54 protein-coding genes (1 of these 54 only partly in view) are annotated in these 57,671 nt (G+C 35.1%); 32 read left to right on the top strand and 22 right to left on the bottom strand.

Translation table 11 applies throughout. The features are described from left to right. Window positions 1-357: 357 nt before the first annotated feature. The 4 genes from ptsN to NPY00_RS00520 all read right to left on the bottom strand — a co-directional run bounded on the left by ptsN (window position 358) and on the right by NPY00_RS00520 (window position 3,956). Window positions 358-822: a PTS IIA-like nitrogen regulatory protein PtsN gene (gene ptsN / locus NPY00_RS00535; protein ID WP_269020081.1), complete on the bottom strand. Its 465-nt coding sequence runs from the start codon at window positions 820-822 to the stop codon at window positions 358-360. 984 nt (window positions 823-1,806) lie between these two features. After that, window positions 1,807-2,601, bottom strand: coding sequence for an LPS export ABC transporter ATP-binding protein (gene lptB / locus NPY00_RS00530; RefSeq protein ID WP_269020080.1), 795 nt, complete (start codon window positions 2,599-2,601; stop codon window positions 1,807-1,809). A 6-nt stretch (window positions 2,602-2,607) separates the two neighbouring features. Then, a complete protein-coding gene (locus NPY00_RS00525; protein ID WP_269020079.1) occupies window positions 2,608-3,216 on the bottom strand; it encodes an LptA/OstA family protein in 609 nt (202 codons plus the stop codon). 92 nt (window positions 3,217-3,308) lie between these two features. Further along, window positions 3,309-3,956 carry an LPS export ABC transporter periplasmic protein LptC gene (locus NPY00_RS00520; RefSeq protein ID WP_269020078.1) on the bottom strand — a complete coding sequence of 216 codons (648 nt, stop codon included), beginning with the start codon at window positions 3,954-3,956 and terminating at the stop codon, window positions 3,309-3,311. A gap of 189 nt (window positions 3,957-4,145) precedes the next feature. On the opposite strand from NPY00_RS00520, the gene ihfB reads away from it, so the two are divergent. The 7 genes from ihfB to NPY00_RS00485 all read left to right on the top strand — a co-directional run bounded on the left by ihfB (window position 4,146) and on the right by NPY00_RS00485 (window position 10,218). Continuing rightward, window positions 4,146-4,424: an integration host factor subunit beta gene (gene ihfB, locus NPY00_RS00515; protein WP_269020077.1), complete on the top strand. Its 279-nt coding sequence runs from the start codon at window positions 4,146-4,148 to the stop codon at window positions 4,422-4,424. An 8-nt stretch (window positions 4,425-4,432) separates the two neighbouring features. Next, on the top strand, window positions 4,433-4,735 hold the full coding sequence (locus NPY00_RS00510) for a LapA family protein (protein WP_269020076.1): 303 nt from the start codon (window positions 4,433-4,435) through the stop codon (window positions 4,733-4,735). Window positions 4,736-4,896: 161 nt separating this feature from the next. Then, on the top strand, window positions 4,897-5,841 hold the full coding sequence (locus tag NPY00_RS00505) for a class I SAM-dependent methyltransferase (RefSeq protein WP_442864018.1): 945 nt from the start codon (window positions 4,897-4,899) through the stop codon (window positions 5,839-5,841). Between the two features lie 2 nt (window positions 5,842-5,843). Further along, a complete protein-coding gene (locus NPY00_RS00500; RefSeq protein ID WP_269020075.1) occupies window positions 5,844-6,686 on the top strand; it encodes a TrmH family RNA methyltransferase in 843 nt (280 codons plus the stop codon). A gap of 2 nt (window positions 6,687-6,688) precedes the next feature. Continuing rightward, the gene (lspA, locus tag NPY00_RS00495) at window positions 6,689-7,195 is read left to right on the top strand and encodes a signal peptidase II (protein WP_269020074.1); all 507 of its coding nucleotides are present in this window, start codon (window positions 6,689-6,691) and stop codon (window positions 7,193-7,195) included. A gap of 1,298 nt (window positions 7,196-8,493) precedes the next feature. Continuing rightward, window positions 8,494-9,267: a Bax inhibitor-1/YccA family protein gene (locus NPY00_RS00490; protein WP_269020073.1), complete on the top strand. Its 774-nt coding sequence runs from the start codon at window positions 8,494-8,496 to the stop codon at window positions 9,265-9,267. Between the two features lie 123 nt (window positions 9,268-9,390). Continuing rightward, window positions 9,391-10,218 carry an endonuclease/exonuclease/phosphatase family protein gene (locus NPY00_RS00485; protein WP_269020072.1) on the top strand — a complete coding sequence of 276 codons (828 nt, stop codon included), beginning with the start codon at window positions 9,391-9,393 and terminating at the stop codon, window positions 10,216-10,218. Window positions 10,219-10,227: 9 nt separating this feature from the next. On the opposite strand, the gene polA is transcribed toward NPY00_RS00485, so the two are convergent. Beyond that, window positions 10,228-13,134 (bottom strand): DNA polymerase I, encoded by a 2,907-nt coding sequence (gene polA / locus NPY00_RS00480; RefSeq protein WP_269020071.1) that lies wholly within the window; start codon window positions 13,132-13,134, stop codon window positions 10,228-10,230. Window positions 13,135-13,241: 107 nt separating this feature from the next. On the opposite strand from polA, the gene NPY00_RS00475 reads away from it, so the two are divergent. Further along, window positions 13,242-13,439, top strand: coding sequence for a hypothetical protein (locus NPY00_RS00475; protein WP_269020070.1), 198 nt, complete (start codon window positions 13,242-13,244; stop codon window positions 13,437-13,439). On the opposite strand, the gene dnaQ is transcribed toward NPY00_RS00475, so the two are convergent. From dnaQ to NPY00_RS00455, 4 genes are all read right to left on the bottom strand, one after another. Continuing rightward, window positions 13,426-14,121: a DNA polymerase III subunit epsilon gene (dnaQ, locus tag NPY00_RS00470; RefSeq protein WP_269020069.1), complete on the bottom strand. Its 696-nt coding sequence runs from the start codon at window positions 14,119-14,121 to the stop codon at window positions 13,426-13,428. The two genes, NPY00_RS00475 and dnaQ, sit on opposite strands and share 14 nt — an antisense overlap. Window positions 14,122-14,134: 13 nt before the next feature. Further along, window positions 14,135-14,728 carry a dephospho-CoA kinase gene (gene coaE / locus NPY00_RS00465; RefSeq protein ID WP_269020068.1) on the bottom strand — a complete coding sequence of 198 codons (594 nt, stop codon included), beginning with the start codon at window positions 14,726-14,728 and terminating at the stop codon, window positions 14,135-14,137. 205 nt (window positions 14,729-14,933) lie between these two features. Then, on the bottom strand, window positions 14,934-15,530 hold the full coding sequence (locus NPY00_RS00460) for a Maf family nucleotide pyrophosphatase (RefSeq protein WP_269020067.1): 597 nt from the start codon (window positions 15,528-15,530) through the stop codon (window positions 14,934-14,936). A 7-nt stretch (window positions 15,531-15,537) separates the two neighbouring features. Then, window positions 15,538-16,362, bottom strand: a complete 825-nt coding sequence (locus NPY00_RS00455; RefSeq protein WP_269020066.1) for a pyruvate, water dikinase regulatory protein — start codon at window positions 16,360-16,362, stop codon at window positions 15,538-15,540. 493 nt (window positions 16,363-16,855) lie between these two features. Here NPY00_RS00455 and rho point away from each other — a divergent pair, with 493 nt between their 5' ends. From rho to NPY00_RS00425, 6 genes are all read left to right on the top strand, one after another. Then, window positions 16,856-18,121 carry a transcription termination factor Rho gene (gene rho, locus NPY00_RS00450; RefSeq protein ID WP_269020065.1) on the top strand — a complete coding sequence of 422 codons (1,266 nt, stop codon included), beginning with the start codon at window positions 16,856-16,858 and terminating at the stop codon, window positions 18,119-18,121. Between the two features lie 19 nt (window positions 18,122-18,140). Continuing rightward, window positions 18,141-19,448, top strand: coding sequence for a tRNA uridine-5-carboxymethylaminomethyl(34) synthesis GTPase MnmE (gene mnmE / locus NPY00_RS00445; RefSeq protein ID WP_269020064.1), 1,308 nt, complete (start codon window positions 18,141-18,143; stop codon window positions 19,446-19,448). A gap of 115 nt (window positions 19,449-19,563) precedes the next feature. After that, on the top strand, window positions 19,564-21,432 hold the full coding sequence (gene mnmG / locus NPY00_RS00440) for a tRNA uridine-5-carboxymethylaminomethyl(34) synthesis enzyme MnmG (RefSeq protein WP_269020063.1): 1,869 nt from the start codon (window positions 19,564-19,566) through the stop codon (window positions 21,430-21,432). Next, window positions 21,432-22,079, top strand: a complete 648-nt coding sequence (gene rsmG, locus NPY00_RS00435) for a 16S rRNA (guanine(527)-N(7))-methyltransferase RsmG (protein WP_269020062.1) — start codon at window positions 21,432-21,434, stop codon at window positions 22,077-22,079. The genes mnmG and rsmG overlap by 1 nt, the downstream gene beginning before the upstream one ends. 6 nt (window positions 22,080-22,085) lie before the next feature. Beyond that, on the top strand, window positions 22,086-22,883 hold the full coding sequence (locus NPY00_RS00430) for a ParA family protein (RefSeq protein WP_269020061.1): 798 nt from the start codon (window positions 22,086-22,088) through the stop codon (window positions 22,881-22,883). 44 nt (window positions 22,884-22,927) lie between these two features. Beyond that, window positions 22,928-23,854, top strand: a complete 927-nt coding sequence (locus NPY00_RS00425) for a ParB/RepB/Spo0J family partition protein (protein ID WP_269020060.1) — start codon at window positions 22,928-22,930, stop codon at window positions 23,852-23,854. Here NPY00_RS00425 and NPY00_RS00420 read toward each other — a convergent pair whose 3' ends face one another. The 6 genes from NPY00_RS00420 to dapF all read right to left on the bottom strand — a co-directional run bounded on the left by NPY00_RS00420 (window position 23,855) and on the right by dapF (window position 29,226). Then, a complete protein-coding gene (locus tag NPY00_RS00420) occupies window positions 23,855-24,331 on the bottom strand; it encodes a hypothetical protein (RefSeq protein WP_269020059.1) in 477 nt (158 codons plus the stop codon). Continuing rightward, complete coding sequence (gloB, locus tag NPY00_RS00415) at window positions 24,325-25,095, bottom strand: hydroxyacylglutathione hydrolase (RefSeq protein WP_269020058.1); 771 nt, start codon at window positions 25,093-25,095, stop codon at window positions 24,325-24,327. Before gloB ends, NPY00_RS00420 begins: the two co-directional genes overlap by 7 nt. A gap of 66 nt (window positions 25,096-25,161) precedes the next feature. Further along, window positions 25,162-25,845: a septation protein A gene (locus NPY00_RS00410; RefSeq protein WP_269020057.1), complete on the bottom strand. Its 684-nt coding sequence runs from the start codon at window positions 25,843-25,845 to the stop codon at window positions 25,162-25,164. Further along, window positions 25,842-27,077: a signal recognition particle-docking protein FtsY gene (gene ftsY, locus NPY00_RS00405; RefSeq protein ID WP_269020056.1), complete on the bottom strand. Its 1,236-nt coding sequence runs from the start codon at window positions 27,075-27,077 to the stop codon at window positions 25,842-25,844. The genes NPY00_RS00410 and ftsY overlap by 4 nt, the downstream gene beginning before the upstream one ends. 14 nt (window positions 27,078-27,091) lie before the next feature. Then, window positions 27,092-28,375: a tRNA (N(6)-L-threonylcarbamoyladenosine(37)-C(2))-methylthiotransferase MtaB gene (mtaB, locus tag NPY00_RS00400; RefSeq protein WP_269020055.1), complete on the bottom strand. Its 1,284-nt coding sequence runs from the start codon at window positions 28,373-28,375 to the stop codon at window positions 27,092-27,094. Next, the gene (gene dapF, locus NPY00_RS00395; protein ID WP_269020054.1) at window positions 28,372-29,226 is read right to left on the bottom strand and encodes a diaminopimelate epimerase; all 855 of its coding nucleotides are present in this window, start codon (window positions 29,224-29,226) and stop codon (window positions 28,372-28,374) included. The genes mtaB and dapF overlap by 4 nt, the downstream gene beginning before the upstream one ends. A gap of 261 nt (window positions 29,227-29,487) precedes the next feature. Here dapF and NPY00_RS00390 point away from each other — a divergent pair, with 261 nt between their 5' ends. From NPY00_RS00390 to lpdA, 8 genes are all read left to right on the top strand, one after another. Then, on the top strand, window positions 29,488-30,000 hold the full coding sequence (locus tag NPY00_RS00390; RefSeq protein ID WP_269020053.1) for an AprI/Inh family metalloprotease inhibitor: 513 nt from the start codon (window positions 29,488-29,490) through the stop codon (window positions 29,998-30,000). Between the two features lie 96 nt (window positions 30,001-30,096). Next, window positions 30,097-31,275, top strand: a complete 1,179-nt coding sequence (gene zapE / locus NPY00_RS00385) for a cell division protein ZapE (RefSeq protein WP_269020052.1) — start codon at window positions 30,097-30,099, stop codon at window positions 31,273-31,275. A gap of 301 nt (window positions 31,276-31,576) precedes the next feature. Next, the gene (gene mdh / locus NPY00_RS00380; RefSeq protein WP_269020051.1) at window positions 31,577-32,539 is read left to right on the top strand and encodes a malate dehydrogenase; all 963 of its coding nucleotides are present in this window, start codon (window positions 31,577-31,579) and stop codon (window positions 32,537-32,539) included. Window positions 32,540-32,628: 89 nt separating this feature from the next. Next, window positions 32,629-33,825: an ADP-forming succinate--CoA ligase subunit beta gene (gene sucC, locus NPY00_RS00375; protein ID WP_269020050.1), complete on the top strand. Its 1,197-nt coding sequence runs from the start codon at window positions 32,629-32,631 to the stop codon at window positions 33,823-33,825. Between the two features lie 3 nt (window positions 33,826-33,828). Further along, window positions 33,829-34,731 carry a succinate--CoA ligase subunit alpha gene (gene sucD, locus NPY00_RS00370; RefSeq protein ID WP_269020049.1) on the top strand — a complete coding sequence of 301 codons (903 nt, stop codon included), beginning with the start codon at window positions 33,829-33,831 and terminating at the stop codon, window positions 34,729-34,731. A 142-nt stretch (window positions 34,732-34,873) separates the two neighbouring features. Next, window positions 34,874-37,873 (top strand): 2-oxoglutarate dehydrogenase E1 component, encoded by a 3,000-nt coding sequence (locus NPY00_RS00365; RefSeq protein ID WP_269020048.1) that lies wholly within the window; start codon window positions 34,874-34,876, stop codon window positions 37,871-37,873. 32 nt (window positions 37,874-37,905) lie between these two features. Then, complete coding sequence (odhB, locus tag NPY00_RS00360) at window positions 37,906-39,126, top strand: 2-oxoglutarate dehydrogenase complex dihydrolipoyllysine-residue succinyltransferase (protein ID WP_269020047.1); 1,221 nt, start codon at window positions 37,906-37,908, stop codon at window positions 39,124-39,126. A 31-nt stretch (window positions 39,127-39,157) separates the two neighbouring features. Further along, entirely contained in the window at window positions 39,158-40,564 is a 1,407-nt protein-coding gene (gene lpdA / locus NPY00_RS00355) for a dihydrolipoyl dehydrogenase (RefSeq protein WP_269020046.1), read from the top strand. A gap of 131 nt (window positions 40,565-40,695) precedes the next feature. Here lpdA and NPY00_RS00350 read toward each other — a convergent pair whose 3' ends face one another. Together NPY00_RS00350 and nspC are read right to left on the bottom strand one after the other, a co-directional pair. Then, window positions 40,696-41,934, bottom strand: coding sequence for a saccharopine dehydrogenase family protein (locus tag NPY00_RS00350; protein WP_269020045.1), 1,239 nt, complete (start codon window positions 41,932-41,934; stop codon window positions 40,696-40,698). A 59-nt stretch (window positions 41,935-41,993) separates the two neighbouring features. Beyond that, window positions 41,994-43,091 carry a carboxynorspermidine decarboxylase gene (gene nspC / locus NPY00_RS00345; RefSeq protein ID WP_269020044.1) on the bottom strand — a complete coding sequence of 366 codons (1,098 nt, stop codon included), beginning with the start codon at window positions 43,089-43,091 and terminating at the stop codon, window positions 41,994-41,996. A gap of 166 nt (window positions 43,092-43,257) precedes the next feature. Between nspC and NPY00_RS00340 the strand changes: the two genes are divergently transcribed. From NPY00_RS00340 to mnhG, 7 genes are all read left to right on the top strand, one after another. Then, on the top strand, window positions 43,258-43,737 hold the full coding sequence (locus tag NPY00_RS00340; RefSeq protein WP_269020043.1) for a BA14K family protein: 480 nt from the start codon (window positions 43,258-43,260) through the stop codon (window positions 43,735-43,737). Between the two features lie 205 nt (window positions 43,738-43,942). Beyond that, entirely contained in the window at window positions 43,943-46,858 is a 2,916-nt protein-coding gene (locus NPY00_RS00335) for a monovalent cation/H+ antiporter subunit A (protein WP_269020042.1), read from the top strand. 5 nt (window positions 46,859-46,863) lie between these two features. After that, a complete protein-coding gene (locus tag NPY00_RS00330) occupies window positions 46,864-47,205 on the top strand; it encodes a Na+/H+ antiporter subunit C (protein ID WP_269020041.1) in 342 nt (113 codons plus the stop codon). After that, on the top strand, window positions 47,205-48,830 hold the full coding sequence (locus NPY00_RS00325) for a monovalent cation/H+ antiporter subunit D (RefSeq protein ID WP_269020040.1): 1,626 nt from the start codon (window positions 47,205-47,207) through the stop codon (window positions 48,828-48,830). Before NPY00_RS00330 ends, NPY00_RS00325 begins: the two co-directional genes overlap by 1 nt. After that, window positions 48,827-49,309, top strand: a complete 483-nt coding sequence (locus NPY00_RS00320) for a Na+/H+ antiporter subunit E (RefSeq protein ID WP_269020039.1) — start codon at window positions 48,827-48,829, stop codon at window positions 49,307-49,309. Before NPY00_RS00325 ends, NPY00_RS00320 begins: the two co-directional genes overlap by 4 nt. Next, complete coding sequence (locus NPY00_RS00315; protein ID WP_269020038.1) at window positions 49,306-49,587, top strand: K+/H+ antiporter subunit F; 282 nt, start codon at window positions 49,306-49,308, stop codon at window positions 49,585-49,587. The genes NPY00_RS00320 and NPY00_RS00315 overlap by 4 nt, the downstream gene beginning before the upstream one ends. After that, window positions 49,584-49,973: a monovalent cation/H(+) antiporter subunit G gene (mnhG, locus tag NPY00_RS00310; RefSeq protein WP_269020037.1), complete on the top strand. Its 390-nt coding sequence runs from the start codon at window positions 49,584-49,586 to the stop codon at window positions 49,971-49,973. Before NPY00_RS00315 ends, mnhG begins: the two co-directional genes overlap by 4 nt. Before the next feature lie 28 nt (window positions 49,974-50,001). On the opposite strand, the gene NPY00_RS00305 is transcribed toward mnhG, so the two are convergent. Together NPY00_RS00305 and NPY00_RS00300 are read right to left on the bottom strand one after the other, a co-directional pair. Next, window positions 50,002-50,394: an MliC family protein gene (locus tag NPY00_RS00305; protein ID WP_269020036.1), complete on the bottom strand. Its 393-nt coding sequence runs from the start codon at window positions 50,392-50,394 to the stop codon at window positions 50,002-50,004. Window positions 50,395-50,410: 16 nt separating this feature from the next. Continuing rightward, on the bottom strand, window positions 50,411-50,806 hold the full coding sequence (locus NPY00_RS00300; protein ID WP_269020035.1) for an MliC family protein: 396 nt from the start codon (window positions 50,804-50,806) through the stop codon (window positions 50,411-50,413). A gap of 1,068 nt (window positions 50,807-51,874) precedes the next feature. Here NPY00_RS00300 and NPY00_RS00295 point away from each other — a divergent pair. The 3 genes from NPY00_RS00295 to NPY00_RS00285 all read left to right on the top strand — a co-directional run bounded on the left by NPY00_RS00295 (window position 51,875) and on the right by NPY00_RS00285 (window position 54,609). Continuing rightward, the gene (locus tag NPY00_RS00295) at window positions 51,875-52,783 is read left to right on the top strand and encodes a site-specific tyrosine recombinase XerD (RefSeq protein ID WP_269020034.1); all 909 of its coding nucleotides are present in this window, start codon (window positions 51,875-51,877) and stop codon (window positions 52,781-52,783) included. A 91-nt stretch (window positions 52,784-52,874) separates the two neighbouring features. Next, the gene (locus tag NPY00_RS00290; protein WP_269020033.1) at window positions 52,875-53,831 is read left to right on the top strand and encodes an acetyl-CoA carboxylase carboxyltransferase subunit alpha; all 957 of its coding nucleotides are present in this window, start codon (window positions 52,875-52,877) and stop codon (window positions 53,829-53,831) included. 28 nt (window positions 53,832-53,859) lie between these two features. After that, the gene (locus NPY00_RS00285) at window positions 53,860-54,609 is read left to right on the top strand and encodes a L,D-transpeptidase family protein (protein WP_269020032.1); all 750 of its coding nucleotides are present in this window, start codon (window positions 53,860-53,862) and stop codon (window positions 54,607-54,609) included. A gap of 96 nt (window positions 54,610-54,705) precedes the next feature. On the opposite strand, the gene NPY00_RS00280 is transcribed toward NPY00_RS00285, so the two are convergent. From NPY00_RS00280 to NPY00_RS00270, 3 genes are all read right to left on the bottom strand, one after another. After that, window positions 54,706-55,785: a CobW family GTP-binding protein gene (locus tag NPY00_RS00280; RefSeq protein WP_269020031.1), complete on the bottom strand. Its 1,080-nt coding sequence runs from the start codon at window positions 55,783-55,785 to the stop codon at window positions 54,706-54,708. Window positions 55,786-55,803: 18 nt separating this feature from the next. Further along, window positions 55,804-56,883 (bottom strand): D-alanyl-D-alanine carboxypeptidase family protein, encoded by a 1,080-nt coding sequence (locus NPY00_RS00275; RefSeq protein ID WP_269020029.1) that lies wholly within the window; start codon window positions 56,881-56,883, stop codon window positions 55,804-55,806. A 98-nt stretch (window positions 56,884-56,981) separates the two neighbouring features. Further along, a protein-coding gene (locus NPY00_RS00270; RefSeq protein ID WP_269020028.1) for a lysophospholipid acyltransferase family protein crosses the window boundary here: on the bottom strand, window positions 56,982-57,671 show its 3' portion. It continues 132 nt past the right edge of the window; only the last 690 of its 822 coding nucleotides appear in the window; the start codon falls outside the window, past its right edge; its stop codon occupies window positions 56,982-56,984.

Raw genomic sequence — 57,671 nt, 5'->3', positions numbered from 1 at the left:
ATTTTGGAAAATCATAATAAACTAGCAAAAACTTTTTAATGCACTCAGAATTGCGTAAAGATTATTGTTCATTAAAAAATCAAGACTTGCACTCCCCCGCTCTTTAAAAAATAAAACTAATCTAATTCACAAAACGCATTAGACTCCACGTACAGATAATCAAATTAGATAAATCCAAAAACGCAAAAATCAGTGCTTTATACACAAGAATAAAAAAGACAACAAAAGAAAAACCAATAATAAAAAAAGACCACCAATGCATTTATTCTCTTTTCCTCGAGCCAAGCATTTTTCAGGTGTGAATTGTAATTCCCAGAATTAATATTCTTACAGCATATGTTGTCACAAGGCTCTTTATTAGGCCGCATTTAATGCCGAATGCTGTATCAACAAAGCATAAAGCGCATTAGCATCACGTGTATTGCGTAATTGCTGAACCACATCAGAATAACGCAATACACGCGCAATTTGTGACAAAGCTTTTAAATGATCTGCACCAGTATATTCAGGAGCCAAAAGTAGAAAAACAAGATCAATCGGTTCATCATCAAGAGTTTCAAAATCAACAGGAGTCTCAAGACGAGCAAAAATACTAACAATTTTATTAATACCGGGAAGCTTTCCATGAGGAATTGCAATACCGTTTCCTATACCGGTTGATCCTAATTTTTCGCGCTGCAAAATAGTATTAAAAACTATATGCTTATCAAGACCTGTCACTTCAGCAGCTTTTTCAGATAGAATTCTTAAAACTTGTTTTTTCGAATTTGCTTTAACCGCTGGAATAATTGACTCCGGTGAAATTAATTCACTCAAATTCATGCTTTTTTTTCCTTATTATACGACAAAATAAACACACGACATTCATTATTCGTTCTTGTCGATCTCTTTCACCACAGCATACACATTTATTTTTCAACGAATAACAAATGCTCGCCTAATTCATTCAATATCACTTCCAGTGCAGCAATAAATAATACTCAACTCACTCTTAACAATATCAAAAAAATAAAAAACATTCTTCACGAGAAATCTAAACAATCATATCAACATTTATCATTAAATGGTTTTATCGGATATCTCAGATATAATAACGTAATAGCCTTAATCTCAAAATGAGTTCATATTTTAAAAAGGAACAATTTCATACTCTGGTATCAACTTAAAATTAGAACACTTTTTTTATTTTAAATATATGGACAATATTTTCAAACCTAAAAACTAGAAAAGTGCGTACCTCTGCTCAATTACCGCATTAAAATATCTAAATTTTATACTTATCTTAACATCTGTAATAACGAATAACACATCAATGTGTGAACACACCATGCAACAAGCGAGAAAACAACATGACTACACACTTCATAGCCATAATATAAACCTATATTATTCTGATTAAAATATTTGAAACAAGATTACAGACACATTATCCAACGACATATAAAAAATTTTTGGATACTTCATATACATTCCCCAAAACAATTTATTGCCTTCTCTGATCCTCTCTATACCATTTATTATAAACTGTATAAACAATATTCTCTACACAATAGATCAAAAGAAAGCTCCATCCAAAAACGCCCTATTTTCTTGTTTTTCACGAATAAAAAACAACATTCTGACTATTTTTAATTATAAAATAAATTCTGGCACAAATAAGAAGTTTCTATTGTGAAACTCAAATGTCTATTAACAATATTTAACATAAAATAAAAATGAAATCTTAGTGAACTTTATTATAAAATAAGATTAAATGTTATAACTCTATTAAAGATCCATAACGGCTATATAATAAATTGGAAATAATCAAAGAGAAAATTGATCTCCTAGATAAATTCTACGCACATCTGCATTATCAATAATGTCATTCGGACAACCATGAATTAATACTTGTCCTGCATGAATAATATAAGCACGGTCAACAAAACCTAATGTCTCACGCACGTTATGATCTGTTATTAAAACGCCGATACCGCGTTTGGTTAAATGGCGAACAAGCTGCTGGATATCAGAAATAGCAATAGGATCAACTCCTGCAAATGGTTCATCAAGCAACATGAAATGAGGACGAGAAGCGAGTGCACGTGCAATTTCAAGACGCCGACGCTCACCACCAGACAAAGAAATAGCTGGCATTTTACGCAAATGGTCAATTTTAAATTCATGCAAAAGTGCATCGAGTTCTTCGCGGCGTTTTAAACGATCTTTTTCAATAACCTCTAAAACAGCCTTAATATTGTTTTCAACTGAAAGACCACGAAAAATGGAAGCCTCTTGTGGTAAATATCCAATACCTAAACGCGCACGCCGATACATAGGCATATGAGTAATATCAAACCCATTAACTTCTATCGAACCACCATCAGGTGGAATTAAACCTGTAACCATATAAAAACAAGTCGTCTTGCCAGCACCATTAGGACCTAAAATACCGACAGCTTCTCCAGAACGGATATTGAAAGAAACACCACTCACAACACGTTTTTTTCGATAAAATTTAATCAAATTATTGGCAACTAAAACACTCTCTGAATGTTGTTTCAAAGCCTCATTTGCAAAATTATCCCCAATAACCTGTCTTTTTTCTTTGATTCCAAACATGAAATCTTAATGGTCATTCTTTTGATTTAGCTTAAAAATCATCGAAGCACGACTCCTTTTATCAAACTCCTTACATCCTTCTAAAGAGGCTTTTCCTGTTTTCATATTTACCGTCAATTTGCATCCTTTTGCAATATTATCACCATCAATTAACATAACATTACGACCTGTCAAAACAACTATATTTGATTTTCCATCAAAAACACCTTCATCTCCCGTAGCAATTTGTGTTGCTGTTTTTATATAAACTTTTCCTGAAGCCTCCATTCTTTTAATAGCTGTTGAGCCAAATCCCATAGGCAAAACTGACTTCGCACTTACTTGATTTCCATCAATTTCTTCATATTCTTTATCATAATACACAACAAGCTTTGATGTTCGCAAAAGATTCTCACCTTGTGTCAGCGAAACATTACCACAGAAAATAGCTATCCCTTCTTTATCTTGTACTTCTAAAGAATTTGCATAAAGCTCTACCGGTTCTTTACTATTTGATAAATCAATTCCAAAATGAGTTTTTGCAGCGTATCCGTAAACTGTCCCTAATCCTAAAATTCCTACACTTAAAGCTAAATACAGACCTATCCGTTTTTTATACGATATTTTTGATTTCATCTTATCGTTCTCAGATTCTTTACTTGTATTCGCATAAAAGATATAATGAATTTTCTTCCATATAAAATCACTGAAAAGTCGTCTTTATTATTTCATCGCCTATCAACAATCAAATGCACTCCTCCCTTAAAATATAAAGATTGGCCTTTTTCACGGACTTGCAAAGCATTCGCAGTCAAAGATAAACCTGTAGTATATTGAATATCTATACGTTGATTGGTTTTTAACTGACCTTCAGATAAATTAATATTTGCATCCAAAAACTGTGCAATCATTTTATCTTTTATTGTCACTGTAAATGGTTTATCCAATTGCAAATAACCATTAATATTATCGTAAACTCCTCCTTGTGCATCAATAAAAAATGATCCCTGTTTGCCTGCAGGAATTTCAGCCGTAATGTTGAGTAACTCAATCATTCCAGAGCGCGTACGATCCTGAAATGCTTTTTCTGCTTTCAACCAATAAGGTTTACGCGAACGCGTATAACCTTCTAACTTTGGATTTATCATTGCTAGTCTCATAACGCCATCTTCTTCATGATTTAATATCAAGCGATCAGAAGAAGCTGGTACTGAAAAAAATGTAAACCAGAAAAAAAATAACATTATGATCAATGCAGAAAAAGGCAAAAAAACCTTTAAAAAACGAACCCGACGGGAGTGATGACAAGCTATTTTAAAGATATCACCAAAAGATGATTTCCTTGTAAAAAATTCAGAATGATTACGTATAATCATATTGTTATATCTCTCATTTTTTTATTCGCAAAATTTTATAATACGTATTTTCAAATTTTGCATATTGCAATCTTACTTTTCTTCGTTTTATTTTGCTTACAATGATTTATATATGTAACGTACACACATAGAACGTACAATTATAAATATAAAAACATTTTTTCCTTTTTGTGTGAAAGAGAGGCTATTTTGGTTAAGTCAGAACTTGTGCAAATTATTACCCGTCAAAATCCGCATCTTTTTCAACGTGATGTGGAAAATATAGTGAATGCTATCTTTGAGGAAATTTCTGAAGCCCTCGCCAATGGCGACCGTGTTGAACTTCGCGGGTTTGGAGCTTTTTCTGTCAAAAATCGTTCAGCTCGCAGCGGTCGTAATCCACGAACAGGTGAAACGATCGCCGTTGAAGAAAAATGGGTTCCTTTTTTTAAAACTGGTAAAGAGTTACGCAATCGGCTTAATTCATGAGTAAATTTATGAAAACAAAACAGATCTTCTTAATTATTATTTTAGTCCCTCTTACTATCCTTTTGATCGCTTTTATTGTAGCTAATCGTCAAATGGTCACATTAGTACTTAACCCTTTTCAAAATAACTCTGAAAGTCTTTCGTTTAGAGCTCCTTTGTTTGTTTGGCTTTTTACGTTTTTTAGCTTAGGTGTTTTATTTAGTAGTATTATTAATTGGTTTACTCAGCATCATTATCGCAAAGCACTTAAAGAAAGCAAGAATGAAATTGAAAAATTAAAAATGTCGACAAATGTATATATTGATGAATAAGTTAAACATAAAGAGCATTTTCAATGAATTTTTTTATATTCAATTGAAATCCTCAAATATATTATTCTTTCTTTTTTATACGTGCTTTGATACACCTTAATTTTTGGTATTCTACAAAATTTGAATAATCTTTAAGATAATTTTTAAAAAAGACATGTATCATGATGCCTAATATGTCTACTCAATTCTTTCCGACCAACTCCCATGATATATATCTGAAAGAACAGCTTCCTCTTATTTTAGAAACAAACGCAAGTGCAGATTATGCTCTCATTGACTCCGGCCATGGAAAAAAATTAGAACGTTATGGTTCTTACCGTATTATTCGACCAGAAGGTCAAGCTTTATGGCAACCCACTTTATCTCAAAAACATTGGTCTAATGTTGATGCTATTTTCACGGGAAATCGAGATGAAGAAGGTGTTGGTCGCTGGTATTTTCCTAAAAAACCACTCGGTGAAACATGGCCTCTTTCTTGGAATGGTTTGTCTTTTCTTGGACGTTTTACGTCTTTTCGTCATGTTGGCGTTTTCCCAGAACAAGATGCTCACTGGCGCTCAATGGAAGAACAAATTATTAAAGCTAAACGCCCTATAAAATTATTAAATCTTTTTGGCTATACAGGTATTGCTTCTTTGATTGCTGCACGCGCAGGAGCTCTTGTTACTCATGTTGATGCTTCCAAAAAAGCCATTCTCTGGGCAAAAACAAATCAAGAAAAAGCAGGATTATCCAATTGCTCTATTCGTTGGATTTGTGATGATGCTGTAAAGTTTGTTAAGCGCGAACTGCGTCGTAAAAAAACCTACGATATGATTCTTCTCGATCCTCCAGCCTATGGGCGTGGTCCTCAAGGTGAAGTTTGGCAACTTTTCGATCATTTACCCGAAATGATTAAAGACTGTCGTAAACTTTTATCCAATGAGTCACTTGCTGTTATTCTAACAGCCTACTCTATCCGTGCTTCTTTTTATACTCTTCACACTTTAATGCGTGATGAATTCACCAATATTGGAGGAACAATTGAATCAGGAGAACTCATCTTACGTGAAGAAGTTGCTGGACGTGCTTTGTCTACTTCCCTTTTTAGCCGCTGGATTGCTTGAATATGTGTACACAAAAGACTGGAAAAGTAAAAGAAATAACTTCTCTTAGTAACCCAATCATTAAAGATCTTAAAGCACTTAACCAAAAGAAGAATCGAAATAAAGAAGGTGTTTTCATAGCAGAAGGGCTGAAACTCGTCATTGATGCTTTAAATCTTGGATGGACAATCCAAACTCTCATTTTTTCAAAAAACGGACTTGGTAATCCTCTCATTGAAAATACAGCAGCGCGCACTGTAGCTTGCGGAGGTTTTGTCATTAAAACTTCACAAAAAATTATTGAATCCATAACTCGACGCGATAATCCACAAACAGTTATTGGTATTTTTAAACAACAATGGCATCCTATTGAAAAAATAAAAGGATTGCCAAAAGATGTCTATATTGCTCTTGATCGTGTGCGCGACCCAGGTAATCTTGGCACAATCATCAGAACTGCTGATGCGGTCGGAGCAAAAGGAGTTATTTTAATTGGGGAAACAACAGATCCTTTTTCTCCCGAAGCTGTTCGTGCAACAATGGGATCAATTTTTTCTATACCTCTTTATCGCTTAAATGAAGATGCTTTTTTAAGCTGGTCTACACACTTTAAAGGCATGATTATTGGAACACATTTGAAAAAATCTGTCGATTACCGTACAATCGATTTTAAAAATGGTCCTATTATACTTTTAATGGGCAATGAACAACAAGGTTTGCCAGATAGTCTCGCAAATCGGTGTGATCAGCTTGTGCGCATTCCACAAAGCGGACGCGCTGACTCTCTTAATTTAGCTGTTGCCACAGCAATAATGCTTTATGAAATTCGCCGTCCTCATTTAACATTTGAACCGAATGAGACATAAATATGACGTTCAAATCTCTTTCTTTTTTTCTTTTTAATCTTTTCATCATGGTAGGGCTTGACCAAGCAATTAAATACTGGGTTACGCATACTATACCTTTAGAAACAGAAATTTCTCTTATTCCTTTTATTTCTCTTTACCACGTACACAATTCTGGCATTGCTTTCTCATTTCTTTCCTCTTTTCCTCATTGGGTATTTATTCTTTTTACAATCATCATGATTATTTTTCTTTTAGGACTATGGAATAATACTAAGAATATTCAAACTAAAACTCTCTCATCTTTTGGTATTGTTGGTATTATTGGTGGAGCTATTGGAAATCTTATTGACCGTATACGTTTCCACTATGTCATAGATTATATATCACTGCATGTTGACGGTATATTTTCTTTTGCTATCTTCAATCTTGCTGATACTTTTATCACCCTTGGAGCCATCGCTATTTTAATTGACGAACTTTTTCTTTATCCCAAAAAAAGACGCTCTTTTGATACTTTTCCTGAATAAAAGATCATTAAAGATATAAGTATTATCGATAAAAATTGAATAAAATACTTTTAATTATCTCATTTTTGTAAAAACAATATTTTAAAGTTTTTATCATTCTAATTTTCAAGTGAAATGGTGATAAATTAAGCACAAGAGTGAAAAGCCTACAGAACATTAAGAAACAGCACAATTATGGGCTTAAATTCAAAAAAAATACTCTTTTTTGAGCAATATGACATTTTTACAGCTTCCTGAATCTCACATAAACAATAAGAGACGGAAGAGTAAATGAATGACAAAAAACAACGTAATGATTTTTTAAAATGGGCAATCGCTTTTTTTACTCAATTCACGCACTCTTGCACTTCTGTTTTCACGTCAGTTTTTTTCCGCTTTTAACGATGATTTTGTCAAAAATATTCTTATTCTTTTCATTTTCTATTCTTAAACCTTGTATTCAAGAAAAATACCTATCTTATCATTTAATCATATTTCTTTTCTTGATGGTTTTCTAGCTTTCATCATTTGTGAAACAATAAATATGCGTAATCCATCTTTTGCTATTTACACTGACATTACAAAAACTTGGTGGATTCTTTCTTTTCTAAAACACATTAATATTTTTTGTATTGGTCATACTCATTCTCTCAGAACCCGTCATTTTATACGCATGATAAAACAAAAACACCGCTTATTATGTTCCTATAAAGCCTTATTACCATTATAGAATCTCTTAAAAATCTATAATTATGCTGCTATGATTGCTGGTAAAATAAGAGCTCAAATAATCCCTATTAAAATTGATGACCTCGAACGCTTCTTTTTTTTAAATTTTTCAGAGATGTATACACACCGTAAACTTTTTCCTAAAGTACGTGTTATTATCATTAAACCTATTAATTTAAAAATTAATACAAATTTTAAAAATATAAATATTTGATATTCATCAATAAAAATAGAGTGTCCAATCAAACCAAATGTTTTTGCAAGAAAAAATCATTACTTTATTTATTGAAATGAATGTTTTTTTATGATCACCAATGAAATAAACTCCACAACTTCACAAAATAATATTAATATTTTTGATAAAAAACAAATTCTTATGTTACAAATTTGTAAAGTTTTCTTTCATAAAAGTATCTTGTATTTTTTAAATAATTCTCCATAATAGAAAAGTGTATGCTGAAATTCTATCAGCGGAGCATAAGATTTGTTGTATCTGTTTGTTAGACAAGTTCTTATATAAAGTAAAACAGAACAATGATAAGACTTGTTTTATATGACTAACAGAACGTGTACTAAAGGATTTTAATGTTATGGCTGGTTTCAAAAATTTACGTTCGGCGTCTGTTTCTCATGCCGATGCATCAATTGATCAAGGGTTGCGCAGCTATATGCTGGGTGTCTACAATACAATGGCCATTGGTTTGCTTATTACAGCTGTTGCCGCTTATGCAATTTCATCATTGGCCACAACAACAGACATGAGTCAAGCAGTCGCTCAAATTAATGGAAGTGTTTATCTCACATCATTTGGAGTAACATTTTATACTTCACCATTCTCTTATATCGTTATGTTTGCGCCACTTATTGCTGTATTATTTCTTAGTTTTAAAATTAATAAACTAAGCACAAGTGCCGCGCGAAGTTTGTTTTTTGGTTACGCTACTCTTGTTGGACTTTCATTGTCATCAATCATTTTGCGTTACACACCAGAAAGCATTGTACAAACATTTATTATTACCTCTGCAGCATTTGGTTCTCTCTCTCTTTATGGTTACTCTACAAATCGTGACCTTACAGCGATGGGATCGTTTTTGTTTATTGGTTTGATCGGATTAATACTTTCCATGATTGTTAATATTTTTCTTGGATCAAGTGCTTTACAATTTGCTATTTCAATCATTGGTGTCTTTATCTTCGCTGGTTTGACCGCTTATAATACACAAACAATTAAATTAATGTATTATGAAGGAGATGGATATGACACTCGTGGTCGTAAAATTATTATGGGTGCATTAAATCTTTATCTTGATTTCATTAATATGTTTGTATTTTTATTGCAGTTTATTGGCTCAAACCGCGATTAAACATAATAGCTATTATTCTTTATTTAAAAGCCTTATTTCTTTTAAGAAGTGGGGCTTTTTGTTTTTAAGACAAATACTTGCTTATCCTTTAACATTCTAAATAATTATATTCAAAGGATAAAAATGATAAAAAAAACAAATAAAATTTTTAATCACTCTTTATTCAAAACTATTCATAATAACTTTAATTATCAATCAAAAACTATTCACTATGGTACCCATTATGATTTTGTTGTAGCCTCTTATAATATTCATAAATGTGTAGGCGTTGATAAAATTTTTAACCCTACCCGTATTGTTCATGTTATTGCAGAATTACAAGCTGATATTTTAGCTCTTCAAGAAGCAGATAAACGTTTTGGTAAACGCGTTGGCTTAATTGATCTTCAATTTTTAAAAGCTGAAACAGGTTTAATTCCAGTTCCTTTAAATACCATGTCTCCAAATGGTCATGGTTGGCATGGAAACGTTCTTTTTTTACGTCAAGGATCTATCCATGATATTTTTCAAATCTCTCTCCCTGGTATTGAACCACGTGGTGCTATCATTGTAGAATTAAAAATGAAAACTGGATTTATTCGTATCATTGCAACTCATTTTGGTTTACTGCGTCATTCCCGAAATCAGCAAGTCAAAAAACTTCTTGCTTTTTTGCAAAAACGACCTCTTATGCCCACACTTCTCATTGGTGATCTAAACGAATGGCGTATAGGAAAAAGATCATCTTTAAATCATTTCTCTTCCTATTTTGATAAAACATTTGAAACTGTACCAAGCTTTCCCTCTCGTTTTCCTTTTCTTGCTCTTGATAGAATTTTTGCATTTCCTCATCAATTAGTCACAAAAATTGAAAATCACAATTCGCCTTTAGCACGTATTGCTTCAGATCATTTGCCGATAAAATCTTATATTAATCTTATCAAAGCAACAGAGACTCTTCATAAACAATAAGTAAAAAAGCTAATGTGCTTCATCCCAATTTTGGGCAATCATTATTTTCACTTCAAGAGGAACAGATAAAGATAATGCTGGCATTGTAGCATTTTCCATAATATTCTTAACAAGAATGGCTGTTTTTTTACTTTCAATTTCAGAAACTTCAAAAACAAGTTCATCGTGAACCTGTAGCAACATTTTTGCTGATAGTTTTTCTTTTTCTAACGCTTTTTCCATCTGAATCATAGCACGACGAATAATATCTGCTGCTGATCCTTGAATCGGCGCATTAATAGCAGCTCGTTCATTAAACGCACGAATTTGTGGATTAGCTGACTTTATTTCCGGATAATGAATACGACGCCCAAAAATAGTTTCTACATAACCATATTGGCGTGCAAATATTTTAGTTTTTTCCATATAATCTTTAATTCCCGGAAATCTTTCAAAATACAATTGAATATAGCTACTTGCTTCCTCACGTGAAATCCCTAACTGATTTGCCAACCCAAAAGCTGAAATACCATAAATAATGCCAAAATTAATTGCTTTTGCACGTCGACGAATATCTGAAGACATATCTTCTATTGTAACACCAAACATTTGTGATGCGGTGATAGCATGAATATCTTGACCTTGCGCAAATGCCTCTTTTAACGCAGCAATATCAGCAATATGAGCAAGTATACGTAATTCAATTTGATTATAATCAGCCGATAACAATACATGGCCTTCTGGTGCAATAAAAGCTGTTCGAATTTTGCGTCCTTCAATTGTCCGTATTGGAATATTTTGTAAATTAGGATCAGATGATGATAAGCGTCCTGTTGATGTTGTTGCTAAAGAATAATTTGTATGAACACGTCCTGTTTTAGGCGAAATATAATGCGGTAAAGCATCAGTATAGGTTGATTTTAATTTTGTAAGTTGACGCCAATCAATAATCTTACGTGGTAAAATATGACCTTCAGCAGATAATTCCTCTAAGATCTGAACCGATGTTGACCATTGTCCACCTTTTGTTTTACTTCCGCCTGGTAAACCCATTTTATCAAAAAGAATATCTCCCAATTGTTTTGGTGAAGCAATATTAAATTTTTCACCAACTAGAGTATAAATTTCCTCTTCTAAAACAAGCGCAGCCTGTGCTAATTCTCCCGAAAGACGTGATAAAATTTTCCTATCAACAAGAATTCCACGCTCTTCCATTCTTGCAAGAACTTCTACCAAAGGTCGATCGAGGCGTTCATAAATTTTTGTCATACCACGTGCTACAAGCTGTGGTTTTAAAACTTTCCATAAACGCAGTGTTACATCAGCATCTTCTGCTGCATAAAGAGTTGCTTGTTGCAAATCTACTTGTGCAAAGGAAGAAATTTTTTTTCCATTATGAGTCAAATCTTTGTAAGCAATTGGTTTATGTCCGAGCCATCTTTCGGATAAAACATCCATACCATGTGTAAAAGCTCCAGCATCTAAAGCATACGACAATAACATTGTATCATCAAAAGAACGTATTACTATTCCATGTTGCTTCATAACTAGCCAATCATATTTTATATTTTGTCCAATTTTTAAAACTGATTGATCTTCTAATATTGGTTTCAAAAGAGCCAAAGCTTTTTGTGTTTCTATTTGTTCAGTAATACGGCCATTTCCCAATAGATCACATTCTCCTTTAATGTGTTCAAGTGGGATATAAGCGACTTTTTCAGGCTGTAAAGCTAATGAAAAACCAACAAGCTTTGCTTGCATAGGATCAAGAGAATTTGTTTCAGTATCAAAAGCAAAATAACCTTGATCTTGTGCTTCCAGTAACCATTCTTTTAAAATTTGTTCATCAAGAATAGTTTCATAAACATCTCTTTTAATTTTTTGAACAAGAGCTTGATCTTTCCGTTTTTGTGCTAAAGATTGCGGAGAATTTTCAGAAAAATCATGAATTTGTGTTGTATTAACTTTTCTATCTTCAGAATTAAATCCGTGTGTTGTTTCTTTCCATTCAATATCTATTTCAAGTGCATCAATAACTGCTGCATCACATGCTGTCGATTCCGCCACACGACGTGTTAATTTTGTAAATTCCATTGCTTTAAGAAAAGCAATTAAACGCGGACCATCTTGAGGTTCTAAGACAAAACTATCTAAGTTATTATCTACTGGTACGTCTTCTTTAAGTTTAACCAATTCACGAAATTTCTTTGCTTGTTCACCATAAGTTTGAATATTCTCACGACGTTTTGTTTGTTTAATTTCTTCCGCATTCTGTAACAAATGATCGAGAGTGCCATATTGATTTAATAATTGTGCTGCAGTTTTAGGACCGATTCCAGGAATACCAGGAATATTATCTGCAGAATCTCCTATTAAAGCTTGCAAATCGACCATTTTTTCAGGTGTTACCCCCCATTTTTCTATAACTTCAGGAACACCAATATGTTTATCTTTCATTCCATCATACAACGAAACATGCGTATTGACTAATTGCATTAAATCTTTATCAGAAGAAATAATGGTCGTGGTTGCTCCAGCTTGTGTTGCTAGACGTGCATAAGTTGCAATTAAATCATCTGCTTCAAATCCTTCTTTTTCTATACAAGGTAAATTGAACGCTTTTGTTGCCTGTCTTATCAAAGCAAATTGAGGAATAAGATCTTCAGGAGGAGCTTCTCTATTAGCTTTATATTGAGGATAAATTTTTTTACGAAATGTTTCAGATGAATAATCAAAAATAACAGCAAAATGTGTTGGGACAATACCAGTATCTGCATTACGGGCATCACAAAGTAATTTCCATAGCATATTACAAAAACCAGCTACAGCTCCTACAGGAAGTCCGTCTTTTTTTCGTTTCAAAAGTGGAAGAGCGTAATAAGCACGAAAAACGTAACCTGATCCATCAATCAAAAAAAGATGATCTTTTGCTTTCATAACAATTTTTCTTCTCCATTTCAGTTTAAATCAAATTTATTTTTATATTTTAAAAATATTATCTTAAAATTGATTGTTGCCTCTAAAAAGCCATTTTTTTTGTTTTTATGGTTTTAACATCGCTGCGTTTACGTTTGTACCTAAAGCTTTTTTTTGCTGTTACAGGACATAATAGCTTTCATTTTGCTCCTCCTATGATGGCTAAAGGGCACGATGCAGTGATAGGTCGTTGTGGTGTTCCCCTCCCCACAACGACCATTTTTTTATTTAAAAAGTATGACAAAGTTTCTATTAAATCTTTATGAAATCATTCCATAATGCTTTTTTGCCTATTTTTCTTACCAAATCAGCATGCATACTTTTTTCCTGTTCACTTAACCTTGAAGGTAAAGTTTGTGGACGAGCTTTGATCGTATATAAAGACTTACCATTTTTTGTATCTACATTAGTCTTATCATCAAAAACGAATCTACCCTGTTTTCCACCAATTAATTCAATATAAACATCAGCAAGAATCTCTGCATCAAGAAGAGCTCCGTGAAGAACACGATGACTATTATCAATTCCGAAACGTTTACATAAAGCATCGAGAGAATTAGGCCCCATAGGGAATTTTCGTCGTGCCAGAGCTAATGTATCAATAACGTTATCAATACTAATAAGCGATTTATTCACACGTTTCAATTCAGCATTAAGAAAGCTAATATCAAAACTTGCATTGTGAGCAATCATCATTGCTCCATCGATAAATTCTAAAAATAAATCAGCAACATCGCCAAATTTTTTTTCATCTTTTAAACGTTCATTAGTCAATCCATGGACAGCAACAACTTCATCGGGAATAATCACCCCTTGTGGATTCAAATAAGTATGAAATCTACGTCCTGTAATATAACGATCAATCATTTCTATACAACCAATTTCGATTATACGATCGCTGTCTTTATCGAAACCTGTTGTTTCTGTATCAAAAATAATTTCACGCATTACTTTATTTTTTTTAAGAAATATCTTTTAACAAACTCTTGATTACATCAAAAACTTGTTGGCGAGTATTTTCTAAATCTTTTCCAGTATCAATAATAAAATCGGCACGATTTCTTTTTTTTTCATCGGACATTTGTCTAGCATTAATAATTGCAAATTTTTCTTCTGTCATATTAGGACGAATCATTACCCTTTTCTTTTGTATTCCTAACGGAGCAGATACAACAACGACATTATCCACACGATTTTCTCCTTTTGTTTCGAAAAGAAGAGGTATCTCTAAAACAACTAATGGCTTTCCTTGTTGACGCGCTGTTTGTATGAATTTTTTTTCTTTTTTTTGGACTAAAGGATGAATTATTCTTTCTAATATTTCTAATTTTTCACAATTATTAATCAAAATTTTGGAAAGTTTTAAGCGATTAACTTGACCTTTTTCAACTACACCAGGAAAAGTTTTTTCTATAAGAGATAAAATGGTTTTATTTTTGTAAAGTTGATGCACCGTTTCATCAGCACTAAAAACAGGAATACCGGCTTGTTTAAAAAAATCAGCAACTGTTGATTTTCCCATACCTATTGATCCTGTTAATCCTATGATTTTCATTTTTTATTTTCTATCTTGATCCATATCTCTCAAATTAAATACCATCTGTTTTTGAAGTGTAAAAAACACATATCATCAGTAATTCTAAAAAAAATCATTCATCCATGTTAATTAAAAGTAGAAATATAAAAGTTTTTGATTACTTTGATTTTTAAAACAGCCTATAAAAATATCCATTTTTTTCTTTTTATAATTCATTATCAAACTAGCCGTTAATGATATTAAAATCACGCAATTTGCTCAATAAAGGCAATAAAGGTAAACCAACAATAGTAAAAAAATCTCCTTCTATTTTCTCAAAAAGATGAATTCCTTCTCCTTCAATTTGGTATACTCCTACGCTTTTTAAAACATCCGTTCCTGCGCGCTTTAAATAATATTCAATAAATTCTGATGAAAGAGGACGTACTGTCATAGAAGCACTAAAAACATCTCCCCAAATCTCTTGACCATTTTTAAATAACACCACTGCACTATGAAGAGAATGCATTTTCCCTGATAAAATACATAAACGCTCATAAGCCTCTTTCTTATTTTCTACTTTGTGAAAAACTTGACCTTCTAATTCAAGAATCTGATCACATCCAATAACAAATGCATTAGGAAAACGATCTGAAACATATTTAGCTTTAGCGCTTGCAAGAAAATGACTCAATTTTTTAGGTGTTTTTATTTCTGCTTTTTTTTCCACACTTCGTTCATCAATAGAAGAACCCTCAACAAAAAAATTTAAACCAGCTTTTTTCAATAATTGCGCACGATACGAACTAAGAGATGCTAATATTAACATATTTTTTACCATGTTTTTCTCATTTTCCTTCGCGAAATCGTGATAAAAGTTCAAATACCGCTGCAGCATTTTCTTCTATAGAACGTCTTGTAACATCAATAATAGGCCACCCATAACGTTCACAAACACGTTTTGAATAAGTTAATTCTTCAGCTATCTTGGTGCGATCAATATAACTTTCAGAAACAAAACCATCTCCAAGATCTCGATTTTTACGAACATGTGAAATTCTTTCAACAGAAGCTATTAAACAAACAATCAAAGAATTTTTAGCTTTAAAAAGACCTTGTGGTAAATCAATCCCTGGAATGAGCGGTACATTAGCGGTTTTTATACCACGATTTGCCAAATAAATACTGGTTGGTGTTTTAGATGTTCTTGAAATTCCTATAAGAATTACGTCCGCACACATTAATCCTTCAGATGATTGTCCATCATCATGCTCTATTGTAAAATCCAATGCCTCAATACGACGAAAATAATCTTCATTGAGATCATGTTGCGCACTTACACGTAAATTTGTTGGTATCCCAAGATAAGATTGAAAAGCATTTAAAATAGGATTCAATATATCAATACAGGGAATACCCACTTTTGCACATGTCTTATTGATAAGTAATTTTATATTTTTATCAATAATTGTATAAAGAACAATACCAGGCTCTTGTTTTATTTCATCGAGAACTCTCTGCAACTGTACTTTATTTCGAATCATCGGATAGATATGCTCTATTGCCTGAAACATCGCGTATTGAGCTGCGACAGCTCTCCCTGCAGAGATTAAAGTTTCTCCTGTTGCATCAGAAATCATATGTAAATGAAAAGATTTTTTTTCTTTTGTCACAGAAATTTTAACTCCTTGTTAATACATGTGTATATAGCGCTGTATTTTTTTATAAAACTAAAATTCAAGGAAAAAATTCTACTCTTATGCACAAACTAAATAACCTTAGCGAATAAATCCATTATTTTCTTAAAGATAGTGGATAATAGTTCTAAGATAATTTTATTCTTATATTTTTTTTATTTCTAGTTGTGGATATAATTGAGGAAAAAAGAGTATAAATAATAATTCACATAAAACACAGGTTTAAATAAGAAAAAAAACTCTCTTCTAAAAAATTATTAATTTAAAAAAATTGAAAAATTATTAACAATAGCTCTTCTAAAAAAGATTAAAAAACTATGTATTAAGGAGAAATCATTAAGAGTTATGCTTGCAGTTTCAAAGAGTTGAGTGTATAAAGGCGCTTCTTTACAACTTATAGAATTGTTCCATTCTCTAAATCTTCCGTAAATTTAAAATAACTTCCTAATAAAACCAAAGAGCATATTTCATGCAGGAAATGAAACTACAAGAACTTAAAAACAAGAACCCAGTTGAACTTGTCTCTTTTGCCGAAACATTAGAAGTTGAAAACGCTTCATTGATGCGTAAACAAGAATTAATGTTTGCTATTTTAAAAAAATTAGCATTGCAAGATGTTGAAATTATTGGAGAAGGAGTTGTTGAAGTTCTTCAAGATGGATTTGGGTTTTTACGATCAGCAAATGCTAATTATCTCCCTGGTCCAGACGATATTTATCTTTCACCAGCACAAATTCAATCTTTTTCTTTAAAAACAGGAGATACTGTTGAGGGACCGATACGGAGCCCTAAAGAAGGAGAACGTTATTTTGCTCTTCTCAAGATCAATACAATTAATTATGAAGATCCTGAAAAAATTCGTTATAAAGTTCATTTTGATAATCTTACACCCCTTTATTCAAATGAACGTTTCCAAATGGAGATACAAGATCCTACAGAAAAGGATATGTCATCGCGGGTGATTGATTTAATATCCCCCTTAGGAAAAGGTCAGCGAGGATTAATTGTAGCTCCTCCTAGAACGGGGAAAACAGTTTTATTACAAAATATAGCACATTCTATTACAACTAATCACCCTGAATGTTACCTTATTGTTCTTTTGATCGATGAAAGACCAGAGGAAGTTACTGATATGCAGCGTTCTGTAAAAGGAGAAGTAGTTTCTTCCACTTTTGATGAACCAGCAATACGGCATGTTCAAGTTGCTGAAATGGTTATTGAAAAAGCTAAGCGTCTTGTTGAATATGGGCGTGATGTTGTGATTCTTCTTGATTCAATTACCCGTCTTGGTCGAGCCTATAATACTGTTGTTCCTTCATCTGGTAAAGTTTTAACAGGTGGTGTTGATGCAAATGCTTTACAACGTCCAAAGCGTTTTTTTGGTGCAGCACGTAATATTGAAGAAGGTGGGTCTCTAACAATTATTGCAACTGCTTTAATTGATACGGGTAGCCGTATGGATGAAGTTATTTTTGAAGAATTTAAGGGAACTGGTAATTCGGAAATTGTTCTTGATCGTAAAGTTGCTGATAAACGTATTTTCCCAGCAATGGATATTTTAAAATCCGGAACACGTAAAGAAGATCTTTTGGTGGCACGTCAAGATTTACATAAGATTTTTGTTCTTCGTCGTATTCTAGCACCGATGAATGTGACAGATGCAATTGAGTTTTTGATTGATAAGCTAAAACAGACGAAAAACAATAGTGAATTTTTTGATTCAATGAATACTTAATTTTATTAGGGTTAATCCTGTGGATACAATCTTTGCTGTTTCAAGTGGGTTGTTACCTTCAGGAGTCGCTGTTATTCGACTTTCTGGTCCTCATGTTGTTGAAGTTGTTAAAACGCTTTGTGGTTTTCTTCCTAAAGCAAGATTTATGCATTATGGTGACCTTATTGCTCGTGATGGAACTTTTTTAGATTCAGCTTTAACTGTTTTTTTTCCTGCTCCTCACAGTTTTACAGGTGAAGATTGTGCTGAATTTCACCTCCATGGAGGAAAAGCTGTCGTTAGCCGTTTTCTTGATGAATTATCCACATTTACTGGATGTCGTATTGCTGAAGCAGGAGAATTTTCACGTCGAGCCTTTGTCGAAGGGAAAATAGATTTAGTTCAAGCAGAAGCTCTTGCTGATCTCATAGAAGCAGAAACAGAAAGTCAAAGACGTTTAGCTGTTATGGGAACGAGTGGTAGTCTTACAAATCTTTATCGTGATTGGCGTCATAAATTGATGACAGCACGTGCTTTGATTGAAGCAGAATTAGATTTTTCTGATGAGGCTGATGTTTCTAGTTTTTCATCTGAAAAAATTTGGCAAGATTTAAAAGAACTTTGCCATTCAATTTGTAAACATATTACTGATGGAGAAAGGGCAAGCGTTTTACGCGATGGAATAAAAATTGCTCTTGTAGGAGCTCCAAATTCCGGAAAATCAAGTATTATTAACCGTTTTGCTGGAAGGTCTGTTGCTATTGTAACAGAAGAGGAAGGGACAACGCGTGATGCTTTAGAAATTAGATTAGTCCTTGCTGGTTTACCAATTCTTTTAACAGATACTGCTGGTTTTAGAAAAACAGAAAACAAAATTGAACAGTTAGGAATAGAAGCAGCTAAACAGTGTGTTATGGATGCTGATTTAGTTATTTTAGTGAGTGATATGGGGAATCCTCAACAGGTTCATTTACCTGAAACATCTGCTGAAATATGGTCTGTTGGAAATAAACTTGACCTTTATGAAGGAGATAAAACACATTGGCCTATACAGTTTTCTGCTTTAACAGGTTTAAATTTTGATCATTTTGTAAAAGAAATAGAGTCTTTTTGTTTACGGCGTATTTCTGAAATTGGAAATATTGTTCCAGCGCGAAAAAGGCAGATTCAACTATTGAGAGAAGCTGTTAAAGAAATTGATGCTTCAATCAATTATGTTTCTCTTGATTTAAGTTTACGAGCAGAACATTTGCGTCGTGCAAGTGATTCACTTGGAAGAATTACGGGAGATATTGATGTTGAAGATTTACTTGATATTATTTTTTCGCAATTCTGTATTGGTAAATAGTGATTCACGTGAAACATTTATTATTTCATAGACAGATACGATCAAGATCATGTATTTTATAAACTCTTTTTATTTTATAGAGTTGTTTTAATTATTTTATTAGGATGAATTTAAAATGCAATTGTATGATGTCATCGTTGTTGGAGGTGGTCATGCTGGTTGTGAAGCTGCTTCAGCTTCAGCACGTACTGGAGCGAAAACAGCCCTTATTACCTATAAAATATCAGAAATTGGAACAATGTCTTGTAATCCCGCTATTGGTGGACTTGGAAAAGGGCATTTAGTTCGCGAAATAGATGCTTTAGATGGCCTTATGGGACGAGCAGCAGATGCTGCAGGAATTCAATTTCGTCTTCTTAATAGACGTAAAGGGCCAGCAGTAAGAGGTCCGCGTACACAAGCTGATCGGCAATTGTACAAAAAAGCAATTCAAAATTTTCTCCAAGAACAAGATAATTTAACTCTTATTGAAGACGAGGTTGTTGATTTAATTGTAAAAGAAAATTGTGTTTCAGGTGTTCTTTTAAAGAAGCAAGGAAATGTCTTTTCTGGTGCGGTTGTTTTAACGACGGGAACATTTTTACGTGGTCTCATTCATATTGGAGATAAAAAATGGTCTGCTGGACGAATGGGAGAACAATCAAGTATACAACTTGCTGAACGTTTGAAAAAATATGGTATAAATCTTGGACGGTTAAAAACAGGAACGCCTGCTCGTCTTAGTAAAAAAACAATTCGCTGGGATATTCTTCCAAAACAAAAAGCAGATGAAGATCCTGTAACTTTTTCTTTATTAACAGAAGAAATAAAACAACCTCAAATTGAATGTGCCATAACACGTACAAATGAGAAAACACATCAAATTATTCGTGAAAATATTCATCGATCTGCATTATATTCTGGAGCTATTGAAGGATTGGGGCCACGCTATTGTCCTTCTATTGAAGATAAAATTGTTAAATTTGGTGAACGTGATGGACATCAGATTTTTTTGGAACCAGAAGGATTGAATGACGATACTATTTATCCGAATGGTATTTCTACATCTCTTCCTGAAGATGTACAAATTTCTCTCTTAAAAACAATTGAGGGATTAGAGAATGTTGAAATTTTACAGCCAGGATATGCTATTGAATATGATTTTATCGATCCACGACAACTTTCTAAAAGTTTAGAATTAAAATCTTTGTCAGGGTTATTTTTAGCTGGTCAAATTAATGGTACAACGGGATATGAAGAAGCTGGAGCTCAAGGACTTTTGGCTGGTTTAAATGCTGCACGTAAAGTCGGTGGATTAGAAGAAATAGTTCTAAGTCGTTCTTCAGCTTATATTGGTGTTATGGTAGACGATTTAGTTTTAAGAGGAGTTTGTGAACCTTATCGAATGTTTACTTCACGCGCTGAATTTCGTTTGTCTTTGCGAGCTGATAATGCTGATATACGTTTAACACCTTTAGCTTATCAATGGGGTATTGTAAGCAATCTCCGTTGGTCTTGTTATCAGCATAAACAACAACGTCTTGATCAAGCACGATCAATCTGTCAAAGTTTATTTTTAACTCCAAATGAAGCATCTTCTCATGGATTGCAAGTAAATCATGATGGCGTTAAGCGTTCGGCATATGATCTTTTAGCTTATCCTCATATGAGTATAGGACGTCTTTCACATTTTTGGCCTCAATTACAATCAATTGATTCTAAAACAGTTGAAGCTTTAGAAATAGAAGCGCAATATGCGGTTTATTTAGAAAGACAAGCACAAGATATTGCATCACTTCAAAGAGATGAAAATTTAAAAATACCTTCTTCTTTTGATGTTCAAAGTGTTTCTGGACTTTCTAATGAGTTAAAAGATAAAATGAAAAAAGTATCTCCTCGTTCGATTGCAGATGCTCAAAAAATTGATGGAATGACACCAGCAGCATTATCTTTAATTATTACATATATTCAACGTCAACGACGTGAAAAGGCTAAATCAGCTTAATGATTATTTCAAAAGAAAAAAAATATAAAGAACTTTTAAATATAATTCCTTCTGTTTCACGTGAAACTATGGAAGATTTAATAGAGTTCGAATCTTTAATTATTCAATGGAATGCACATATCAACTTGATATCAAATGCAACAATACCTGTCTTATGGACACGTCATATTTTAGATTCTGCGCAAATTTATCCTTTACAGAGTCAGTTTTTACGTTGGTGTGATCTTGGATCAGGAGGAGGATTTCCTGCAATTGTTATCGCTATTTTTATGAAAGAACAAAAAAGAGGGCATATTGATTTAGTTGAAAGTAATGGAAAAAAAGTTGCTTTTTTGCGGACTGTCATTGCTCAACTCAATCTTCCTGCGACCGTTCATCATTGTAGAATCGAAAATGTTTACCAAAAAATAAAATCACCAGAAGTAATAACAGCACGAGGTTTAGCTTCATTAGACAGTCTTTTTCACCTTATATCACCTTGGTTAGAGAAAAAAACAATTGCTCTTTTGCAAAAAGGTCGGGATTACGTTATAGAAATTGAAAATGCTTCTGCCAATTGGGAATTTAATTTGCTAAAATATCAAAGCAAAGTTGACAAAAATTCTGTTATTTTAGAAATTTCTCATGTACGATCATGTAAAGGGTAAAGCAAAATGAGCGAAACACGCATCATCGCTATTGCAAACCAAAAAGGTGGGGTGGGTAAAACAACAACGGCAATTAATCTTGCGACAGCTTTGGCTGCTATTGGTGAAAATGTTCTTATTATGGATATAGATCCTCAAGGAAATGCCAGTACAGGGCTTGGAATTGATCGCAATAATCGCCCCTTATCATCTTACGATGTTTTGGTTTCTGGAATCTCAATTGCAGAAGCTGCTTTAAAAACAGCTGTTCCTAATTTGCATATAGTCCCCTCTACGCTTGATCTTCTAGGTGTTGAGATGGAAATAGCTTCATCACAAGATCGTATTAAAAGATTGCGTAAAGCTCTATGTAATGATCCAAAAATGGATAAAAAATTCAGTTATGTTCTGATTGATTGTCCTCCTTCTCTTAATCTTTTAACATTAAATGCTATGGGAGCAGCAGATTCTGTTCTTGTTCCTATGCAGTGTGAATTTTTAGCTCTTGAAGGATTAAGCCAATTACTTGAAACGGTAAAACAGGTGCGTTCTGTTTTAAATCCATCTTTAGAAATTCAAGGAATTGTTTTAACAATGTATGATAAACGGAATAATCTTTCAAACCAAGTTGTTGAAGATGTACGTTCTTTTATGGGAGAAAAAGTTTATCGTACTATCATTCCTCGTAATGTCCGTGTATCTGAAGCTCCCTCTTTTGGTAAACCAGTTTTACTTTATGATCTTAAATGCGCAGGTAGCCAAGCTTATTTAAAATTAGCATCAGAAGTTATTCAACGAGAAAAGCAAGCGCAAAATGCGGCTTAAAACGTAAAAAAATATTTTAATAAAATAAATTAAAGAGAAAAACTATGAGTGAGGATCAATCTAAAAAAAGACTAGGTCGCGGATTAGCAGCGTTGATTGGAGATATAAATTTAAATCCAAGCTCTGTAGATTCATCGCATTATACTAAATTGAAATCTGATACAAATATAGTTTCTTCAGTTTCTACAAATAATACAGCTTTTGAACAAATTGTTCCTATTGAATTTATTTCGCGAAATCCCAATAACCCAAGACGTTATTTTACGGATTCAGAACTTGACGATTTAGCACAATCTATCAGTCAACATGGTATTGTTCAGCCTATTATTGTAAGGCCACTGCGAGATCATCCCAATCGTTTTGAATTAATTGCAGGTGAACGGCGATGGCGCGCTGCACAAAGAGCAAATTTAAATCAGTTGCCTGTTATTGTTCGTGATGTAGATGATAAAACAGCTTTAGAATTAGCTATTATTGAAAATGTTCAACGTACAGATCTTAATCCTATAGAAGAAGGGATGGGATATCAAATTTTGCTTAATGAACATAATTATACCCAAACAGATTTAGCACAAATTATTGGAAAAAGTCGAAGTCATGTTGCTAATACCCTTCGCTTATTAAAACTTCCAGCAAAAGTGCAACAATTTCTAATAGAAGGACAACTTTCAGCAGGGCATGCTCGTTGTCTTATTACTGTTGATGATCCGCAAAGTTTAGCTGAAAAAATTATTCGTGAAGGACTTTCTGTTCGTCAAGCAGAAATGCTTGTACATAAACAAGGAGATTCAAAAGTTACAAAACAAACGACAATAGAGAAAAATGCCGAAACAAAATCTTTAGAAAAATTACTTTCTGATGTTATTGGAATGAAAGTTGTTATTCGGCATAGTAAAAAAGGCGGTGATTTAAAAATCCATTATTCTTCACTAGAACAATTGGATGATATTTGCCGACGTTTACAAAAATAATTAATTATCTAATATAGTGCGAATGCGGCTAATATGCTTCTTACCAAACTCCACATTACTTTGGGAGAGAGTCGTTTTTTTATCAAAAAAATAATCTTCATTTTCAAGAGCTGATACAGTAGCCAATGTTATTTGGAGTGCCATTAACCCAATAACATAATCTTTTGGTGAAATATTATTTTTTTCTAAAATATCACTTAGTTTTTGTTGAGCAGATACATAAGCAACGAGCCCGTTAATACTATTATCATTTTCTGCATAAGGTGTTATAGATTCTGAAGGTAAATTTTTAATTTCTTTTTGAATTTGTTCTATTTTAGAAAGAAAATCTTCTGTTAAAGGAAAATTCTCAACGATACTTAGATTTTTAATAGGAGCTGAAACAAAATTATTATCTGTACTGTTTGCTCCTCCTTTGTGAGAGGATGTTAAAAGGAAAAAGAAAATAAAGAATAGATTTAATGAAAATTTCAACATGGTATAAAATGATCCTTTCTTTTCCGTATTTCGGCAAAGACTTCTTCATCAGTTTCTTTTTCCATTGCGAGATTTCTTCGCACAGCACTATCATCCCAACGAAGAAAAGGATTCATTTCTTTTTCTTCTCCTAGATTTGTTGGTAAAGTCATGGCATTTTTTGCTCGTAATTGAAAAATTTCTTCTGCTTTTTTGTGAAGTTTTTGATTTTTTGGATCAATCGTTAATGCAAAAAGTGCATTGTCTTTAGTGTATTCATGACCACAATAAAGTAGTGTTTTATCAGGTAATTGACGAAGTTTTTTTAAAGAATTAAGCATTTGCGCTGGGGTTCCTTCAAAAAGGCGACCACAGCCAAGAGAAAAAAGAGTATCTCCTGCAAATAGTAAATTTGCTTGAGGAAAATAATAAGAAACGGCTCCTAACGTATGACCTGGGGTCGAAAGAGCAGAGAGAATATGTGTACCAAAACGAAATTTCTCTTCAGGCTGTAATGTTCTATCAAGAAGAGAAATTTTATCACTTTCTGCTTCTGGTCCAATAATTGTAGCGTTATAGATTTGTTTTATTTCTGCTAATGCTGCTACATGATCATAATGGTGATGTGTCACAAAAACAGCTTGAAGCGTCCAATTCCGTTTTTTTAGTGCTTTATGTATTGCATTGCCTTCCGGTGCATCAATTGCAGCTGTATAACCACTTTTTTCATCGTGAATAAGCACACCAAAATTATCTTCTCTACAGATAAATTGTTCAATTAACACTTATTCTCTCCAATGAATAATACGTCACGAGCTTATGAATAGCTCGTGACTAAGAATATATCCCTTTTAAGAATTGGATTCATTATTTTCTATCAAAGTTTTTTTTGAGTGTTTTAAGATGATAGGCATTTGCATTAATGTAAATAAAATTGTTATAGGCATAATACCAAAAACTTTAAAACTGGCCCAGAAATCATCACTAAAATTGCGCCAAATAATTTCATTCAAAATTGCAAGAAAAAAGAAAAAAAAGGCCCAGTTATATGTTAATTTTTTCCAGCCCAAATCATCAAGTTTCAGGGCAGAATCAAAAACATAACTGAGTAATGCTTTTTTAAAGAGCATACCTCCAAAAAGAATAGCAGCAAATAGCATATTAATGATTGTTGGTTTCATTTTGATAAAAGTGTCATTGTGAAGCCAAAGTGTTAGAAAACCAAAAACCAAAATAAATATTCCTGAAATAAGAGGCATTACAGGAATTGTTCGTGCAATAATCCATGATAAAATGAGAGAAATAACAATCGCTATCATAAAAATAGCTGTTGCAGGAAAAATGGGTTTATCAAAACTTTTAAAAAGCTCAATATTATTTATCAACCATTCGCCTTTATAATTGGCAAGAAAAAAAATAATTAATGGCCCCATTTCCAAGAAAAACCTGAGTTTTTGTGAAAGAGCTTTTTTTTGATTGTTATTTGTATTTTCAGTGTTGTTTTGTGAATTTGTTTCGAAAAAAGAGTTTTTCATGAGTGTCTTCCTGCAATAGCATCGGCAAAATCAGAAGCAGAAAAAGGTTCAAGATCCTCAATATTCTCTCCTATGCCAATAAAATAAACGGGTAATTTAAATTTTGCTGCGATAGCAACAAGAATTCCCCCCCGTGCTGAACCATCAAGTTTTGTCATAACTAAACCATTCACATTTGCAATATTACCAAAAATATCCACCTGATTAAGTGCATTTTGTCCGGTGGTTGCATCAAGTGTTTGAAGGACAGTATGAGGTGCTTGAGGATTCTGTTTTTTTAGAACACGAATAATTTTTGCTAACTCATCCATCAATTCAGTTTTATTTTGTAAACGTCCAGCTGTGTCAATAATTAATACGTCACTGTTTGTTTTTTTAGCTTGTTCATAAGCATCAAAAGCTAAACTAGCGGCATCTGCACCAAGTTTTGTTGATATAACAGGAGCTCCTGTCCGTTTTCCCCAAATGTGGAGTTGCTCAATAGCGGCAGCACGAAATGTATCGCCTGCAGCAAGTGTAACTTTTAAACCTCCTGCAATGAGTTTGGCAGCTAATTTTCCAATTGTTGTTGTTTTTCCAGTACCATTTACACCGACCAACAAGATAACATGAGGTTTATGATTAAGGTCAAGTTCTAATGGAATAGCAACAGGTTCGAGGACTTTTTTTATTTCATTTGCTACGATAGTATGAATATCATGAGAAGATAAATTTTTTTCATAGCGATCAGAAGCAAGAGCATCAATAATACGTGTCGTTGTTTCTAAGCCAAGATCGGATTGAATAAGAATATCTTCCAATTTTTGCAAGGTATCTTCATCAAGTTTTTGTTTGATAAAGAGTGAACTAATCGAATCACCGAGTCGTTGTGACGAGAGAGATAAGCCTTTTTTTAGGCGTTCAAACCACATGGTCTTTTGAGGTTCAACATTAAGTGTTGATGAAGACTCTTCCGCTTTTTTTTCATAAATCGTATGAGTTATAATCACTTTATTCGAAGAAATCTCAAGGTGTGGCGTTTGCTCATGCTGTTTTTGAGATGTCGAGCTCGATATTTCTTTTTGTTCTTGTTCTGTTATATTGTTGTTTATAAACGATTGATTATTTTTTGTCGTATCGTTTTCATATTTATCTTTTTTGATAACTTTTTCAGCTTCACAAGAAGAAAGAGGCTGTTTTTGTTCTTTAGACTTCTTAAAAGAAAACATTTTTTTGATAAGAGATTTTGTCATAAGAACTTTCCTGTTTAAGCAGCATTTGATTCGAGATGTGTCGCAATTAATTTATTGTTATCATGATCAACAATAAGAGCTTTTACAATAGTTCCTGCTTTAGCTCCTTTAATATATGAAAGAGTGTAATCTTCTGTTCGTCCCAATTCATCTTTTTCAACTAAAATTGTTTGTTGGCTATTTTGCAAATGGGTGAGATGTTTTTGGTAGGCTTTGTCACCAGCTTTGCGTAATTTTTTTGCTCGAAGCTTTATTGTTTCACGGTTGACTTGTGGCATGCGGGCTGCAGGAGTCCCTTCTCTTGGGCTAAAAGGAAAAACATGGAGATGAGTTAAACCACAATCTTCAATTAAAGTTAAACTGTTTTGAAACATTTCGTCTGTCTCTGTTGGAAAACCCGCAATTAAATCGGCACCGTAAACCATTGTAGGACGTTTAGCACGCAAATCTTGGCAAAATTGAATAGCATGTTCACGGAGATGCCGTCGCTTCATTCTTTTTAAAATCATGTTATCCCCTGCCTGTAAGGATAAATGCAAATGTGGCATTATTCTATTTTCATAAGCTAAAAGATTTATTAATTCTTGATCTGCTTCGATAGAATCTATAGATGAAAGACGCAATCGCGGTAAATCAGGAACGTGACGCAAAATGGCTGAAACTAATTTTCCTAAACTAATGTTTCCTGGAAGATCAGGACCATAGCTTGTGAGATCAACACCCGTTAAAACAATTTCTTGAATACCGTCTCCAGTTAGTTGTTTTATCTGTTCAATAACTACTCCCATGGGAACGGAACGTGAAGGTCCGCGTCCATAAGGGATAATGCAAAATGTACATTTATGATCACATCCGTTTTGAACTTGTACAAAGGCACGTGTGCGTCCCTCTGTTGCATTAACCATATGCGGAGCAATTTTGTGGACTTCCATAATGTTATTAACACGTAATTTCTCATCATGATTAATACCAAAATCAGGAAGTTGGCGGTAAGAATGAGCGTGTAGTTTTTCTTCATTCCCTAAAACAAGATCGATTTCCGTCATCCGTGCAAAGTTTTTTGCTTCTGTTTGAGCAGCGCATCCTGTTACGATAATGCGTGCGTGAGGATTTTCACGTCTTGCTTTTCGGATGGCTTGTTTGGCTTGTCGCACAGCTTCAGCAGTAACTGCACATGTATTAAAGATGATCGTATCATCTTTGAGATCTCCAAGACCTGAAGAAGCGCTTTCTTTACGAATTATTTCTGATTCGTAGCTGTTGAGCCGACAGCCAAATGTTACAACTTCTATTGTCATAAAAGATTATCCTTTTGATAGATGCCTGTTAAAGGATCAAAAAAACCGCTAAATTCATGTTCCGTCGAGCCTATCATAATAACATGATTATCTTCTCTATAAAAAATAGAAAGTGTTCCTCCTGGTAAGTTTACATTAATATGACGTTCTGTTAGTCCGCGTCGATAGGCAGCTACAGCGCTAGCACATGCAGCGCTTCCACATGCTTTGGTTAATCCTGCTCCTCGCTCCCACGTTCGTAAAACGAGATTTTTTGGTGATGTTACATGAGCAATAGAGATATTACATCGTTCTGGAAACAGTGGATTATATTCGAGTTCTGGTCCATATTTTTCCAGAGGGATATGTTGAATATTGTTTTCGACAAAAAAAATAGCGTGAAGGTTGCCAATGGATACGAGGCAAGCATCTTTTAAAGGGCCAGATGTAATTTCCACGTGGTTGGTATCGATTATTTCACGTGAAACAGGCATATTTTTTGCATTAAGCTGCGGACATCCCATATCAACAGAAATAAGACCATCAGCTTGGCGTTTACCTTCAATGATTCCAGAAGGTGTTTCTAATAGAAAATTCTCACCCAGATTGTGGTTAGAGAGCCATTCAATAACGCAGCGCGTACCATTGCCACAGGCTTTTGCCATTGAGCCATCAGTATTCCATATTTCGATGCGAAAATGCGCTTCTTTTTGTGTGGGGTTGTGAATCGCCATAATTTGATCAAAGCGTGTTTGAGGATTTTTTGCTAGAGTAAGAATCGCTTGTGATGTAATATTGTATGTACTTTTGCGCATATCGGCGATGATAATTTGATTTCCTAGACCATTCATTTTGCTGAAAGGTATTTTCATAAAACTTCTCTATTTCTCGTGTCTAATGATTAAGAAATATATGACTGAAAAACTTGTAAATTTCTAGTATTTGATAAAAATAATCAATGATACAGGATCATTTTTAAAAGAAGAAGTTTTTATTGTTTTTTATATCTATTCATGCGTTTTGTTCATTTATCTTTGTAAGATGACATACAATATTAAGAAATATCTACTACTAAGAAGAGTTTATTCATTTTTGAGTCAATCTATTTGTCGTTATGGGAAAGAGTAAAATATATGACATATTCAAAAAAATCATTTTTTATTGTGGTGTCGATGATAGCTGTTTTGAGTGGTTGTTCAACATCACGATTTGAGAATAAAGAGATCGGGAACACACAAAAAGTTTTTTATCCTGTAATGACATATGATTTATCATCATCTGAAGATTCCTCACCTTCATTTTCTGAAAGAGAAGAAATCAGAAACGATACACAAATGGTCAATCTTGAATTATCAAGTAATGCAGTTGATTTGTTTCCTGCAAGTGTTGCTGGTGTATGGAATCTTTCTATTGGGGGAAGAGGTTGTAGAATCGCAACACCGCAAACAAAATTTGGTCAGGGGTATAGGGCTGGTCCTCTTCATTGTCCAGGAATCTTTTCTCGGGTAAAATCGTGGAATATTAAAGGCAAAAGATTGTATTTTTATGATGGTGCGGGACGTGCCGTTGCTGCTTTTTATTCTAATAGCATGGGCCGTTTTGAAGGACTTACGTTTGATAATCAAAGTGTTGTGTTAAATCGTTAATTCATTTTAATCTGTAGATAAAAAAAGATATATGTCTGCGGATGGCTTTTATAAAAAATCTGCATAATGAAGACGATTTGACAGAGGAGTGTTTGAGTGGCTTTAGTTTCAACACGCTATAAAGAGCTAATTTCAAAAAAAGAAATTGATTTTGATCCGGCTCAATTGGCTTTAGCAGAATCTTTTGATTGTTTGTTACAAACTATTTCAGAACGGAATCTTTCTTGGTTTGAGAGATTTTTGAATCGTTTTAAAAAAAAGAAACAAATCGTTTCTCTTGTTTCAAAACAAAATAATACTGAAAGTTCTTTTCGAGGATTATATATTTATGGTGAAGTTGGGCGAGGCAAAACAATGCTCATGGATTTGTTTTTTTCTTGTTTGCCAACAAAAAATAAAAAACGTGTTCATTTTAATGATTTTATGACGGATGTGCATGAACGTATCAATGCGCATCGTCAAGCGTTTAAAAAGGCAAAAACTGAACAAGATAATTCTATTTTTGCAGTTACAGCAAGTATTGCACAAGAAGCGCGTGTATTATGTTTTGATGAATTTAGCGTAACAGATATTGCTGATGCTATGATTCTTGGGCGTCTTGTGACCGCTTTGTTTAATCAGGGAGTTCTTTTGGTTGCGACTTCAAATGTTGCCCCTGATGATCTTTATTATAATGGCTTAAATCGAGAGTTATTTTTACCTTTTATTCAAATTTTGAAAAAGCATGTTCATGTTATTAATCTTGATGCCAAAACAGATTATCGTCTTGAAAAGTCAAATTCACAAAATGTGTATATAACACCGTTAGGATCAAAAGCTGATGAAGAGATGAATCAAATTTGGATGCAGGCGTTAAAAGGACAAAAAGAAACATTTGATAATTTATCTGTTAAAGGACATTCTCTTCATGTTCCACGCTCTGGTTTGGGGTGTGCTCGTTTTGATTATCAAGATCTTTGTGTAAAACCTTTATCGGTTGCTGAATATTTGGTTTTAGGAAAGCGTTATCATACAATTTTTATTGATAATGTTCCAGTGATGGATGATACACACCGCAATGAAACTAAGCGATTTATTTTACTTATCGATGTTCTTTATGAGCGGAACATAAGATTATTTATGTCTGCTGCTGAAAAACTTGAAAATTTATACAAAGGACATTTGAAGACAACAGAAACATTTGAGTTTCAAAGAACACAATCACGTCTTTTTGAAATGCAAAGTGAAGATTATCTTAATCTTTGGAAAAAACGATTTTTTGATGATAAAGAGTGATTATTACTTTACCTTTACGTAAACTGCTTAAACAATAACTCTTTGAATATAAAGTATTGTAATAATTCTGTTGCACTTTTTGAAGATTCATCTTATCGATATAATGTAACAATCTGTGACAATTTTTTAGAGAAAAGTTCCGTTTCGAAGAGGATGATTTGATAAGTTTGTCCTTCATATGTTTTGAGTAATATTGTTAAAATGAGATATTATTGAAAAGTATGATTAGATTTACAAAAGAATTTAATATGTTACTGCTATAAGTGTTGCATCAAATTATCTCAAGTTCGGGAGAAATAAAATGACAAGGAAAAAAATAGCTCTTATTGGTTCAGGGATGATTGGGGGTACTTTAGCTCATATGATTGGGCTTAAAGAGCTCGGTGATGTTGTTTTGTTTGATATTGCAGAAGGTGTGCCACAAGGTAAAGCTTTAGATATTGCAGAATCTTCATCTATTAACGGTTTTGATGTCAATTTAATTGGTACAAATGCTTATGAAGCAATTGAGGGATCGGATGTTGTTATTGTAACGGCAGGTGTTGCGCGTAAGCCTGGTATGAGTCGCGATGATCTTTTAGGTATAAACTTAAAGGTCATGGAACAAGTTGGTACCGGAATTAAAAGATATGCATCGTCAGCATTTGTTATTTGTATTACAAATCCTCTTGATGCAATGGTTTGGGCGTTGCAGAAATTTTCCGGTCTTCCAACACAAAAAGTTGTTGGCATGGCTGGTGTTCTTGATTCAGCGCGGTTTCGTTACTTTTTGTCTGAAGAACTTAAAGTTTCTGTTAAAGATGTAACAGCCTTTGTTTTGGGCGGTCATGGCGATACTATGGTGCCTTTAGTGCGCTATTCGACAGTTGGTGGTATTTCTTTGCCAGATCTCGTAAAAATGGGTTGGATAACACAAGAAAGATTAGATGAAATTATTCAACGTACGCGTGATGGTGGTGCAGAAATTGTGAAATTGTTAAAAACAGGTTCTGCTTTTTATGCGCCGGCTTCTTCTGCTGTTTCTATGGCTGAAGCTTATTTGAAAGATACAAAGCGTATCGTTCCTGTTGCTGCTTATCTTTCTGGTGAATACGGCGTTAAGGATACGTATGTTGGTGTTCCTGTTATTATTGGTGCTGGTGGTGTTGAGCGAGTCATTGAAATTGATCTCGATAAAAATGAAAAAAGCGCATTTGAGCGATCTGTTGATGCGGTACAAAAACTTTGTGATGCATGTATCACTCTTGCGCCAAGTCTCGGATAAACAAAATTCTGTTAGTGAAGACAGAGTTATTGACATACTATGAAAATTTAAAATCGGTTTTGTGATCCATAAAAGAAAAGGACAAATGAATGAATATCCATGAATATCAGGCCAAACGTCTGCTTCATGAATATGGTGCGCCAGTTGCAAATGGTGTTGCTGTTTATTCTGTAGAGCAGGCTGAAAAATGGGCAAAGAAGTTACCTGGTCCGCTTTATGTGGTTAAAAGTCAGATTCATGCCGGTGGTCGTGGTAAGGGAAAGTTTAAAGAGCTGGGCCCTGATTCAAAAGGCGGTGTTCGACTTGCAAAGTCGGTTGAAGAGGTTGTCGCTAATGTGAAAGAAATGCTTGGTAAAACTTTGGTAACCAAACAAACTGGAGCAGAAGGTAAGCAGGTCAACCGTATTTATATTGAAGATGGAGCTGATATTGAACGAGAGCTTTATCTTTCGCTTTTGGTTGATCGTACAGTTGGTCGTGTTTCTTTTGTTGTTTCAACAGAAGGAGGAATGGATATTGAAACTGTTGCTGAAGAAACACCAGAAAAAATATTAACTCTTTCTATTGATCCTGAACAAGGAGTGACTTCTTCTGATTGTAAAAAGCTTTGTGATGCGCTCGAGTTGCAAGATGATGCACAAAAAGATGGCGAAAAACTTTTTCCAATTCTCTACAAAGCTTTTTGTGAAAAGGATATGAGTCTTCTGGAAATAAATCCGCTTATTGTCATGAAAAATGGTCGTTTGCGTGTTCTTGATGCGAAAGTTTCTTTCGATGACAATGCTTTGTTCCGCCATTCAGATATTTTGGAGTTGCGGGATACTTCGGAAGAAGATCCAAAGGAGATTGAAGCATCAAAGCATGATCTTGCTTATGTTGCACTAGATGGCACGATTGGTTGTATGGTCAATGGAGCCGGTCTTGCTATGGCAACAATGGATATCATTAAACTGTATGGGGCTGAACCAGCAAACTTTCTTGATGTTGGTGGTGGTGCTTCTAAAGAAAAAGTAGCATCTGCTTTTAAGATTATTACAGCTGATCCAAATGTTAAAGGTATTTTAGTTAATATTTTTGGTGGAATTATGCGCTGCGATGTTATCGCTGAAGGTGTTATTGCTGCGGTTAAGGAAGTTGGTTTAAAGGTTCCTTTAGTTGTTCGTCTTGAAGGTACGAATGTTGAGCAAGGCAAAGCAATTATCAGTGACAGTGGCTTAAATGTTATTTCTGCTGATGATTTGGATGATGCTGCTCAGAAAATTGTTGCAGCAGTGAAGGGAGCCTAAATAATGTCAATTCTTGTCAATAAGGATACGAAAGTTCTTGTTCAGGGACTTACAGGAAAAACGGGAACCTTTCATACAGAACAAGCTCTTGCGTATCATGGTACGCAAATGGTTGGGGGTATTCATCCTAAAAAGGGAGGAGAGACATGGGAAGGGTCAAAAGGTGAAACGCTTCCTATTTTTGCCAGTGTTATAGAAGGTAAAAACAAAACAGGGGCTAATGCTTCTGTTATTTATGTTCCTCCTGCAGGGGCTGCAGATGCCATTATAGAAGCGATTGATGCTGAAATGGATTTGATTGTCTGTATTACAGAAGGTATACCGGTTATGGATATGGTTAAGGTTAAAGCTAAGCTGGAGCGGTCGAAGTCGCGCTTAATTGGCCCTAATTGTCCTGGTATTTTGACGCCTAATGAATGTAAAATTGGTATTATGCCTGGTTCTATTTTTAGAAAAGGTTCCGTTGGGGTTGTTTCTCGGTCAGGAACTTTAACTTATGAGGCTGTATTTCAGACAAGCAGTGAAGGCTTTGGTCAAACAACGGCTATTGGTATTGGTGGTGATCCTGTAAAAGGAACCGAGTTTGTTGATGTGTTAGAAATGTTTTTGGCTGATGATGAGACTGAGTCTATAGTTATGATTGGCGAAATTGGTGGTTCTGCGGAAGAAGAAGCAGCGCAGTTTCTAAAAGATGAAGCAAAAAAAGGACGCAAAAAACCAGTCGTTGGTTTTATTGCTGGCCGCACGGCTCCTCCAGGGCGTACGATGGGGCATGCTGGTGCAGTGATTTCTGGCGGTAAAGGTGGTGCAGAAGATAAGATTGCAGCAATGGAATCTGCTGGTATTCGTGTTTCTCCTTCACCGTCTCAGCTGGGTAAGACGTTAGTTGAGGTTTTGAAAGGTTAAAAAGAAATTTCATCTAAATGAGTCACGTACACTCATTTAGATGAAATGTGGGTTGTAAAAAATAAATTTTTTATTGAGTGTTTGCTCTTTTAAAAGGTAGCAGGGATATATAAGGAGACGAAACAAGTGTTTCGGAAAATGTATGGCAAGGCAAAGTGAAATAAATAATATTTTTGCGCAAACGTCGTTTCTTTATGGTGGAAATGCAGATTATATTGATCAGCTTTATGCCGAATATGAAAAAAATCCCACGAATGTAGATCCGCAATGGCGCACTTTTTTTGAATCTTTTCAAGATAATAAAGAAGATGTTTTTAAAAATGCTAAAGGGGCAACTTGGCAGCGTGATCATTGGCCGTTAAAAGCAAATGGAGAGTTGGTTTCCGTTTTAGATGGTGATTGGTCTACTCTTGAAAAACATTTTAGTGATAAATTAAAAGAAAAAGCAGCATCTGGTGCAACGCAAAAAGACGTGTCTTCTAGTCAACAAGATATTATTCAGGCGACACGTGATTCTGTTTCTGCAGTTATGATGATACGCGCTTTTCGAACACGTGGGCATCTTCGTGCACAGCTTGATCCCCTTCAATTGTCAGAAAAACCTGATGATTATAAGGAATTATCTCCGGAGTCATATGGTTTTAGCCCTGCTGATTATGAACGCCCAATTTTTATCGATAATGCTTTAGGGTTGGAATATGCAACAATTTCACAAATGCTTGAAATTCTCAATCGTACGTATTGTTCGACAATTGGCATAGAGTATATGCATATTTCTGATCCTACTCAGAAAGCATGGATTCAAGAGCGTATTGAAGGATTAGATAAACAAATTTCTTTTACACAAGAAGACAAAAAAGCTATTCTTAACAAGCTTATTGAGGCAGAAGGTTTTGAACAATTCTTAGATGTTAAATATAAAGGAACAAAACGTTTTGGAATTGATGGTGGTGAAGCGCTTATTCCTGCTCTTGAGCAAATTATTCAGTGTGGTTGTTCTTTAGGCGTTCAAGAAGTTGTTTGTGGAATGGCCCATCGTGGTCGTTTAAATGTTCTTTCACAAATTTTTACAAAGCCACATCAGGCTATTTTTCATGAATTTGAAGGAGGTTCTTATAAACCTGATGATGTGGAAGGATCGGGTGATGTAAAATATCATTTAGGAACGTCAGCAGATCGTGAATTTAATGGTAAAAAGGTTCATCTCTCTCTTTTGGCTAATCCGTCCCACCTTGAGATTGTTGATCCGGTTGTTATGGGTAAAGCGCGTGCTAAACAAGATCTGCTTGTTGGTTCTGTTCGTACTGAAGTAATACCGTTAAGTGAACGTGCAAAAGTAATGCCACTATTAATCCATGGTGATGCGGCTTTTTCAGGACAAGGTGTTATTCAGGAAACTTTTGGACTTTCTGGATTAAAAGGTTATCGTGTTGCTGGTTCTATCCATGTCATCATAAATAATCAAATTGGATTTACGACAGATCCTCGTTTCTCGCGCTCTTCACCTTATCCATCAGATGTTGCAAAAATGATTGACGCACCTATTTTTCACGTCAATGGTGATGATCCAGAAGCGGTGGTTTTTGTGGCAAAAATCGCAACGGAATTTCGGCAAATTTTTCATAAACCTGTGGTTATTGATATGTTCTGTTATCGTCGTTATGGGCATAACGAGGGAGATGAACCTTCTTTTACACAGCCACTTATGTATAAAGCCATTCGTAATCATAAAACAACAGTTCAGATTTATGGCGATAAGTTGGTGGCTGAGGGTGTTGTTGATCCAAAAGATATTGAACAGCAAAAGAAAGCATGGCGCGATAAGCTTGAATTAGAATTTGAAGCAAGTTCTGGTTATAAGCCAAATAAAGCTGATTGGTTGGATGGAAGTTGGGCAGGTCTTCAAGCAGCTAATGATTCAGGTGATCAAAATTGCGGTGTGACAGGCGTTGGGGTGCAAACTTTAAAGGAAATTGGAAAAAAACTTGTTGAAATCCCAGAAAATTTTCATGTTCATAAAACCATCCAGCGTTTTTTAAATAACCGTGCTAAAATGTTTGAAACGGGTGAAGGAATTGATTGGGCTACAGCAGAAGCTTTAGCTTTTGGTTCACTTTGTTTGGAAGGGGCTCCAGTTCGCCTTTCTGGTGAAGATGTTGAACGTGGAACTTTTTCGCAGCGTCATTCGGTCCTTTATGATCAAGAAAATGAAACGCGTTATATTCCTTTGAATAATTTGCAAAAAGGACAGGCTATTTATGAAGTTGTAAATTCTATGCTTTCTGAAGAGGCTGTTCTTGGTTTTGAATATGGGTATTCTCTTGCTGAACCTCGCGCTTTAACGCTTTGGGAAGCACAGTTTGGCGACTTTTCTAATGGTGCGCAAGTTATTTTCGATCAATTTATTTCATCTGCAGAACGCAAATGGCTTCGCATGTCTGGTCTTGTTTGTTTATTGCCTCATGGTTTTGAGGGACAAGGGCCAGAACATTCTTCAGCACGTTTAGAACGTTTTCTTCAATTATGTGCAGAGGATAATATGCAGGTTGCTAATTGTACTACACCTGCAAATTATTTTCATATTTTGCGCCGACAAATTAAACGTGATTTTCGTAAACCTCTGATTTTGATGACGCCAAAATCGCTTTTGCGTCATAAACGTGCGGTTTCTTTTTTGAATGAAATGGGAGCGGAAACGCGTTTTCAGCGTTTATTACTTGATGATGCAGAGCATCTCAAAAATTCTGTAATTAAATTACAAAAAGATAATAAAATTCGTCGTGTCGTTATTTGTACGGGTAAAGTTTATTATGACCTTTATGAAGAACGTGAAAAAAGAGGAATTAATGATATTTATTTATTGCGTGTTGAGCAACTTTATCCTTTCCCAGCAAAAGCTTTGGTGAATGTTTTGTCGCGTTTTTTACAAGCAGAAATTGTTTGGTGTCAGGAAGAACCCAAAAATATGGGAGCGTGGTCGTTCATTGAGCCTTATTTGGAATGGGTTTTAACACATATTAATGCGCAATATTCGCGTGCACGTTATGCTGGGCGTCCTGCAAGTGCGTCGCCGGCTGTTGGATTGATGCGGAAACATCTTGAACAGCTTGCCGCGTTTCTTGAAGACGCGTTAGGTTCTTAATTAATTATTACTCTGGTGTATGGAAGAAAATTATGGCTACTGAAATCCGTGTTCCTACTTTGGGTGAGTCGGTTACTGAGGCAACAATTGGTAAATGGTTTAAGCGTCTTGGTGAAGCTGTGTCTATGGATGAACCTTTGGTTGAATTAGAAACTGATAAAGTAACAGTTGAGGTTCCCTCACCTGTTGCAGGGAAATTATCCGAAATTATTGCAAAAGAAGGTGATACCGTTGAAGTGAATGCACTTTTAGGATTGGTAGAAGCTGGAGTTGCAGGTGATGCACCATCGACGGCTGCTACATCTTCTGCATCGACGACTGCTCCTCTTTCATCAGAAACAGGATCACCTGAAATAACTCAGTCTTCTTCAGGAAGTTCAATGCCTCCTGCTCCTTCAGCAGCAAAATTGATGGCTGAAAACAATCTTGCGAAAAATGATGTTACGGGGTCTGGGAAGCGTGGACAAATTCTCAAAGGAGATGTTCTTGATACGTTGGCACAAGGAACAAAGTCATCAGCTTCTTTTTCCTCTCCGGTAACCTCTACGGATGATGTCCATGAAGAGCGTGTTCGTATGACAAAGTTACGTCAAACAATTGCACGCCGTCTTAAGGATGCCCAAAATACTGCAGCAATGTTAACCACATTTAATGAGGTTGATATGTCTGCAGTAATGGATTTACGGAAGCGTTACAAAGATATTTTTGAAAAAAAACATGGCGTTAAGCTTGGTTTTATGGGCTTTTTTACAAAAGCTGTTTGCCATGCGCTAAAAGAGCTTCCTGCCGTTAATGCGGAAATTGATGGGACGGATATTGTCTATAAAAATTATGTCAATACGGGAATTGCTGTTGGAACGGATAAAGGACTTGTTGTTCCGGTTGTTCGTAATGCAGATCAAATGTCAATTGCAGAAATAGAAAAAGAAATTGGCCGCTTGGGGCGTCTTGCTCGTGATGGAAAATTAGCAGTTAATGATATGCAAGGAGGAACATTCACGATTACAAATGGGGGTGTTTACGGATCGTTAATGTCTACGCCAATTTTAAATGCACCGCAATCTGGTATTCTAGGAATGCATGCAATAAAAGAACGTGCAATGGTTGTTGGCGGTCAAATTGTTATTCGTCCAATGATGTATTTGGCGCTTTCTTATGATCACCGTATTGTTGATGGACAAGAAGCGGTAACTTTTCTTGTGCGTGTTAAAGAAAGTTTGGAAGATCCAGAACGCTTGGTTCTTGACTTGTAAACATAGTTTTTCAAAATGAAAGGAAAAACAAATGTCTTATGATGTTGTTGTAATCGGCGCGGGTCCTGGTGGTTATGTAGCAGCGATAAAAGCAGCGCAATTGGGGCTTAAAGCTGCAATTATTGAGAAACGCACAACACTAGGAGGAACATGTCTTAATGTTGGATGTATTCCTTCTAAAGCTTTATTACACGCTTCAGAAGTTTTTGCTGAAGCGCAACACGGTTTTGAAACTTTGGGTGTTTCAGTTTCTAAACCTAAGCTTAACCTTGAACAAATGATGATGCACAAAAAATCTGTCGTGACAGCTAATACGAGTGGCATTTCATTTTTAATGAAAAAAAATAAAATTGACACGTTTGAAGGGACAGCCAAAATCTTAAGCGCAAATCAAATTGATGTTACGGCTCAAGATGGTCATCAACAAACGATTTCAACAAAAAATATTATTATTGCTACAGGATCAGACGTTTCAGGTATTCCTGGTGTCAGTGTTGATATTGATGAAAAAGTTATCGTATCTTCTACCGGAGCACTTGCGCTTGAGAAAGTTCCTGAACGTATGGTGGTTATCGGCGCTGGTGTTATTGGTTCAGAGCTTGGTTCTGTATGGAATCGTCTCGGTACTAAAGTGACAGTTGTTGAGTTTCTTGATAAAGTTTTAGGCTCAATGGATGGTGAACTTTCTCGGCAATTTCAAAAATTAATGGAAAAGCAGGGAATTGAGTATAAGCTTGGCGCAAAAGTAACAGCTGTTACTCGATCAGATTCAGGAGCTAAGGTGACTTTTGAATCTGTTAAAGGTGATTTAACTGAAACTTTAGACGCAGATGTTGTTTTAATTGCTACGGGACGTGTTCCATATACAGAGGGACTCGGTTTAGCAGAAGTTGGAGTTCAAGTAGATAAGCGTGGCTTTATTGAAACAAATGAGCACTGGCAAACGAACATTGCAGGTATTTACGCAATTGGTGATGTTATAAAAGGGCCAATGTTAGCTCATAAAGCTGAAGAAGAAGGCGTTGCTGTTGCTGAAATCTTGGCTGGTCAAAAAGGTCATGTTAATTTTAATGTTATTCCCAGTGTTGTTTATACACAGCCAGAAATTGCGAGTGTGGGTAAGACAGAAGAAGAACTGAAAGCTGCTGGAATTAGTTATAATATTGGCAAGTTTCCGTTTATGGCTAATGGGCGTGCACGTGCAATGCAAAAAAGTGATGGATTTGTTAAAATTCTTGCCGATAAAAATACAGATCGCGTCTTAGGTGGACATATTCTCGGATTTGGTGCTGGTGAAATGATACACGAAATTGCGGTTTTAATGGAATTTGGTGGCTCATCAGAGGATTTAGGGCGTTGTTGTCATGCCCATCCTACTTTATCAGAAGCCGTTCGAGAAGCTGCTTTAGCAACATTTTCTAAACCACTTCATACTTAAAAATCTTTTAGAGGCGTTTTGTTTTTTAGCAGAAATTGGCAGAAAAAAGAGCTTTTTATAAGTTTGTATATTTTTTGATAAAACCACCTTTTTTAAAGGTGGTTTTATCGTATCTTAAAGATATGAATAAATTAAAATTGTAATTTTTTATCTTCTTGTTGTTCTCTTATGTGGGTAGGAAGTCCCATACGGTCGAGACATTTAAGAAAAGGAATTGGTGGGAGTTCTTCTACGTTAACCATGGTTTTAACATCCCATGTGTCTGTAGCAATGAGAATAGCTGCTGCAGCTGCCGGTACACCAGCTGTGAAAGAAATTCCTTGTGCAGCTGTTTCATTAAATGCTTGTTTATGATCAGCTACATTATAAATGAAAATCTCTCTTGGTTTTCCATCTTTTTCACCTTTAATAAGATCTCCTATACAGGTTTTTCCCGTATAATTTGGCGCTAAAGAAGCGGGATCTGGTAAAACAGCTTTCACAACTTTCAAAGGGACAACCTCTTGTCCTTCTGCGGTTTTTACCGGTTGTTCAGACAAAAGCCCAAGATTTTTAAGAACAGTAAAAACCGTTATATAACGTTCTCCAAATCCCATCCAAAAGCGAATATTGGGAACATTAAGATTTTTAGACAATGAATGGATTTCATCATGTCCTGACATGTAAGCTCTTTGTTTTCCAACAACGGGGAGATCCCATTCTTGGCTAACTTCAAACATCTGATTAGAGATCCACTTTTTATTTTGCCATGACCATACTTGTCCCGTAAATTCTCGAAAATTAATTTCTGGATCAAAATTTGTAGCAAACCAATGTCCATGGCTGCCAGCATTAATATCAATAATATCGATATCGGTAATTTTGTCAAAATAATCATTATAGGCTAATGCTGCATACGCATTAACAACACCGGGATCAAATCCGGCTCCTAAAATGGCAGTTATACCAGCTTTTTCACATTCTTGACGTCGAGGCCATTCATAGTTGTTATACCAAGGTGGTGTTTCACAAATTTTTAGAGGATCTTCATGGATTGCGGTGTCAATATAAGCACATTTGGTTTCAATACAGGCTGAAAGAACAGACATGTTAAGAAAAGGAGAACCAACATTAATGACAATTTCACATCTCGTTTTTTGAATAAGCGCTATAACTTCTTCTACTTTCATTGCATCAACGGCGTGACTTTGAAGAACATTTTCTACTTTCATTGCTTTTTTATCCTTAATGGAAGCAATGATGGCATCACATTTTTTCAATGTTCGTGAAGCAATATGGATTTCTCCGAGAATGTCGTTATTTTGAGCACATTTATGGGCGACAACTTGCGCAACACCCCCAGCACCAATAATGAGAATATTTTTCTTCATTGTGGTTTTATCTCCTTTTAATATTGTCTGTCACATAACTGTTTTAACACATTAGTTTATTATGAAAGGTTATTTTTATAATCATTATATCCGAATTGACGTTGAAGTGTTAACGTACCATCACATTCTTTGATAACAATAGAAGGCATTTTTACGCCATTAAACCAATTTTTTTTGACCATTGTGTATCCTGCAGCGTCTTGAAAAGATAATCTATCACCGATTTTAAGAGGTTTAGGGAAGTGAAAGGTTCCAAAAATGTCTCCAGCAAGACAAGATTTTCCACAAATCATAATTTCATGAGGGCCTTGATTGGGTTCTAATTTGGCGTTTTCGCGATAAATTAAAAGATCAAGCATATGCGCTTCGACAGAACTATCAACAATGGCGATATTTTTTTGGTTGTATAGTGTGTCAAGAACACTAACTTCAAGGGTTGTGCTTTTGGTAATAGCAGCTTCTCCCGGTTCCAAAAAAACGGTTACATTATAAGTTTGGGCAAAATGTTTTAGACGTTCCGCAAAGATTTCTAGAGGGTAGTTTTCGGCAGTAAAGTGGATGCCTCCACCAAGACTAATCCAATCAACCGCAGAGAAAAGATCTGAAAATTTTTCTTCCATATGATTAAGCATCTGATTAAAAAGATTAAAATCAGAATTTTCGCAATTATTATGTATCATTAAACCATTGATGAGAGGTAAAATTTCTTGAATAGCGCTTTTATTTGTTTCACCTAAACGACTAAAGGGGCGAGAGGGATTTGCGAGATCAAAATTTGATGCGCTTATTCCTGGGTTTAATCTTAAACCTCGTTCAATACTTTTTGTAGAGTTAGAAAAACGTTGAAGCTGTTGGATGGAATTAAAGATAATTTTATCTGCATAATCGCACGCTTCATCAATTTCATCGTCTGCCCAAGCAACGGAATAAGCATGGGTTTCTTTGCCAAATTTTTCTCTTCCTAAGCGCAATTCATAGAGAGATGATGATGTTGTTCCATCCATATACTCCGACATAAAATCGAACAGACTCCATGTGGCAAAACATTTTAAAGCCAAAACAACTTTTGCTCCCGATAGTTTTCGTAATCGGGTAATAGTTTCCATGTTCTTTATGAGTTTAGATTTATCGATAAGATAATAAGGTGTGCTTATCATTGTTTATTTATTCTCGTTATGAAGGATCTTATTATTCATATTCGCGTTTAGTACGCATGGCAACAGCATGTCTCAAGAAAAGAAGAATTGTAAAGGAAAATCTGTTTTCATTTGACAGTCCTAAAGACAGCTTGTTGTTGAGTTTTGTTTTTTTGAGATTTGTGTTATGCGTATTATTAATAATTTGTGTTATGTTTTAGCAATTATGTTTATTGGAAATATTTTTGTGATGTTAACCAATATTGCTGGTTTAGCGCAAAAAGATGATGCTGAAATAATCCCTCAATCTTCTTTTCAAGAAGATTTTGCTCCTTTAGTTATCACAGGTCGTAAAGAGCTTAATGGTTTTAAGGGATATCATAATTATCGACATGGGTATCGTAAGTATAGTGATAATTGGTGGTATCCTGAGGCAGCATTTCTTGTATTTGAAAATGTGGATGTTAAAAATATTTCTTTAGAAACAGTATTGGCTTCACCAAAAAGAGAGAAAGCTTATTCTGTAGAGAGAAAAAAGCCATGGATGCTTAAACAGCATATCGATTCTTGTATGAAACGCTATCGTTCTTATAATATCAATGATAATAGTTATCAACCTTTTCATGGAGCTCGAAAACAATGCATTTCTCGTATTTTTAAAGGATGAGGAAATCCTTAAAGATAAATGAAATTCGAGATATGTTCCATTTGTTTTTAAGAAAAGGATTGTTTCATAAGAGTTTTTGATGTTTTTAAGCTTATTTAAAGTTTATAGACTTAGTATAAAATGAAAAATGACAATATGTTTTTTGTACTTTTTCATTTTTATTTTTTTGATGGCAAAGTATGCAAAGTAAGGTGGAACTTAGAAAATGACAACACGGGAAGCAATGTTGATATTGTTGGTTTTGCTTCCTTTTAGTGGTAGCTTTATTATTGGTTTTTTCCGTTCAACAGCTAAAAACAATGAAGCGTGGTTTGCTGGAGCAATTGCTCTTTTCAGCTTTCTTTTTACAATTATGCTGTATCCTGCAGTTCGTGGAAATCGTGTCGTTCGTTTAGATATTTCTTGGCTTCCGGAGTGGGGTGTTAATTTTGTTCTACGTATGGATGGCTTATCATGGCTTTTTAGCCTTTTAATTGCGGGAATTGGGCTGCTTGTTGTTGTTTATGCGCGTTATTATATGGATCCTGCGGATCCAGTTCCGCGTTTTTTCTCTTTTTTGCTTGCTTTTATGGGATCTATGATAGGAATAGTTTTATCAGGCAATCTCATTTTTTTGGTGATTTTCTGGGAAATAACAAGTGTTTTCTCTTTTTTATTAATTGGTTATTGGCATCATAATGCTAATGCGCGTGATGGGGCACGCATGGCGTTAACGGTTACAGGTTTTGGTGGTTTTGCGCTTTTTATTGGAGTTTTACTCATTGGGCGGATTGTTGGCAGTTTTGATTTAGATAAAGTATTACAGTCTGGAGATCTTATTCGGTCGAGTTCTCTTTATCTTCCTGTACTCATTTGTCTTTTGTTAGGAGGATTAACGAAGAGTGCACAATTTCCATTTCATTTTTGGTTACCAAACGCAATGGCTGCACCAACGCCGGTATCAGCTTATTTACATTCAGCAACAATGGTGAAAGCGGGATTATTTTTGCTTGTTCGTTTATGGCCAGTTTTATCAGGAACAGAATCTTGGTTTTGGTTGGTTGGTTTTTCGGGACTCATAACATTGCTTCTTGGTGCATATTTTTCAATGTTTCAGCAAGATTTGAAAGGTTTATTGGCTTATTCGACGATTAGTCATCTTGGTTTGGTTACCACGCTTTTAAGTTTTGGAAGTCCGCTTGCCTGTGTTGCTGCAATCTTTCATATGGCTAACCATGCAACTTTTAAAGCTTCTTTATTTATGGCAGCAGGTATTATTGATCACGAAACAGGCACACGTGATATGCGTCGGTTAACAGGTCTTTTCCGTTATATGCCTATTACAGGAACTCTTGCTCTTGTTGCCAGTGCAGCGATGGCTGGTGTTCCTTTGTTAAATGGTTTTTTATCGAAAGAAATGTTTTTTACTGAAGCAATTGAAACGCATATGGAGTCATGGCTAGATTGGATTGCTCCTTATGTGGCAACGCTAGCGAGTTTATTTAGTGTCACTTATTCTTTACGCTTTATGCATGGTGTTTTTTTCGGAAAAAAACCCGTTGATTTACCTAAAATACCACATGAACCACCGCATTTTATGCGCTTACCAATAGAATTGTTAGTTTTTATTTGTTTAGCGGTCGGTATTTTTCCAAATTTTACCATAGGACTTATTTTGGATAATGCGGTTGTAGCTGTTTTAGGAGCTATGACACCTTCTTATAGTTTAGCTGTATGGCATGGCTTTAATACTCCATTAATTATGAGTTTTATAGCTTTATCAGGAGGGATATTACTTTATATTATAGGACATCGTTATTTCCTATTTTGTGAGGAAGGTCCTCCTTTCCTTCGGAATTTAAAAAGACAACGAATCTTTGAACGAATCTTTATGATGATTTCTTGGAAGTGGCCATGCAGAGCTGAATCCTTTTTATCAACATGTCGTTTACAGATTCAATTACATTGGGTATTGGGTATATGTTTTGCATTTGCTGGCCTTTTGCTTTGGTATGATGGTTTAATTTTAGCAGGTTCTTTGTCGTTGTCTCTTCCTGATTTTCCTTTTATTATTTTTTGGTTGATTGGTGGAACGTGTGCACTTTTAGTTGCTTGGCAAGCAAAGTTTCATCGTTTTGCATCATTAATGTTATTGGGTGGCGCTGGTTTGATGACTTGTGCAACTTTTTTATGGCTTTCTGCACCTGATTTGGCGGTAACACAATTAGTTGTGGAAGTTGTAACAACCGTTCTTTTGCTTCTTGGTTTACGGTGGTTGCCTAAACGTTTGTATGATCCTGCTTCTTTTCCTATTTCTTTTTCAGTTCGATTACGTCGTTTGCGTGATTTTATTATAGCGTGTGTCGGGGGTATAAGTATGGCGTGGTTGTCTTTTGCGATGATGACACGTCCACAAGGAAAGACAGTCTCTGATTTTTTTCTTACTCATGCGTATTCTGATGCAGGTGGACGTAATGTCGTGAATGTTTTGTTGGTTGATTTTCGTGGATTTGATACAATGGGGGAAAGTGTTGTCTTGGGCATTGTGGCTCTTACTATCTTTGCTCTTTTACGGCGTTTTCGTCCTGCTCCTGAAAGTATTGATGCGCCTTCTCAGCAGCAAAAGCAAACAGCTTTTGACATGGCACAGCCTAATCGTGAAATTGGAGATACATTATCAGATTATTTAGCTATTCCGGCTGTTATTATGCATTGGCTCTTTCCGGTTATTCTTGCTTTTGCAATTTATTTATTGATGCGTGGACATGATCTTTCAGGAGGTGGATTTGCTGGTGGTGTTACTTTAGCAATAGGTTTTATTTTGCAGTATCTTGCGGCGAATATTCGCTGGGTGGAAAATCGTCTCCGTGTTTTACCTCTGCTTTGGATCGGTTTTGGCTTATTGCTATCAGTTGCAACAGGGGCGGGTTCATGGTTTTTTGGATTTCCTTTTTTAACATCCTTTTTTCAGTATATTGATATACCTTGGATTGGAAAGGTTCCTGCAGCATCTGCTTTTTTATTTGATGTTGGTGTGTTTTCCCTCGTTTTGGGAACGACTGTTCTTATTTTAATTGCGATCGCACATCAATCAATCCGTCGTTACCGGATTGGTAAAAAATCTGTTACGCAAAAGAGGTAAGGTAAATGGAAATTGTTCTTTCTTTAGGGATTGGTGTTCTCATTGGATCAGGTCTTTGGCTTCTTTTGCGCCCGAGAACTTTTCAAGTTATTCTCGGTTTATCTCTTATCTCTTATGGTGTGAATCTTTTTATATTTTCTATGAGTAGACCACGCAGTAATGCTGTGCCGATAGTTGATCCTTCTGTTGTAATTCATCCAGCAAATTATGCTGATCCTCTTCCACAGGCTTTAGTGTTGACTGCGATTGTTATTGGTTTTGCTACAACAGCTTTATTTTTGGTCATTCTTTTGGTTTCACGCGGTTTAACAGGTTCTGACCATGTTGATGGATGTGAGGGAAAGTGATGGAATCTTGGTCGCACCATTTACTTATTTTACCAATTATTTTGCCATTAAGCACAGGAGCTGTTCTTCTTTTTTATGATGAGCGGCGTTCAGAACTGAAATCATGGATAAGTCTTGCTTCGGCAGGTCTATTGGTTATGATCTCTGTTTTGTTACTTGCGCGTGCTCTTGAAGTAGCGCCAGCCTCAGATGTGTATCGTCTTGGCAACTGGCCTTCTATTTTCGGCATTGTTTTAGTTCTTGATCGTTTAAGTGCTATGATGCTTTTACTTTCAAGTGTGTTGATTGCTGCAGCATTAGTTTTTTCGCAAGCTCATTGGTATAAAGCAGGTTCTCATTTTCAGTCATTAATGCAGTTCTTGATGGCGGGGATAAATGGTGCTTTTTTGACAGGCGATTTATTTAATCTCTTTGTTTTTTTTGAGGTTATGTTAACGGCTTCTTATGGTCTTGCTTTACACAATTCAGGTTTGTTGCGAATCCGTGCAGGTTTGCATTATGTGGTGATTAATCTTGTTGCCTCGTTGCTTTTTTTAATTGGTATATCACTTATTTATGGTATCGTTGGCACGCTAAATATGGCGGATTTAGCTATCAAAATAAAACATATTGATACAACAGATATTGTTTTATTTGAGATGGGTGCAGCATGTTTGGGTATCGCTTTTTTGCTTAAAGCTGGTATGTGGCCGCTTAATTTCTGGTTGGTTCCAACTTATAGTGCTGCAGCGGCACCTATTGGTGCTTCGTTTGTGATTTTAAGTAAAGTAGGCATTTATGTTATTTTACGTTTAACATCGTTATGTTTTGATGTTGAAGGTGGACACTTTGCTCATTTTGGTCAGATAATTTTCTTTTATGGTGGGCTTGCCACTTTAATTTTTGGTTTTATCGGCATATTGGCGAGTCAAGCTTTAGAACACTTGGCTGCCTATAATGTTATTGTATCTTCTGGCATATTGTTAACAGCACTTGGAATAGGAAATACAGCGCTGACTACTGGTGCATTATTTTATATTGTTGCCTCAACTTTGGCTATAGGGGCTTTTTTTCTTTTGGTTGAATTGATTGAGCGTAATCAAGATATAGATGCTAACACTCTTGATTTTACAGTGGAAGTATATAGTGAAGATGAAGAAGAAGAAAAAGACGATGAAGTTGGCGTTTATTTTCCAGTCACTTTGGCAATTCTTGGGGCTTGCTTTGGTATTTGTGCGATTCTGATGATTGGGATACCACCTTTTCCTAATTTTATTGCTAAATTTATGATGTTCACAGCTGTTTTGAACTCAAATAAAGGAGATTTTTTTTCTTCTGGACTTGTTGTACGGGATTGGCTCTTTGTCATTTTGGTTGTCATTTCAAGTTTTGCAACTTTAATTGCAATGACGCGCGTGGGTATTCGAACTTTTTGGGTTTCTCTTGAAGGAAAAGTGCCGCGTGTACAGGTTATTGAATTTACACCTATTGTTACCTTATTAGCTCTATGTTTTATTATAACAGTTAAAGCTGGATCCGTTGGTTATTATATGTCTGAAACCGCTAAAACTTTACATGATCCTAAAAACTACATTGATAGCGTTTTAAATGATTTTTCTTTAAAAAATGTGAGGAAAAATCAATGAATCGCTTTTTACCTTACCCATTTTTAACTGGTTCAATTGTTTTTATGTGGTTGAGTTTGAGTGGTTTCACTTTGGGTCAATTGCTTGTAGGGATTATAGTTGCCTTGTTTTGTGGTTGGATAATGCAGCGCTTGGAACCAGAAAAAATCATAATTAAAAACTGGAGCGCGGTTTTTGTACTCGCTTTTCGAGTGTTTATCGATTCGATTTCTTCACATGTCTCGGTGGCTTATTGTACTTTAAAAAAGAAAAAAGAATATCAGTCTGGTTTTGTTGTTATTCCGCTTTTGCTTGAAAATCGCACAGCACTCGCTGTTTTAGCGTGCATTTTTTCATTAACACCAGGGAGTATTTGGGTTGCTTATAATAAAAAAAACAAAGAGCTTTTAATTCATGTGCTCAATTTGACAAATGAAAATGATTATAAACAATTGATTAAGCAACGGTATGAAGCATTGCTTTTGGAGATTTTTGCATGAGTATGGTCATTCTTTCTTGGGGTTTTTTTCTTGCACAATCTTTTTTGAGTTTGGCGATGATTTTAGCATTATTTCGATTGGTTCGTGGCCCAAGAGCGCAAGATCGTATCGTTGGGTTGGATACTCTTTATATAACAGCTGCTCTTTTGTTTCTTACATTTGATATTCGTTCAGAAACAACCATCTATTTTGAAGCTGCTCTTATCATTAGTCTTTTAGGTTCAGTTTCGAGTATCGCTTTGGCAAAATTTTTGATGCGTGGAGAAATTATTGAATGAAAGAAGATATTTCGCTGTGGATTGCTATTATTATCGCTTTTTTTTTAGTGCTTGGATCGGGTTTTGCATTGATTGGAACGATAGGTCTTCTCCGTTTTTCTAATTTTTATGAACGTTTGCATATGTCTTCTTTGGGTGCAAATTGGGGTGTTGGTAGTATTCTTATAGCTTCGTTTCTTTATTCAATATTTGTGAACCATCGTTTTGTTATTCATGAAATTTTACTGATGATTTTTTTTATTGTGACAATACCCATAACGTCTATGTTGATATCACAGGCAACTGCCTATCGTAACTATTTATCAAATTATTTGGAAGAATCGCTGGCTTTTCTTCTGGATAAGACAAAAGAAAAATCATCTAAAGAAGAAAAATTACCAGATTGAAACCAGCGTGAGTTAATTCTTAATTTTTTTATTTTACTTCTTTTGCTTCTATACACAGGATAGGTTTTTCTTCTTTAGGATCATTGATAAGATCATAAAACGCGACTTCATTTTTGTTTTCCCACCAAACATATTGAGCGCCTACATATTTTGCTCCTGTGGCGGAAATAACATTAGCTCCAATGATCCGCTCATTTGGCCACTTTAAATCTACTAATGCGATATTATTGAAATTGAGATAAGTTGCTTCTACTCTCTCTTTATTCGTTCCAATATTACATTGATAAACAATAGTGTGTTCTGATGGTTTTGCATCGTTTGGAATTTCAATAACTAAATAACCAGCAGAAGCATTGGTTAGGTTGAAAAGTGATAAACTTAAAAAAGCGGAAAGCTGTAAGATAAGTGGAGTTTTCTTCATGACATTTCCTTACTGATTAGAATAATAATGTTGATTCTTCTACACACAGGATAGGTTTTTCTTCTTTAGGATCATTAACAAGATCATAAAGCGTAACTTCATTTTTACTTTCCCACCAAATATACTGAGCTCCCATATATTTTGCTCCTGTAGCGGAAATAACATTGGCTCCAATGACACGTTCATTTTTCCATGTGAAATCAACTAATGCAATGTTATTTGCATTAAGATAAGTTGCTTCTACTTTCTCTTTATGGTTTCCGGTACCACATTGATAGGAAATCGTTTGTGTTGTTGGTTGCGGATGATCTGAGACTTCAATAACTAAAGAACCAGCAGAGGCATTGGTTAAGTTGAAGAGTGATAAACTTAAAAAAGCGGAAAGCTGTAAGATAAGTGGAGTTTTCTTCATCGTATTTCCTATTTATAAATTATGCAAAATAATAACTTTGATTAATGTGATGGTGTCTACGGCAGGATTCGAACCTACGACCCCAGGATTCATACCACTTCGACTTTCATCGCCAGCTTCATTAGGGTCAGCTGTTTGTGGTCTGGACTGTCTCTTTACCTTGAAGCTTGTGCTTTTTAGGCACTGCCCGTTCAGTCTCTACACCTTCCTCTCTGTTTTAAAGAGAGACTTGGCTCGGGATTGGCATATAGTTCCCTATGAAGCTTTCCCCGAATTTGAGCAGATCCACTTTGAGAATTTCTCCTTAAAGCGCCCAATTTTCTTAGGAATCCTGTGCTCTATCCTACTGAGCTACGCAGACCCAATTATATTTATTCTTTTAACGAAAGTATAAAAATTAATCAATTATATTATATAAGTAACTCTTATTGTGTTTCCATTAATTTTTGTTCTAGAAAAGTTCAAGTGATATTTTTGTGATAACTGATAAATCATATTTATATTTTAGAATGATAATTAAGCTATTTTGTGAATTTTTGTACTCTAAGAAAGAAAAGTTTATCCGTATTTTTATCATGAAGAATTAAATATTAATTATAGAAGTGAAAGTTTTTAAACACATGCTCAAAACAAATGAATGGATGAGATATAATGATCCGTTTTCCATTGTTTTTTGAATACAAGCTACACTTCTCGCTTTAAATTAATATGATCCAGTTATTACTTTTATAGTTTATTATGATAATGTGCTTTTCAATAATGACTCATTTTATTGTATTGAGATTTTTTTAGATGAAGTCATTTTTCACAATTTTATTTTCAGCGTTTATCTGCTTTAAAGTCAATTTCTGTTAATCTTTATAAGCTATGATAGAGTGCGAATTGTTTTTTGTAGTTTATTATTTATGCCAACATTAACCAGACTTTTAATAATTCTTTTTATTCTTCTCGCAATTATTTTCAGTATTATGGGTGCGCTCGTTATTTGTGTTAAACCCATAACAACGGATATACAGATTGATATCCCGTTAGATTCATTGAATACATCTTTAAAAAGAGATAAATAAGATGATTGACCGTTTTCTTGAAATGATGAGTGCTGAGCGGGGAGCATCTACTCATACGCTTGAAGCTTATAGGCGTGATTTGCAATGGGCACAAGATGAGTTATCTTCACATTCTGTTTCTCTTTTTTCTGCACAAAAACAAGACTTGATTGATCTTTTATCGCTTATGCATCAGGTTGGATTTGCTGCAACATCACAGGCGCGTCGCTTATCAACGTTGCGCCAGTTTTATCAATTTCTTTATGCTGAAGGATTAAGAGCAGATGATCCTTCCAGTGATATTGAGGCACCCCGTAAAGGATATCTTTTGCCGAAAGTGATCAGTGAAGATATCGTGGTAAAATTGCTTGATTTTGCAGAATTCGAGGTCAATCAAACGGAGTATGGTTCAAAAGAGCATTTTCGTGCCTTACGTCTTCAAGTATTGATTGAAATGCTTTATGCAACGGGTTTACGTATTAGTGAGTTAGTGAGTCTTCCGGTTCAATCGGTGCGAAGGAAAGAGCCAGTTATTTTAGTGCGTGGTAAAGGAGAAAAGGAACGGATAGTGCTTTTATCAGAAAAAGCGCGTCATGTTCTTTCTCAATGGTTGGTATTGAGAGATCAAAGAAAAGATGCGGGCAGTCTTTATCTTTTTCCTGCTCGTTCATTAGCAGGATATATTGCTCGCCAAGTTGTTGCACGAGAATTAAAAAATCTCGCAAAAAGAGCGGGTGTAAAAAACGACGATTTTTCTCCTCATGTGTTACGTCATGCTTTTGCGAGTCATCTTTTGCAAAATGGAGCTAATTTGCGTGCTGTTCAACATTTATTAGGACATTGTAGTATTTCTACTACGCAAATTTACACACATGTATTAGAGACAGGCCTTTATCGACTAGTTAATGAACATCACCCTCTTGTCGATTAATAGAAGACCAAGTAAAGAAAGAATTATATTTTAAAAACTTTATAAAATAAATTTGTTAGTATATGAATTATACAAAAATAAGTTGGATGGAATGTATAATTATCTTGATTTTGAAAAACCGGTCGCTGATCTTGATATACAAATTCTTGAGTTGAAAAAAATTGCTCAAGAAAAAGGAAGTCTTGATATGAGCGATGAAATTGCACGTCTTGAGATGCGTTCTCAAACAGCTTTGAGAGATCTTTATAAAAAATTATCACCATGGCAAAAAACACAAGTCGCTCGACACCCTGATCGACCTCATTTTGTGGATTATGCAACACAATTATTCAGTGATGTTACGCCTTTAGCCGGTGATCGTAAATTTGCTGAAGATGAGGCAATTCAAGCTGGTTTTGCACGTTTTCAAGGGGAAGCTATTGCTTACATCGGTCAAGAAAAGGGTCATGATACGCAATCGCGGTTACGCCATAATTTTGGCTCTGCGCGTCCAGAAGGATATCGCAAAGCAGTACGTATCATGGAAATGGCTGATCGTTTTGGTTTACCGTTGCTTACTTTTGTGGATACTGCTGGTGCTTATCCCGGTGTCAGTGCTGAAGAGCGTGGACAAGCAGAAGCAATTGCTCAATCGACAGCGACAACATTGCGTTTACGTGTTCCTGTTGTTTCTCTTATTATTGGTGAAGGGGGATCGGGAGGAGCAATCGCTATCGCTGCGGCTAATAAAGTCTATATGTTGGAGCATTCAATTTATTCTGTGATTTCACCAGAAGGGGCTGCTTCTATTTTATGGCGTGATCCGACTCGTGCAAAAGATGCTGCAACAAATATGCGTATTACTGCTCAGGATCTTTATAATTTAAAAGTTATTGATGGTATTATTGCGGAACCTTTGGGAGGAGCGCATCGAGGAAAAGAAGCTGTGATTGAAGAAGCCGGTAATGTTATTTCAGAAGCTCTAAAATCTATGGCTGGTAAAGAAGGTGAAGTGATTAAGCAAGAACGTTGGGAGAAATATCTTCAAATTGGCCGTTCTTTAGTTTGATGTGAGCCTTTATCAGTTGGAGTTTTTAATGAAATTCAGCCGGCGTTTTGCTTTGTTTTTTTTGTGTTTATGTGGAATGTTAGCAGCTTGTCAGAAAAGATTGCCAACTTCTATTCGAGCTAAAGCTGAACAGCGCTTACCTAAAAAACTTCAAGAGAAAATGGCGGCGCATAATATTGATCAATATGCACCCATTATGATGCGATTTTTTAAAGAAGAAAGTATCGCTGAAGTTTGGAAGCAAAATCGGATGGGATCATTTGTGCTTGTGGCACGTTACGATATTTGCAAATGGTCGGGGCAACTTGGACCCAAATATAGAGAAGGAGATTTTCAAGCACCAGAAGGGTTTTATAAGATTGGTGCCAATCAAATGAATCCTTATTCGAAGTATTATCTTTCTTTTAATGTGGGCTTTCCTAATCTTTATGATCAGGCTAATGGCCGTACAGGAAGTTACCTTATGGTTCATGGAGGCTGTGCTTCTGCAGGATGTTACTCTATGAATGATGAAAATATGGCACAGATTTATGCTTTCGCTCGAGATGCTTTTAGAGGAGGGCAAAAAGAATTTCAGCTACAAGCTTTCCCTTTTCGTATGACGGATGAAAATATGATGCGTCATCGTTTAAGTCCTCATTACCAATTTTGGACAGTTTTGAAAGAGGGCTATGATATCTTTGAAATGGAACGTAAGCCTCCAAAAGTTGATGTTTATGAGAAACGCTACGTTTTCAATCAATTTACAGATAAAGGTTCAATGTCTATCATTCCATAAAATATATAAAAGAGATATTATGCTTTTTTTAGGTGATGTTCTTTTTTTAATGAAGTGCAATGTGTTTTATGGAGAGACGCATATTTGAATGATTGATTAAGTTTTAAATGTCATCCCAGGAATAACTAAGGGATTATCTAGAAGAGCTATTTTGTCTGCGGTATCGATTGCTGGCTTATTTAAAAAAATGTCAAAAATTTCCTGAATCGTTTCTTTTTCAAGATTATCTGTAATAATGATAAAACGAGTTTGTGTAATTCCTTTGGGCCATTTTGGAAGTCTTATTGGTGGGTGGAAAAATGCCTGTATACCGTGCAAAATTATTGGACGGTGTGGGTCATCGTGTAATGCAATAATTGCTTTTATGCGTAATAATTTTTGGCTATAAAGGCTTTTTATATGATCGAGAAAAGACTCTAAAGCAGAATAATGAATTGGTTCCTCACAATCGAGTGAAAAGGTACGAATCTTTTTATGATGAGAATGATGATTTTGAGAAAAAGTAAACCATTTTTTTAGATGAGTATTTTCTTCTTTTGCATCCCATAATGTTTTATTGATTAATGTTTTTAGGCAGAATTGATGTGAATGGGCGTTGATGATTTGCGCTGTAGGGTTAATCGCTTTAAGTGTTTTAATCAGTGTCTCTAAAGGAATTTTTGAATCAAGAAGATCGGTTTTTGTGAGAAGAATTGTGTCTGCAAAAACGAATTGTTTTTGTGCTTCAGGATATTGTTCTAATATAGAAATTGTGTTCAATGTATTACAGGTTGCAAGAACAGCATCGATGGTAAATGCTTGTGCTAAATCAGGATGACTGAGAAGTGCTTGTAAAATAGGGGCAGGATCAGCTAATCCTGTTGTTTCAATAATAATGCGATCCAGTTTTTTGAGACGTCCTGTTTGAATACGATCAATAAAATCAATCAATGTATTTATTAAATCGCTGCGCAAATCACAACACAAACAGCCATTTGCTAACTCGATGATTCCTTCTGTTGTTTTTACAACAAGCAAATGATCAATACTGACTTCACCAAATTCATTGATGATCACAGCACTATTTGTAAAAAGAGGGTCTTGGAGTAGACGATTCAGTAAGGTTGTTTTGCCTGAGCCTAAAAAACCAGTGATGAGAGTAATGGGAATACGTTTTTCTTTTTCTTCAATCGTCATTATAGTTCGCGGTGCTTATCATAAGTGAAGTTCAGGTCGTTGGTGGGGAATGGGAATTTTTCGTACTCTTTTTTTTTGAGTTTTATATTTTTTGGGAACAGAAATGAGTTTGACTGAGAGAGGTAAAACATAAGCAGGTACATCATTAATCAATGGTGAAGTGAGAATAATATTTCCTTTTTTATCATAAGCGTCCACAAGTATTTGTATTGATTCAGGTGTGCATACTTGGTGCCTCATGTCAGTTATTTTCTTTGTTTTTGTCCCATAAGGTTGTAGTGTTGCTAAGGTTAATGTCATTGATCCTTGGTGTGAAAAACTTTCTTCGAGAAGCTGTGCTGCTTTTTCTTCTCTTTTTTTAATCGTATCTGACCCTAAAATTACAGCAATAATCGTGCGTTGGTTACGGGTTGCTGAAGCAACAAGATTAAAACCAGAAGCACAAATGAAACCCGTTTTCATTCCATCTATTCCATCAAAACGACCGATGAGATTATTTGAATTAAATTCAATTTTTGCGCCGTTTCCAAAATCAATAGCTGGAATAGAAAAATAATGAGCATATTGAGGAAATTCTCGACGAATTTGAACAGCTAAAAGAGCAATATCTCGTGCTGTGGAATAATTATTGGGATCTGGTAGTCCACTTGCATTAGCAAAATGAGTTCCAAACATACCTAACCGTTGAGCTTGTGCATTCATTTCTTGTACAAAAGCTTTTTGTGACCCAGCAACAGCTTCACTCATGGCAATGGCTAAGTCATTGGTGGATTTAACGAGAGTGATACTTAAAGCTGTTTCCAATGTAAGAATTGAGCCTGCTTTATATCCTGAACGACTGGGAGGTGCTTTTGCTGCATTTTTGCTAATAGTAATTTGGTGTTGTGGTGAAATTTTTCCTGCTTTTATAGCATGAAAAATAACGTAAGCGGTCATTAATTTTGTTAAAGAAGCAGGGTACCAACGTTCAAAAGCTTGATTGTGTGCTAATATTCGTCCCGTTGTTGTATCAACAGCGATGAAAGGATGCGCAAAGGCAAAAGTACTGCTTATGTTGAGTGTACAAAATAAAAAAATATTACAAAAAAATTTACACATAAAATGGATTCAATAATTTCTCAGTTTGAATGATTTAAAATTGTTTTAATGGTAAAACATAATAAGTATGTACATATCCGTTAAATCAAAGATAAAATTTAATCACGGATAGGACCTTCCCAATGATAGCCGAGTGTTTGAAGTCTTTTAACGGCAGAAGGTGGCATTGGTGGAGGAGTTGAGTCTTTTGCAGCTAATAAAAGCAATTCGTCACAAGCTTCCTCTGTTTTTTTGATGAGTTTTTCGCGGAAATCACTTTTGCTTAAGTTTGCCTCTATGGGAGGAAGAATACGAACGCGGATTGTGCCTGGGTAGCGGCGAAAATTATTTCGTGGCCAATATAAACCGGCGTTGTGAGCAATGGGAACAACTTGAAGTCCGAGTTCGTTGTAGAGCGCAAGAATACCCGGTTTATAGTCTGGTTCTTGGCCGGGTTGTCGACGAGTTCCTTCAGGAAAGATTAAAATTTGTCGGCCTTGTTTTGCTTTTTGTTTTGCAATTTGTATGATGGTTTTCAGCGCTTTAATAGGGCTTGTTCGGTTAATCGGAATAATTTGTGTTTTTGCCATGTACCAGCCAAAAAAGGGAATCCACATGAGTTCGCGCTTTATAATGAGAACAGGGTCATCTAAATAAGGAACAAGGCTAAAAGTTTCCCATGCAGATTGATGTTTAGGCGCGACAATATAAGCCCCTTTGGGTAAGTTTTCTAAACCTTCGATTTCGTAGTTTGTGCCAGCGATGTATTTTTGCAAAAAAAGAGTGATGCGCGCCCATGTTTTTGGAAC

The organism is Bartonella sp. F02 (genome assembly GCF_026929975.1).
Taxonomy (GTDB): Bacteria; Pseudomonadota; Alphaproteobacteria; order Rhizobiales; family Rhizobiaceae; genus Bartonella.
The sequence above is the reverse complement of the archived record's forward strand: the minus strand, read 5'-3'. Positions and strand labels throughout refer to the sequence as shown.

Excerpts from the sequence above, each read along its gene's own strand:
- ptsN (WP_269020081.1), bottom strand. The coding sequence starts at position 822 with ATGAATTTGAGTGAATTAATTTCACCGGAGTCAATTATTCCAGCGGTT.
- lptB (WP_269020080.1), bottom strand. The coding sequence starts at position 2,601 with ATGTTTGGAATCAAAGAAAAAAGACAGGTTATTGGGGATAATTTTGCA.
- NPY00_RS00525 (WP_269020079.1), bottom strand. The coding sequence starts at position 3,216 with ATGAAATCAAAAATATCGTATAAAAAACGGATAGGTCTGTATTTAGCT.
- NPY00_RS00520 (WP_269020078.1), bottom strand. The coding sequence starts at position 3,956 with ATGATTATACGTAATCATTCTGAATTTTTTACAAGGAAATCATCTTTT.
- NPY00_RS00510 (WP_269020076.1), top strand. The coding sequence starts at position 4,433 with ATGAAAACAAAACAGATCTTCTTAATTATTATTTTAGTCCCTCTTACT.
- NPY00_RS00505 (WP_442864018.1), top strand. The coding sequence starts at position 4,897 with ATGATGCCTAATATGTCTACTCAATTCTTTCCGACCAACTCCCATGAT.
- NPY00_RS00500 (WP_269020075.1), top strand. The coding sequence starts at position 5,844 with ATGTGTACACAAAAGACTGGAAAAGTAAAAGAAATAACTTCTCTTAGT.
- lspA (WP_269020074.1), top strand. The coding sequence starts at position 6,689 with ATGACGTTCAAATCTCTTTCTTTTTTTCTTTTTAATCTTTTCATCATG.
- NPY00_RS00490 (WP_269020073.1), top strand. The coding sequence starts at position 8,494 with ATGGCTGGTTTCAAAAATTTACGTTCGGCGTCTGTTTCTCATGCCGAT.
- NPY00_RS00485 (WP_269020072.1), top strand. The coding sequence starts at position 9,391 with ATGATAAAAAAAACAAATAAAATTTTTAATCACTCTTTATTCAAAACT.
- polA (WP_269020071.1), bottom strand. The coding sequence starts at position 13,134 with ATGAAAGCAAAAGATCATCTTTTTTTGATTGATGGATCAGGTTACGTT.
- NPY00_RS00475 (WP_269020070.1), top strand. The coding sequence starts at position 13,242 with ATGGTTTTAACATCGCTGCGTTTACGTTTGTACCTAAAGCTTTTTTTT.
- dnaQ (WP_269020069.1), bottom strand. The coding sequence starts at position 14,121 with ATGCGTGAAATTATTTTTGATACAGAAACAACAGGTTTCGATAAAGAC.
- coaE (WP_269020068.1), bottom strand. The coding sequence starts at position 14,728 with ATGAAAATCATAGGATTAACAGGATCAATAGGTATGGGAAAATCAACA.
- NPY00_RS00460 (WP_269020067.1), bottom strand. The coding sequence starts at position 15,530 with ATGGTAAAAAATATGTTAATATTAGCATCTCTTAGTTCGTATCGTGCG.
- rho (WP_269020065.1), top strand. The coding sequence starts at position 16,856 with ATGCAGGAAATGAAACTACAAGAACTTAAAAACAAGAACCCAGTTGAA.
- mnmG (WP_269020063.1), top strand. The coding sequence starts at position 19,564 with ATGCAATTGTATGATGTCATCGTTGTTGGAGGTGGTCATGCTGGTTGT.
- rsmG (WP_269020062.1), top strand. The coding sequence starts at position 21,432 with ATGATTATTTCAAAAGAAAAAAAATATAAAGAACTTTTAAATATAATT.
- NPY00_RS00430 (WP_269020061.1), top strand. The coding sequence starts at position 22,086 with ATGAGCGAAACACGCATCATCGCTATTGCAAACCAAAAAGGTGGGGTG.
- NPY00_RS00425 (WP_269020060.1), top strand. The coding sequence starts at position 22,928 with ATGAGTGAGGATCAATCTAAAAAAAGACTAGGTCGCGGATTAGCAGCG.
- NPY00_RS00420 (WP_269020059.1), bottom strand. The coding sequence starts at position 24,331 with ATGTTGAAATTTTCATTAAATCTATTCTTTATTTTCTTTTTCCTTTTA.
- NPY00_RS00410 (WP_269020057.1), bottom strand. The coding sequence starts at position 25,845 with ATGAAAAACTCTTTTTTCGAAACAAATTCACAAAACAACACTGAAAAT.
- ftsY (WP_269020056.1), bottom strand. The coding sequence starts at position 27,077 with ATGACAAAATCTCTTATCAAAAAAATGTTTTCTTTTAAGAAGTCTAAA.
- mtaB (WP_269020055.1), bottom strand. The coding sequence starts at position 28,375 with ATGACAATAGAAGTTGTAACATTTGGCTGTCGGCTCAACAGCTACGAA.
- dapF (WP_269020054.1), bottom strand. The coding sequence starts at position 29,226 with ATGAAAATACCTTTCAGCAAAATGAATGGTCTAGGAAATCAAATTATC.
- NPY00_RS00390 (WP_269020053.1), top strand. The coding sequence starts at position 29,488 with ATGACATATTCAAAAAAATCATTTTTTATTGTGGTGTCGATGATAGCT.
- mdh (WP_269020051.1), top strand. The coding sequence starts at position 31,577 with ATGACAAGGAAAAAAATAGCTCTTATTGGTTCAGGGATGATTGGGGGT.
- sucC (WP_269020050.1), top strand. The coding sequence starts at position 32,629 with ATGAATATCCATGAATATCAGGCCAAACGTCTGCTTCATGAATATGGT.
- sucD (WP_269020049.1), top strand. The coding sequence starts at position 33,829 with ATGTCAATTCTTGTCAATAAGGATACGAAAGTTCTTGTTCAGGGACTT.
- NPY00_RS00365 (WP_269020048.1), top strand. The coding sequence starts at position 34,874 with ATGGCAAGGCAAAGTGAAATAAATAATATTTTTGCGCAAACGTCGTTT.
- odhB (WP_269020047.1), top strand. The coding sequence starts at position 37,906 with ATGGCTACTGAAATCCGTGTTCCTACTTTGGGTGAGTCGGTTACTGAG.
- lpdA (WP_269020046.1), top strand. The coding sequence starts at position 39,158 with ATGTCTTATGATGTTGTTGTAATCGGCGCGGGTCCTGGTGGTTATGTA.
- NPY00_RS00350 (WP_269020045.1), bottom strand. The coding sequence starts at position 41,934 with ATGAAGAAAAATATTCTCATTATTGGTGCTGGGGGTGTTGCGCAAGTT.
- nspC (WP_269020044.1), bottom strand. The coding sequence starts at position 43,091 with ATGATAAGCACACCTTATTATCTTATCGATAAATCTAAACTCATAAAG.
- NPY00_RS00340 (WP_269020043.1), top strand. The coding sequence starts at position 43,258 with ATGCGTATTATTAATAATTTGTGTTATGTTTTAGCAATTATGTTTATT.
- NPY00_RS00335 (WP_269020042.1), top strand. The coding sequence starts at position 43,943 with ATGACAACACGGGAAGCAATGTTGATATTGTTGGTTTTGCTTCCTTTT.
- NPY00_RS00330 (WP_269020041.1), top strand. The coding sequence starts at position 46,864 with ATGGAAATTGTTCTTTCTTTAGGGATTGGTGTTCTCATTGGATCAGGT.
- NPY00_RS00325 (WP_269020040.1), top strand. The coding sequence starts at position 47,205 with ATGGAATCTTGGTCGCACCATTTACTTATTTTACCAATTATTTTGCCA.
- NPY00_RS00320 (WP_269020039.1), top strand. The coding sequence starts at position 48,827 with ATGAATCGCTTTTTACCTTACCCATTTTTAACTGGTTCAATTGTTTTT.
- NPY00_RS00315 (WP_269020038.1), top strand. The coding sequence starts at position 49,306 with ATGAGTATGGTCATTCTTTCTTGGGGTTTTTTTCTTGCACAATCTTTT.
- mnhG (WP_269020037.1), top strand. The coding sequence starts at position 49,584 with ATGAAAGAAGATATTTCGCTGTGGATTGCTATTATTATCGCTTTTTTT.
- NPY00_RS00305 (WP_269020036.1), bottom strand. The coding sequence starts at position 50,394 with ATGAAGAAAACTCCACTTATCTTACAGCTTTCCGCTTTTTTAAGTTTA.
- NPY00_RS00300 (WP_269020035.1), bottom strand. The coding sequence starts at position 50,806 with ATGAAGAAAACTCCACTTATCTTACAGCTTTCCGCTTTTTTAAGTTTA.
- NPY00_RS00295 (WP_269020034.1), top strand. The coding sequence starts at position 51,875 with ATGATTGACCGTTTTCTTGAAATGATGAGTGCTGAGCGGGGAGCATCT.
- NPY00_RS00290 (WP_269020033.1), top strand. The coding sequence starts at position 52,875 with ATGTATAATTATCTTGATTTTGAAAAACCGGTCGCTGATCTTGATATA.
- NPY00_RS00285 (WP_269020032.1), top strand. The coding sequence starts at position 53,860 with ATGAAATTCAGCCGGCGTTTTGCTTTGTTTTTTTTGTGTTTATGTGGA.
- NPY00_RS00280 (WP_269020031.1), bottom strand. The coding sequence starts at position 55,785 with ATGACGATTGAAGAAAAAGAAAAACGTATTCCCATTACTCTCATCACT.
- NPY00_RS00275 (WP_269020029.1), bottom strand. The coding sequence starts at position 56,883 with ATGTGTAAATTTTTTTGTAATATTTTTTTATTTTGTACACTCAACATA.